This window comes from Pseudomonas sp. BJP69 (genome assembly GCF_007633355.1).
Lineage (GTDB): Bacteria > Pseudomonadota > Gammaproteobacteria > Pseudomonadales > Pseudomonadaceae > Aquipseudomonas > Aquipseudomonas juntendi.
This window is the reverse complement of the sequence record NZ_CP041933.1, coordinates 1,716,915-1,774,585: the sequence shown is the minus strand read 5'-3', so window position 1 is coordinate 1,774,585 and position 57,671 is coordinate 1,716,915. Positions and strand designations below refer to the sequence as shown.

46 protein-coding genes, 1 other RNA gene and 2 pseudogenes (2 of these 49 cut by a window edge) are annotated in these 57,671 nt (G+C 63.1%); 35 read left to right on the top strand and 14 right to left on the bottom strand.

What is annotated here, in order from left to right; genetic code table 11:
* The 8 genes from ccoG to FPB55_RS08270 all read left to right on the top strand — a co-directional run.
* Nucleotides 1–820, top strand: partial view of a cytochrome c oxidase accessory protein CcoG gene (gene ccoG / locus FPB55_RS08305; protein ID WP_054881976.1) — the 3' portion only. The gene continues 596 nt to the left of window position 1, outside the view; the window shows 820 of its 1,416 coding nt (coding positions 597–1,416); the start codon falls outside the window, past its left edge; the stop codon is at nt 818–820.
* A gap of 15 nt (nt 821–835) precedes the next feature.
* The gene (locus FPB55_RS08300) at nt 836–1,360 is read left to right on the top strand and encodes a FixH family protein (protein ID WP_144187953.1); all 525 of its coding nucleotides are present in this window, start codon (nt 836–838) and stop codon (nt 1,358–1,360) included.
* A 155-nt stretch (nt 1,361–1,515) separates the two neighbouring features.
* Nucleotides 1,516–3,990 (top strand): heavy metal translocating P-type ATPase, encoded by a 2,475-nt coding sequence (locus FPB55_RS08295; RefSeq protein ID WP_125855260.1) that lies wholly within the window; start codon nt 1,516–1,518, stop codon nt 3,988–3,990.
* Nucleotides 3,969–4,184, top strand: coding sequence for a cbb3-type cytochrome oxidase assembly protein CcoS (gene ccoS, locus FPB55_RS08290; protein WP_054881973.1), 216 nt, complete (start codon nt 3,969–3,971; stop codon nt 4,182–4,184). Before FPB55_RS08295 ends, ccoS begins: the two co-directional genes overlap by 22 nt.
* Complete coding sequence (locus FPB55_RS08285) at nt 4,177–4,860, top strand: sulfite exporter TauE/SafE family protein (RefSeq protein ID WP_054881972.1); 684 nt, start codon at nt 4,177–4,179, stop codon at nt 4,858–4,860. The genes ccoS and FPB55_RS08285 overlap by 8 nt, the downstream gene beginning before the upstream one ends.
* A 169-nt stretch (nt 4,861–5,029) precedes the next feature.
* Nucleotides 5,030–6,412, top strand: coding sequence for an oxygen-independent coproporphyrinogen III oxidase (gene hemN / locus FPB55_RS08280; protein WP_125855261.1), 1,383 nt, complete (start codon nt 5,030–5,032; stop codon nt 6,410–6,412).
* 186 nt (nt 6,413–6,598) lie between these two features.
* Entirely contained in the window at nt 6,599–7,333 is a 735-nt protein-coding gene (gene fnrA / locus FPB55_RS08275) for a Crp/Fnr family transcriptional regulator FnrA (RefSeq protein WP_009683909.1), read from the top strand.
* A gap of 55 nt (nt 7,334–7,388) precedes the next feature.
* A complete protein-coding gene (locus tag FPB55_RS08270) occupies nt 7,389–7,937 on the top strand; it encodes an adenine phosphoribosyltransferase (protein ID WP_009683910.1) in 549 nt (182 codons plus the stop codon).
* 85 nt (nt 7,938–8,022) lie between these two features.
* Here the strand turns inward: FPB55_RS08270 and recR are convergent, their stop codons facing one another.
* The 3 genes from recR to dnaX all read right to left on the bottom strand — a co-directional run bounded on the left by recR (nt 8,023) and on the right by dnaX (nt 11,257).
* A complete protein-coding gene (recR, locus tag FPB55_RS08265) occupies nt 8,023–8,625 on the bottom strand; it encodes a recombination mediator RecR (RefSeq protein WP_009683911.1) in 603 nt (200 codons plus the stop codon).
* A 171-nt stretch (nt 8,626–8,796) separates the two neighbouring features.
* Nucleotides 8,797–9,132 carry a YbaB/EbfC family nucleoid-associated protein gene (locus tag FPB55_RS08260; protein ID WP_003254305.1) on the bottom strand — a complete coding sequence of 112 codons (336 nt, stop codon included), beginning with the start codon at nt 9,130–9,132 and terminating at the stop codon, nt 8,797–8,799.
* Between the two features lie 64 nt (nt 9,133–9,196).
* The gene (gene dnaX / locus FPB55_RS08255; protein WP_144187951.1) at nt 9,197–11,257 is read right to left on the bottom strand and encodes a DNA polymerase III subunit gamma/tau; all 2,061 of its coding nucleotides are present in this window, start codon (nt 11,255–11,257) and stop codon (nt 9,197–9,199) included.
* Nucleotides 11,258–11,383: 126 nt separating this feature from the next.
* Between dnaX and FPB55_RS08250 the strand changes: the two genes are divergently transcribed.
* A complete protein-coding gene (locus FPB55_RS08250) occupies nt 11,384–12,151 on the top strand; it encodes a transporter substrate-binding domain-containing protein (RefSeq protein ID WP_301336247.1) in 768 nt (255 codons plus the stop codon).
* 177 nt (nt 12,152–12,328) lie between these two features.
* A pseudogene (locus FPB55_RS26510) lies at nt 12,329–12,487 on the top strand (MerR family transcriptional regulator); the annotation flags it as partial.
* Nucleotides 12,488–12,515: 28 nt separating this feature from the next.
* On the opposite strand, the gene ffs reads toward FPB55_RS26510, so the two are convergent.
* The 5 genes from ffs to FPB55_RS08220 all read right to left on the bottom strand — a co-directional run bounded on the left by ffs (nt 12,516) and on the right by FPB55_RS08220 (nt 20,652).
* An RNA gene (gene ffs, locus FPB55_RS08240) (signal recognition particle sRNA small type) lies at nt 12,516–12,612 on the bottom strand.
* Nucleotides 12,613–12,865: 253 nt separating this feature from the next.
* A complete protein-coding gene (gene ligA / locus FPB55_RS08235; protein WP_125855172.1) occupies nt 12,866–15,196 on the bottom strand; it encodes an NAD-dependent DNA ligase LigA in 2,331 nt (776 codons plus the stop codon).
* 205 nt (nt 15,197–15,401) lie between these two features.
* Nucleotides 15,402–16,295 (bottom strand): cell division protein ZipA, encoded by an 894-nt coding sequence (gene zipA, locus FPB55_RS08230; protein WP_054881417.1) that lies wholly within the window; start codon nt 16,293–16,295, stop codon nt 15,402–15,404.
* 205 nt (nt 16,296–16,500) lie between these two features.
* Nucleotides 16,501–19,989 carry a chromosome segregation protein SMC gene (smc, locus tag FPB55_RS08225; RefSeq protein ID WP_144187949.1) on the bottom strand — a complete coding sequence of 1,163 codons (3,489 nt, stop codon included), beginning with the start codon at nt 19,987–19,989 and terminating at the stop codon, nt 16,501–16,503.
* Nucleotides 19,990–19,992: 3 nt separating this feature from the next.
* Nucleotides 19,993–20,652, bottom strand: a complete 660-nt coding sequence (locus FPB55_RS08220) for a GntR family transcriptional regulator (RefSeq protein ID WP_115293661.1) — start codon at nt 20,650–20,652, stop codon at nt 19,993–19,995.
* A 268-nt stretch (nt 20,653–20,920) separates the two neighbouring features.
* Between FPB55_RS08220 and xdhA the strand changes: the two genes are divergently transcribed.
* The 4 genes from xdhA to guaD all read left to right on the top strand — a co-directional run bounded on the left by xdhA (nt 20,921) and on the right by guaD (nt 27,090).
* Nucleotides 20,921–22,375 (top strand): xanthine dehydrogenase small subunit, encoded by a 1,455-nt coding sequence (xdhA, locus tag FPB55_RS08215; protein ID WP_054890191.1) that lies wholly within the window; start codon nt 20,921–20,923, stop codon nt 22,373–22,375.
* Complete coding sequence (xdhB, locus tag FPB55_RS08210; RefSeq protein WP_115293660.1) at nt 22,368–24,767, top strand: xanthine dehydrogenase molybdopterin binding subunit; 2,400 nt, start codon at nt 22,368–22,370, stop codon at nt 24,765–24,767. Before xdhA ends, xdhB begins: the two co-directional genes overlap by 8 nt.
* A 162-nt stretch (nt 24,768–24,929) precedes the next feature.
* On the top strand, nt 24,930–25,775 hold the full coding sequence (gene xdhC / locus FPB55_RS08205) for a xanthine dehydrogenase accessory protein XdhC (RefSeq protein ID WP_009683926.1): 846 nt from the start codon (nt 24,930–24,932) through the stop codon (nt 25,773–25,775).
* Between the two features lie 10 nt (nt 25,776–25,785).
* Nucleotides 25,786–27,090, top strand: coding sequence for a guanine deaminase (gene guaD, locus FPB55_RS08200; protein ID WP_009683927.1), 1,305 nt, complete (start codon nt 25,786–25,788; stop codon nt 27,088–27,090).
* Nucleotides 27,091–27,192: 102 nt separating this feature from the next.
* Here guaD and FPB55_RS08195 read toward each other — a convergent pair whose 3' ends face one another.
* Complete coding sequence (locus tag FPB55_RS08195) at nt 27,193–27,948, bottom strand: GntR family transcriptional regulator (RefSeq protein ID WP_125855170.1); 756 nt, start codon at nt 27,946–27,948, stop codon at nt 27,193–27,195.
* A gap of 313 nt (nt 27,949–28,261) precedes the next feature.
* On the opposite strand from FPB55_RS08195, the gene FPB55_RS08190 reads away from it, so the two are divergent.
* Nucleotides 28,262–29,581, top strand: coding sequence for an NCS2 family permease (locus FPB55_RS08190; RefSeq protein ID WP_220460588.1), 1,320 nt, complete (start codon nt 28,262–28,264; stop codon nt 29,579–29,581).
* Nucleotides 29,582–29,741: 160 nt separating this feature from the next.
* Nucleotides 29,742–30,530 carry an RHS repeat-associated core domain-containing protein gene (locus FPB55_RS08185; RefSeq protein WP_238706627.1) on the top strand — a complete coding sequence of 263 codons (789 nt, stop codon included), beginning with the start codon at nt 29,742–29,744 and terminating at the stop codon, nt 30,528–30,530.
* A gap of 90 nt (nt 30,531–30,620) precedes the next feature.
* Here FPB55_RS08185 and uraH read toward each other — a convergent pair whose 3' ends face one another.
* A complete protein-coding gene (gene uraH, locus FPB55_RS08180) occupies nt 30,621–30,974 on the bottom strand; it encodes a hydroxyisourate hydrolase (protein ID WP_003259496.1) in 354 nt (117 codons plus the stop codon).
* Between the two features lie 400 nt (nt 30,975–31,374).
* On the opposite strand from uraH, the gene puuE reads away from it, so the two are divergent.
* The 7 genes from puuE to FPB55_RS08145 all read left to right on the top strand — a co-directional run bounded on the left by puuE (nt 31,375) and on the right by FPB55_RS08145 (nt 38,321).
* Nucleotides 31,375–32,301, top strand: a complete 927-nt coding sequence (gene puuE / locus FPB55_RS08175) for an allantoinase PuuE (protein ID WP_009683931.1) — start codon at nt 31,375–31,377, stop codon at nt 32,299–32,301.
* Nucleotides 32,301–32,816, top strand: a complete 516-nt coding sequence (gene uraD / locus FPB55_RS08170) for a 2-oxo-4-hydroxy-4-carboxy-5-ureidoimidazoline decarboxylase (RefSeq protein WP_144187945.1) — start codon at nt 32,301–32,303, stop codon at nt 32,814–32,816. The genes puuE and uraD overlap by 1 nt, the downstream gene beginning before the upstream one ends.
* Nucleotides 32,817–32,865: 49 nt before the next feature.
* Nucleotides 32,866–33,369, top strand: a complete 504-nt coding sequence (locus FPB55_RS08165; protein WP_009683933.1) for an ureidoglycolate lyase — start codon at nt 32,866–32,868, stop codon at nt 33,367–33,369.
* Between the two features lie 45 nt (nt 33,370–33,414).
* The gene (locus tag FPB55_RS08160; RefSeq protein WP_029885695.1) at nt 33,415–34,734 is read left to right on the top strand and encodes a urate hydroxylase PuuD; all 1,320 of its coding nucleotides are present in this window, start codon (nt 33,415–33,417) and stop codon (nt 34,732–34,734) included.
* Between the two features lie 159 nt (nt 34,735–34,893).
* The gene (locus tag FPB55_RS08155; RefSeq protein WP_009683936.1) at nt 34,894–36,249 is read left to right on the top strand and encodes a nucleobase:cation symporter-2 family protein; all 1,356 of its coding nucleotides are present in this window, start codon (nt 34,894–34,896) and stop codon (nt 36,247–36,249) included.
* Nucleotides 36,250–36,401: 152 nt separating this feature from the next.
* Nucleotides 36,402–37,187: an outer membrane protein OmpK gene (locus FPB55_RS08150; RefSeq protein WP_144187943.1), complete on the top strand. Its 786-nt coding sequence runs from the start codon at nt 36,402–36,404 to the stop codon at nt 37,185–37,187.
* Nucleotides 37,188–37,538: 351 nt separating this feature from the next.
* On the top strand, nt 37,539–38,321 hold the full coding sequence (locus tag FPB55_RS08145; RefSeq protein WP_009683938.1) for an outer membrane protein OmpK: 783 nt from the start codon (nt 37,539–37,541) through the stop codon (nt 38,319–38,321).
* Nucleotides 38,322–38,459: 138 nt separating this feature from the next.
* Here the strand turns inward: FPB55_RS08145 and FPB55_RS08135 are convergent, their stop codons facing one another.
* Nucleotides 38,460–39,374 carry a DUF808 family protein gene (locus FPB55_RS08135; RefSeq protein WP_009683939.1) on the bottom strand — a complete coding sequence of 305 codons (915 nt, stop codon included), beginning with the start codon at nt 39,372–39,374 and terminating at the stop codon, nt 38,460–38,462.
* A 132-nt stretch (nt 39,375–39,506) separates the two neighbouring features.
* Here FPB55_RS08135 and FPB55_RS08130 point away from each other — a divergent pair, with 132 nt between their 5' ends.
* Complete coding sequence (locus FPB55_RS08130; protein ID WP_009683940.1) at nt 39,507–40,118, top strand: TetR/AcrR family transcriptional regulator; 612 nt, start codon at nt 39,507–39,509, stop codon at nt 40,116–40,118.
* A 127-nt stretch (nt 40,119–40,245) separates the two neighbouring features.
* On the opposite strand, the gene FPB55_RS08125 is transcribed toward FPB55_RS08130, so the two are convergent.
* Nucleotides 40,246–40,686, bottom strand: a complete 441-nt coding sequence (locus FPB55_RS08125) for a heme-binding protein (protein WP_115293656.1) — start codon at nt 40,684–40,686, stop codon at nt 40,246–40,248.
* Between the two features lie 256 nt (nt 40,687–40,942).
* On the opposite strand from FPB55_RS08125, the gene gcl reads away from it, so the two are divergent.
* The 9 genes from gcl (at nt 40,943) to FPB55_RS08080 (ending at nt 53,177) form a co-directional block, all read left to right on the top strand.
* Entirely contained in the window at nt 40,943–42,718 is a 1,776-nt protein-coding gene (gene gcl, locus FPB55_RS08120; RefSeq protein ID WP_054881315.1) for a glyoxylate carboligase, read from the top strand.
* A gap of 53 nt (nt 42,719–42,771) precedes the next feature.
* Entirely contained in the window at nt 42,772–43,554 is a 783-nt protein-coding gene (hyi, locus tag FPB55_RS08115; protein WP_009683944.1) for a hydroxypyruvate isomerase, read from the top strand.
* Nucleotides 43,555–43,712: 158 nt separating this feature from the next.
* Nucleotides 43,713–44,606, top strand: coding sequence for a 2-hydroxy-3-oxopropionate reductase (locus tag FPB55_RS08110; RefSeq protein WP_115293655.1), 894 nt, complete (start codon nt 43,713–43,715; stop codon nt 44,604–44,606).
* A 232-nt stretch (nt 44,607–44,838) separates the two neighbouring features.
* A complete protein-coding gene (locus FPB55_RS08105) occupies nt 44,839–46,113 on the top strand; it encodes a glycerate kinase (RefSeq protein WP_125855749.1) in 1,275 nt (424 codons plus the stop codon).
* Nucleotides 46,110–47,525, top strand: a complete 1,416-nt coding sequence (gene pyk / locus FPB55_RS08100) for a pyruvate kinase (protein WP_054881312.1) — start codon at nt 46,110–46,112, stop codon at nt 47,523–47,525. The genes FPB55_RS08105 and pyk overlap by 4 nt, the downstream gene beginning before the upstream one ends.
* Nucleotides 47,526–47,711: 186 nt before the next feature.
* Nucleotides 47,712–48,584, top strand: a complete 873-nt coding sequence (locus FPB55_RS08095; protein WP_125855748.1) for an urea transporter — start codon at nt 47,712–47,714, stop codon at nt 48,582–48,584.
* A gap of 44 nt (nt 48,585–48,628) precedes the next feature.
* A complete protein-coding gene (locus tag FPB55_RS08090; RefSeq protein WP_009683949.1) occupies nt 48,629–49,450 on the top strand; it encodes an ion transporter in 822 nt (273 codons plus the stop codon).
* 554 nt (nt 49,451–50,004) lie between these two features.
* On the top strand, nt 50,005–51,006 hold the full coding sequence (locus tag FPB55_RS08085) for a sulfate ABC transporter substrate-binding protein (RefSeq protein ID WP_009682682.1): 1,002 nt from the start codon (nt 50,005–50,007) through the stop codon (nt 51,004–51,006).
* Nucleotides 51,007–51,152: 146 nt separating this feature from the next.
* Nucleotides 51,153–53,177 carry a mechanosensitive ion channel domain-containing protein gene (locus FPB55_RS08080; RefSeq protein ID WP_125855751.1) on the top strand — a complete coding sequence of 675 codons (2,025 nt, stop codon included), beginning with the start codon at nt 51,153–51,155 and terminating at the stop codon, nt 53,175–53,177.
* Nucleotides 53,178–53,296: 119 nt separating this feature from the next.
* Here the strand turns inward: FPB55_RS08080 and FPB55_RS08070 are convergent, their stop codons facing one another.
* The gene (locus FPB55_RS08070; RefSeq protein WP_115293652.1) at nt 53,297–54,223 is read right to left on the bottom strand and encodes a class I SAM-dependent methyltransferase; all 927 of its coding nucleotides are present in this window, start codon (nt 54,221–54,223) and stop codon (nt 53,297–53,299) included.
* A 472-nt stretch (nt 54,224–54,695) separates the two neighbouring features.
* Nucleotides 54,696–55,595, bottom strand: a complete 900-nt coding sequence (locus tag FPB55_RS08065) for a DMT family transporter (RefSeq protein ID WP_125855060.1) — start codon at nt 55,593–55,595, stop codon at nt 54,696–54,698.
* A 133-nt stretch (nt 55,596–55,728) separates the two neighbouring features.
* Between FPB55_RS08065 and FPB55_RS08060 the strand changes: the two genes are divergently transcribed.
* Both FPB55_RS08060 and FPB55_RS08055 read left to right on the top strand, forming a co-directional pair.
* Nucleotides 55,729–56,178 (top strand): Lrp/AsnC family transcriptional regulator, encoded by a 450-nt coding sequence (locus FPB55_RS08060; RefSeq protein ID WP_125855059.1) that lies wholly within the window; start codon nt 55,729–55,731, stop codon nt 56,176–56,178.
* Between the two features lie 558 nt (nt 56,179–56,736).
* Nucleotides 56,737–57,671: pseudogene (locus FPB55_RS08055) on the top strand (NCS1 family nucleobase:cation symporter-1); its annotated part runs 508 nt beyond the window's last position; the annotation flags it as partial.

Sequence of the window (57,671 nt, the reverse complement as noted above, 5' to 3'; positions counted from 1 at the left end):
CTATTTCTGGGTTGGCTTCTTCACCCTCGCCACCTACGGCAACGCCGGTTGGCTGCGCGAGCAGGTGTGTGTGTACATGTGCCCCTACGCCCGCTTCCAGAGCGTGATGTTCGACAAGGACACACTGATCGTCTCCTATGACCCGCGCCGCGGCGAAACCCGGGGCCCGCGCAAGAAAGGCGCGGATTACAAGGCCCAAGGCCTGGGTGACTGCATTGACTGCACCTTGTGCGTGCAGGTCTGCCCGACCGGCATCGACATCCGCGACGGCCTGCAGATCGAATGCATCGGCTGCGCCGCCTGCATCGATGCCTGCGACGGCATCATGGACAAGATGAACTACCCCAAAGGGCTGATCAGCTACACCACCGAGCACAACCTCTCCGGGCAGAAAACCCACCTGCTGCGGCCCCGCCTGATCGGCTACGCGCTGGTGCTGCTGGTGATGATCATCGGCCTGGCCACGGCCTTCGCCACCCGCTCGCTGGTCGGTTTCGACGTCAGCAAGGACCGTGTGCTGTACCGCGAAAATGCCCAGGGCCGGATCGAGAACGTGTACAGCCTGAAGGTCATGAACAAGGACCAGCGTGACCATGTGTATGTGCTGGACGCCACTGGCCTGCCAGACCTCACGCTCGAAGGCCAACGCGAGATCCGCGTGGCCGCCGGGGATATCGTCAGCCTGCCGGTGCAGCTGTCGGTGGCGCCGGAAAAACTGCCATCGACCACCAACGAAATCACCTTCATCCTCAAAAGCGCCGACGACAGCAGCGCGCAGGTTGAAGCCAAGAGCCGCTTCATCGGCCCACAGATCCGCTAAGAGAGATAACCCACAATGCCTGCCACCGCCGCCGACCCTTGGTACAAGCACCTCTGGCCCTGGATCATCATTGCGATCCTCACCACCTCGGTGTGCCTGAGCCTGAGCATGGTCAGCATCGCCGTGAACAACCCGGACAACCTGGTGAACGACAATTACTACGAGGCGGGCAAGGGCATCAACCGCTCACTGGACCGCGAACTGCTGGCACAGACGCTGCGCCTCCAGGCCAGTGTGCACCTGGATGAACTGACCGGCGAAGTGGACCTGCGCCTGGCCGGCAACAGCAACCCGCAGAACCTGGAACTGAACCTGATATCGCCCACCCAGCCGGAAAAGGACCGCAAGGTGCTGCTGAGCCGGGTCGAGGCCGGGCGTTACGTGGGGCAGCTGCAAGACAAGGTTGACGGGCGGCGTTTCGTTGAGCTGCTGGGCAGTGAAGGTGGCCAGGTGTGGCGGCTGTTCGAGGAGGAGAAGGTCGAGCATGGCGTGACCTTGCAGCTAGGTGATGAAGCCATCCAAGGCGCCGAGCACCTGTAGGAGCGGCCTTGTGTCGCGAAAGGGCTGCGCAGCAGCCCCTGCAACCTATGCTGCGAAGCTAAGATCGTGGGGCCGCTTTGCGCCCCTTTCGCGACACAAGGCCGCTCCTACAGGGAAGCGCGCCAACCGGCCGCTATGTGTAAGGCAATGATGTGATGACCCAACCCATTCCCTGCTACCACTGCGCCCTGCCCGTTCCGGCCGGCAGCCGCTTTACCGCTGTGGTGCTCGGCGAGCCCCGCGAGTTCTGCTGCCCCGGCTGCCAGGCAGTGGCCGAGGCGATCGTGGCCGGCGGCCTGGAACACTACTACCAGCACCGCAGCGACAACAGCACCAACCCCGAAGCGTTGCCCAGGCAGTTGCAGGACGAACTGGCCCTGTACGACCGCAGTGACGTGCAGCAAACCTTCGTCCACCACCTGGGCGACCTGGCCGAGGCCACCTTGCTGATCGAAGGTATCAGCTGTGCAGCGTGTGGCTGGCTGATCGAAAAACACCTGCGCAACCTGCCCGGCGTCGCCGAGGCGCGCCTTAACCTGTCCAACCACCGCCTGCTGGTTGCCTGGGATGCCTCGCAGCTGCCACTGTCGCGCCTGCTGGCCGAACTGCGCCAGATCGGTTACGCCGCCCACCCCTACCAACCCGACCAGGCCGCCGAGCAGTTGGCCCGGGAAAACCGCAGTGCCCTGCGGCGCCTGGGCGTTGCCGGGTTGTTGTGGTTCCAGGCAATGATGGCGACCATGGCCACCTGGCCGGAATTCAACATCGACCTGTCGCCCGATCTGCACACCATCCTGCGTTGGGTGGCGCTGTTCCTGACGATCCCCATCGTGTTCTACAGCTGCGCACCGTTCTTCAAAGGCGCCGCCCGCGACCTGCGCACCCGCCACCTGACCATGGATGTTTCGGTGTCACTGGCCATTGGCCTGGCCTTCGGTGCCGGCATCTGGACAGCCATCACCGGCAGCGGCGAGCTGTATTTCGACACCGTGGGCATGTTCGCCCTGTTCCTGTTGACCGGCCGCTACCTGGAACGCCGCGCCCGCGAGCGCACCGCAGCGGCCACGGCGCAACTGGTGAACTTGCTGCCGGCTTCGTGCCTGCGCCTGGACAGCCAAGGCCGCAGCGGGCGCATTCTGCTCAGTGAACTGCAATGCGGCGACACCGTACAGGTGCTGCCCGGCGCGGTGATTCCCGCCGACGGGCGCGTCGTCGAAGGCCGCTCCAGCGTCGACGAATCGCTGCTCACCGGTGAATACTTGCCACAGCCGCGGCGGGTGGGGGACCGGGTCACCGGCGGCACCTTGAACGTGGAAAGCACGCTGAACATAGAAGTCCAGGCCTTGGGCCACGACTCGCGGCTGTCGGCTATCGTCCGCCTGCTGGAGCGCGCGCAGACGGAAAAACCACGCCTGGCAGAAATTGCCGACCGCGCCTCGCAGGGGTTCCTGCTGTTCTCGCTGCTGGCCGCAGTGGCCATCGGCCTGTGGTGGTGGTACCTGGAGCCGGCCCGGGCGTTCTGGATCGTGCTGGCCATGCTGGTGGCGACGTGCCCTTGTGCGCTGTCGCTGGCCACCCCCACCGCACTCACTGCAGCCACCGGCACCCTGCATAAACTTGGCCTGCTGGTGACCCGTGGCCATGTGCTGGAAGGCCTGAACCAGATCGATACGGTGATTTTTGACAAGACCGGCACGCTGACCGAAGGCAGGCTGACCTTGCGCAGCATTCGCCCACTCGGCAGCCACCCCGCGGACCGTTGCCTGGCGCTGGCGGCGGCATTGGAGAACCGCTCGGAGCACCCCATCGCCCGCGCGTTCGGGCGCGCGGCCACAGCTGCTGAAGAGGTGCAGACTGTGCCCGGCGTGGGCCTGGAAGGGCTGGTCGATGGCCAGCGCCTGCGCATTGGCCAGGCCAGCTTCGTCTGCGCCTTGAGCGGCGCGCAAGTACCTGCGGTGCCCGAGCCTCGCGGCCAGTGGCTGCTGCTGGGCGACCGCCAGGGGCCATTGGCCTGGTTCGGCCTGGACGACCGCTTGCGCGATGATGCACCGGCCCTGCTGGCTGCCTGCAAAGCGCGGGGCTGGCGCACCCTGCTGCTGTCTGGCGACAGTTCGCCGATGGTCGCGGAAGTCGCCGCGCAACTGGGCATCGACCACGCCGTTGGCGGCCTGCGCCCGGACGACAAACTGGAGCGCCTCAAAGCCTTGCAGGCCGAAGGGCGCAAGGTGCTGATGCTGGGCGACGGGGTCAACGATGTGCCGGTGCTGGCCGCCGCGGACATCAGCATCGCCATGGGCAGCGCCACCGACCTGGCCAAGACCTGCGCCGACGCGGTGCTGCTGTCCAACCGCCTGAGCGCGCTGGTGCAGGCGCTGGAACTGGCGCGCCGCACCCGCCGCAACATCCTCGAGAACCTGCTGTGGGCAACCCTGTATAATGGCCTGATGTTGCCGTTCGCCGCCCTCGGCTGGGTCACCCCGGTGTGGGCGGCTGTCGGCATGTCGGTGAGCTCACTGATCGTGGTGCTCAATGCCCTGCGCCTGACCCGCTTGCCAGCCAGCGCCGGGCTGCCCGCGATGGATGCCGCGCAACCCGCCAGGAGTACGCCATGCCCGCCCTCTATGTCATGATCCCCGCAGCCCTGCTGCTGGTCGGCGTGGCCGTGTACATCTTCTTCTGGGCCGTGGACAGCGGCCAGTACGACGACCTCGACGGCCCGGCGCACAGCATCCTGTTCGACGACCAGGACCCTCGTCACCAGGCGGCGGTCAAACCCGACGACACGCCGGGCAACGCCGACAAGGACTTGCCACCCCGTGCCTGACCTGCTTCCCCTGCTGGGCTCGGCGCTGGTGCTCGGCTTGCTCGGCGGCGGCCACTGCCTGGGCATGTGCGGCGGCCTGATGGGTGCGCTGACCTTGGCCATCCCCCCTGAACAACGCGGCAGGCGCCTGCGCCTGCTGCTGGCGTACAACCTGGGGCGCATCTTCAGCTATGCCTGCGCCGGGTTGCTGCTGGGCCTGGCCGGCTGGGCCGTGGCCAGCAGCCCGGCCGCCCTGGCCCTGCGGGTCCTGGCCGCCTTGCTGTTGATTGCCATGGGCCTGTACCTGGCCGGCTGGTGGAGCGGGCTGACGCGTATCGAGGTGCTAGGCCGCGGCGTGTGGCGGCATATCCAGCCGCTGGCGTCACGCTTGCTGCCGGTGTCCAGCCTGCCCCGTGCGTTGCTGCTGGGGGCCTTGTGGGGGTGGTTGCCATGCGGGTTGGTGTACAGCACGTTGTTATGGGCGGCCAGCCAGGGCCATGCCGGCTACAGCGCGGCGTTGATGCTGGCGTTCGGGGTGGGCACCTGGCCGGTGCTGCTGGCGACCGGCTTGGCGGCAGAGCGGGTAAACACTTTGTTGAAACGGCGCAGTGTGCGGGTGGCTGGCGGGGTGCTGGTGATGCTGTTTGGTATCTGGACCATGCCCGGGCCGCACCAGCATTGGCTGATGGGGCATTGATGGGGGCCGCTTTGCGGCCATTCGCGGGCTCGCGCGTACCCCTGTGGGAGCGGGCAAGCCCGCGAAGGGCTGCAAAGCAGCCCCCGATGCCCTTGATACAAATCAACACAGATTCCTACAGACGCCCATAGACTCCGGTTCACTGCTGCTCTTTCCGGGGACCGCCCACATGCTCGACGACATTCGTTGGGATACCGACCTGATCCGCCGCTACGATCTTGCCGGGCCACGCTACACCTCCTACCCGACCGCCGTGCAACTGCACAGCGAGGTGGGTTCCTTCGACCTGCTCCACGCCCTGCGCGAAAGCCGCCGGGCGATACGCCCGCTGTCGCTGTATGTGCATGTGCCGTTCTGCGCCAACATCTGCTACTACTGCGCCTGCAACAAAGTCATCACCAAGGACCGCGCCCGCGCCGCGCCGTACCTGCAGCGCCTGGAGCAGGAGATTCAGCTGATCGCCTGCCACCTGGCACCAAAACAGCGGGTGGAACAGCTGCATTTCGGCGGCGGCACCCCGACCTTCCTCAGCCATGTGGAACTGCGCCAGCTGATGACTACCCTGCGCCAGCACTTCCAGTTGCTGGACGATGACTCCGGCGACTACGGCATCGAGATCGACCCGCGCGAAGCCGACTGGTCGACCATGGGCCTGCTGCGTGAACTAGGTTTCAACCGCGTCAGCCTCGGCGTGCAAGACCTCGACCCCGCCGTGCAGCGCGCGATCAACCGCCTGCAAAGCCTGGAGCAGACCCGCACCCTGATCGAGGCGGCGCGCACCTTGCAATTCCGCTCGATCAACCTCGACCTGATCTACGGCCTGCCCAAGCAAACCCCGCAAGGCTTCGCCCGCACCGTCGAAGAGGTGATCCGCCTGCAGCCCGACCGCTTGTCGGTGTTCAACTACGCCCACCTGCCCGAACGCTTCATGCCGCAACGGCGTATCGACAGCAGCGACCTGCCCAGCGCGGCCGCCAAGCTGGAGATGCTGCACGCCACCATCGAGCAGTTGACCGCCGCTGGCTACCGCTACATCGGCATGGACCATTTCGCCCTGCCCGACGACGAGCTGGCCATCGCCCAGGAAGAAGGCACCCTGCAGCGCAATTTCCAGGGCTATACCACCCACGGGCACTGCGACCTCATCGGCCTGGGCGTGTCGGCCATCAGCCAGATCGGCGACTTGTACTGCCAGAACAGCAGTGACCTCAACACCTACCAGGACAGCCTGACCAACGCTCAGCTGGCGACCCAGCGCGGCCTGCTGTGCAACCATGACGACCGCATCCGCCGGGCGGTCATCCAGCAACTGATCTGCCATTTCCAGCTGGATTACGAACCCATCGAGCAAGCGTTCACCATCGATTTCCGCGGTTACTTCGACCATCTCTGGCCAGAGCTGCTGACCCTGCAGCGCGACGGCCTGATCAGCCTGGACGACAAGGGCATTCGCATTCTCCCGGCCGGGCGCCTGCTGGCGCGTTCGGTATGCATGGTGTTCGATGCCTACCTGGCGATGCAGAACCGCCAGCGTTTCTCCCGGGTTATCTGAAAAGCGAGACGTTCAACCGCATGGACACGCCACCTTGCCGGGCACACTATGGGCGAACGAGGACTCCCGGCAGGGCATCTGCCGGGGTTTTGCCAGCGCGCAGCATCGATGCGCACACTGGCCTACACCCTGTGTCGTAGGTTACCCTTACGACTTATGTGTGCTTTCCCACAAGGATCGATCCAAATGTCCGAGCCAGTCAAACTGCGCCCTCACAACCAGGCCCATTGCAAGGATTGCAGCCTGGCCCCCCTGTGCCTGCCTCTTTCACTCAACCTGGAAGACATGGATGCACTGGATGAAATCGTCAAACGCGGGCGTCCGCTGAAAAAAGGCGAGTTTCTGTTCCGCCAGGGTGACAATTTTGGCTCGGTCTACGCGGTACGTTCCGGCGCCCTGAAAACCTTCAGCCTCAGCGACAGCGGCGAAGAACAGATCACCGGTTTCCACCTGCCCAGCGAACTGGTCGGCCTGTCGGGCATGGACACCGAAGCCTACCCGGTGTCGGCGCAAGCTCAGGAAACCACCTCGGTGTGCGAAATCCCCTTCGAGCGCCTCGACGAACTGTCGGTCCAGCTCCCGCAACTGCGCCGCCAGCTGATGCGGGTAATGAGCCGTGAAATCCGCGATGACCAGCAAATGATGCTGCTGCTGTCGAAAAAAACCGCCGACGAGCGCATTGCCACGTTCCTGGTGAACCTGTCGGCGCGCTTCCGCGCCCGCGGCTATTCGGCCAACCAGTTCCGCCTGAGCATGTCGCGCAACGAAATCGGCAACTACCTGGGCCTGGCAGTGGAAACCGTGTCACGGGTGTTCACCCGCTTCCAGCAGAACGGCCTGCTGCGCGCCGAAGGCAAGGAAGTGCACATCCTCGACCCGATCCAGCTGTGTGCGCTGGCCGGTGGTGCAATGGAGGCCTGAGGCCGGTATTTAGCGGGTATACTTGGGCATTCGTTTTCCCAGGATACCCGCAACAATGCACAGCGACGCCTTCGACCTCAAAGCCCTGATCCGCCCGGTGGTGGACTTCCCCAAGCCCGGCGTGATCTTCCGTGACATCACCCCGCTGTTCCAGTCGCCGCGCGGGCTGCGCTATGTGGCCGACCAGTTCATCGAGCGCTATGTCGAGGCTGAGTTCAGCCACATTGGCGCCATGGACGCGCGGGGTTTCCTGATTGGTTCGATCATCGCCCACCAGTTGAACAAGCCACTGATCCTGTTCCGCAAGCAAGGCAAGCTGCCAGCCGACGTGCTGAGCGAGGGTTACCAGACCGAGTACGGCGAGGCCTTCCTAGAGGTGCACGCCGACAGCCTGTGCGAAGGCGATTCGGTGTTGATTTTCGATGACTTGATCGCCACGGGCGGGACCTTGCTGGCAGCGGCCAACCTGGTGCGCCGCACCGGTGCGCAGGTGTTCGAGGCCGCCGCGATCATCGACCTACCCGAACTGGACGGTTCGCGCCGGCTGCAGGCGGCCGGGGTGCCGACCTTCTGCCTGACCGAGTTTTCCCTCAGCGAGTATTGAGTTGCAAGTCGCAAGTCGCAAGCTACAAGCAAAAGCCGATCTGCTTTTGCTGTTGCTTGTAGCTTGCAGCTTGAAGCTTGCAGCTTCAGAGCGAAATCGGCCGTCGCCCGGCAAAGGCATGGGCCAGTGTTCCGCCATCCACCAGTTCGAGCTCCCCGCCCAGGGGTACACCATGGGCGATGCGCGAGGCCACCAGGCCTTTTTCATTGAGCAGTTGCGCGATGTAATGCGCCGTCGCCTCGCCTTCCACGGTCGGGTTGGTCGCCAGGATCACCTCGGTGAAGGTACCCTGCTCTTCGATCCGCGCCATCAGTTGCGGAATGCCGATGGCCTCCGGCCCCAGGCCGTCCAGTGGCGACAGGTGGCCTTTGAGCACGAAGTAACGGCCGCGGTAGCCGGCCTGCTCGACCGCATACACATCGGTCGGCCCCTCGACCACACACAGCTGGGTGTCGTCACGCCGCGGGTCAGCACACTGTGGGCACAGGTCCTGCTCGGTCAAGGTGCGGCACTGCCGGCAATGCCCTACCCCTTCCATGGCCTGGGTCAAAGCCTGGGCCAGGCGCAGCCCCCCGCTACGGTCACGCTCGAGCAGTTGCAGGGCCATGCGCTGGGCGGTTTTCTGGCCTACACCTGGCAAGATGCGCAGGCCGTCGATCAATTGGCGGATAAGGGGGCTGAAGCTCATGGGGAAGGCCTGACAATTCAATAAGGGGCGGTTTATACCCAGCGGGGGCAGTGGCGTCAAATCAGCCTCCGGGTGGGAGCGCGCTGGGTCAAGAATAATGACCGCGGCGGCTGCGAGTACGCACAAAAAAACCGCCGCTGGTGTCAGCGGCGGTTTTCGAGGGCGCATGCCTTAGAACGGCATTTTGAAGCCCGGCGGCAGCTGCATGCCGGCGGTCATGCCGCCCATTTTTTCCTGGCTGCTCTGCTCCACCTTGCGCACTGCATCGTTCAACGCAGCGGCGATCAGGTCTTCCAGTACTTCCTTGTCATCTTCATCGGTCGACATCAGGCTCTGGTCGATGCTGACGCGCTTGACGTCGTGACGACCGGTCATCACCACGCTCACCAGGCCGCCACCAGACTGGCCGGTGACTTCGGCGTTGGCCAGCTCTTCCTGCATTTTCTGCATTTTTTCCTGCATCTGCTGGGCCTGCTTCATCAGGCCGGCCATGCCACCTTTCATCATGGGGGTATACCTCGATTGGGTCATTTGATGCGGCCCGGCGCCGGGCCGGCCGCAGGGTTATCCGTTACTGGCCCTGGTTGGCCAGGGCTTCTACAGGCTCAATAGTATCCTGCCGCACCTTGGCACCGAACAACTTGATCATCTGCTGGATCAATGGATCCTGCTCGATCGAGGCGACGGCGCCCTGCTGACGCTCGGCCCGCTTGCGCGCGGCGGCCTGGGCCGGGGTTTCCTGCTCGGGCAGGACCAGTTCGATGCGCAGGTTCAGCGTGCGCCCCAGATGCTGGTTGAGCGCCTCGTTCAGGCGCCGCTGCTGGGTCGTGTTGAACAGCGCACCTTGGCCTGGGTCCAGGTGCAGCAGCCAGTCGTCGCCATCGGCGGCAATCAGCGTACAGTTTGCTGCGATGTTGCCTGTCATACCGGAGACAGGCAACTGTGGGAATAATTCCAGCCATTGCAGGGCCAGACCGGTGGCCGGCTTGGCGGCTGGCAACGGAGCAGGCGCGGGCGCAGGGGCTTCTTCCTGAACGTGTTCGGCTAACTCGTCGAGGTAGCTGAAGCCAACCGGATCGCTTTCGCCGCCGTAGTAGTCTTCGTCCAGCGGCGGCTCGTCGTCCCGGTCCATGCCAACGGCGGCGTAGGCAGACGGGTCGAAAGGCGGCTCGTCATGCACGGCAGGCGCGGCCATAGGCGCCGCCTGCGGGGTCGGCCGCGGGGCTGACGCGGGCTCGGCAACAGGCTCTGCGACAGGCGCGCTGGTCGGGGCTGGGTCCTCCCACGGCAGGTCGACCACCTCGGCGACGGGCTCAGGCACCGAAATGGCCTCGACTTCGGCCCTTAGCTCGGCGTCTGCGGGCAGCTCGGGCTCATGGTCCACCGTGGCTGGCGGCGGCACTACCAGCGGCGCGGGTGCAGCGGGCGCAGGCTCGGCGGCGGGTGGCGGCACGGCAGGCGCAGGGGCTGCCACCGGGTTTGCAGGATCAGCTGTGGCCTGGCTGATCCCCACTGGCTTTAGCACCGGTTTCGGCGCATCGTCGGTGTCGGCCGGGCGGAAGGCGAGCATTCGCAACAAGACCATCTCGAAGCCACCACGCGGGTCCGGCGCCAGCGGCAGGTCACGCCGACCGATCAGGCCCATCTGGTAATAGAACTGCACATCCTCGGCCGGTAATGCCTGGGCCAGCGCCAGCACCCGGTCACGGTCGCCCTGGCCGTTGTCCACGGCCTCGGGCAGCGCCTGGGCGATGGCTACACGGTGCAGCACGTTGAGCATTTCCGCCAGCACGCCAGCCCAGTCCGGCCCTTGCTCGGCCAGGTTGCGCACGGCCTCCAGCAGGGCCCGGGCATCGCCCTCGAGCAGCGCCTGCAGCACCCCATAGACCTGCCCGTGGTCGAGGCTACCGAGCATGGCCCGCACATCGGCGGCCAGCACCTTGCCTTCGCCGAATGCAATGGCCTGGTCGGTCAGGCTCATGGCGTCACGCATGGAGCCGTCGGCGGCACGGCCCAACAGCCACAGGGCATCTGCCTCGAACGGGACGTTCTCCGCAGCAAGCACATGGCTGAGGTGCTCGACCACCCGCTCTGGGCTCATGTTCTTCAGCGAGAACTGCAGGCAACGCGACAGGATGGTGGCCGGCAGCTTCTGCGGGTCGGTGGTGGCCAGGATGAACTTGACGTACGGTGGCGGCTCTTCCAGGGTCTTGAGCAAGGCATTGAACGAGTGCGTCGAGAGCATGTGCACTTCGTCGATCAGGTAGACCTTGAAGCGCCCACGGCTGGGCGCGTACTGCACGTTATCGAGCAGTTCGCGGGTGTCTTCGACCTTGGTACGGCTGGCGGCGTCGATTTCGATCAGGTCGACGAAGCGGCCCTCGTCGATCTCCCGGCATACCGAACAGGTGCCGCAGGGCGTGGAGGTGATGCCCGTCTCGCAGTTCAGGCATTTGGCGATGATACGGGCAATGGTAGTCTTGCCCACGCCACGAGTACCCGTGAACAGGTAGGCATGGTGCAGGCGTTGGTTGTCCAAGGCATTGATCAAGGCCTTGAGCACATGGGTCTGGCCGACCATTTCGCGGAACGAGCGCGGACGCCATTTACGTGCAAGAACCTGATAACTCATCGAAAAACCATCGTAGCCTGATCGAGCGGAAGATCGCTAATGCTAGCGGAGCGGGGGCAAAATTGCACCCTGCGCAGCTCGTCTAAGCTATGAATCGGGCGCCTGTTGTCCAGGGAGGAGATGCTTTTGCGAAAACTGCTGGCCTTGCTGTTGGTCTGGGCTACCCAGAGCGTGGCAGAACAGCCGGTGCTGCGTTTTTCCGTGGCTGAAAGCTGGAGCATGCCGCTGGTGCGGATTGAAGATGACCAGCCGGTCGAGGGCCTGGTCTATGACCTTGTACAGGCGCTGGCCAGGGAAGCAGGGGTCCGCCCGCAGTACCACGTGATGGCCAGGCTGCGCTTGCAGGAGGCCATGAACAGCGGTGACATTGATGTGCGCTGCTACGTCAGCACGCAGTGGTTCAATGACCGCCCGGGGGACTTTGTCTGGAGCATCCCGCTGTTCCACCAGCGCGACGTGCTGGTGGGGCGCCTTGGCGACAGCAACCCGGTCGCAGCAGAGCAACTGCCGCCCCAGGCCATCGGTACAGTGCTGGGGTACACCTATCCAACCTTGCAACCCCTGCTGGACCAAGGCCGACTGAGCCGCGAAGACAGCCGCAGCCAGCTGCTGGTCCTGCAGAAACTGCAAGCCCACCGCTATCGCCATGCAGTGAGCAACGAGTTGTCGCTGCAGTGGTTCAACCAGGGGCAGCCGGCAGCTCGGCAACTGCAAGTGCTGGCAGTGCTGGAGGAGCAGGACCTGGGGTGCATGGTGCGCAACGACCCGGCGATACCCACACAAGGGCTGCTGCGGGCCTTGGTGCGGCTGAAACAGACGGGGGAAATCGAGCGGATCCTACAGCGATACGCAGGGATGGGCCGTAGCGACAACCCATCTGTCGCTCGCCCGTGAAACAGAAGCGCTGGTGATGTACAGAGGCTGCAAGCCAGCACGCTCCCTGTGGCCGCTGGCTTGCCGGCGATCAACGGTGAAGCTGGTGCCTATACCGCGTCGCCTGTTTCGCGGGCACGCCCGCTCCCACAGGGTATTGCGACCGATTCGAGCTCGCGTGCTGCCTGTGACATGGGTAGGCGCCTAGAGGCGGAGAGCAAAGGCTTGCGACATGCGGCGCAGTGCCCTGAGGGAGATCACCTGGCCTGCCTTAAATTCCGGCGACTGATGAAGCTGTCGGCGGTGGGAGCATTGGGCGAGAAGCAGGACAGAAAGAAGGCGTTCGCAGCAGATTGAGGTTTTCCGACCCCGGAAATGGAGGCGGCCCCACCAGCCACACCCCGGCACTCGATGTTCCCGCTATGGCTGCTCCCTTCCGGGCCTGACCAGGTTAACGGGTAATCAATGCGGGGGGACCGATAGGGCCACCACAACATGCCTCGCTGAGCAGCGAGTGGCGCCATTGTACCGGTCTTGGGGGCAGATACAACCTCTGGGAGCAGAAAAAGTCATCATTTCTCAATGACTTGTCTGGGTTGGGGTGGCGCTGCAGGCAAGACTGGCGCGAGGCCTGTGGGAGCGGGCGTGCCCGCGAAGCAAGCTACGCGATGGATGGCACCGGCTTTGCCGGTGTTCGCGGGCACGCCCGCTCCCACAAGTGGCGCGCGCAGGCACTCAAATAGTGATGCCCTGCTCGGCCAGGAACGCGACGAAGGCCTCTTCGTCCAGCACCTTCACGCCCAGCTCGCTGGCCTTAGCCAGCTTCGATCCAGCCCCCGGCCCTGCGACCACGCACTGGGTCTTGCCAGACACCGAACCGGCCACCTTGGCGCCAAGGCTTTCCAGCTTGTCCTTGGCCACATCGCGGCTCATGCGCTCCAGGGTACCGGTCAGCACCCAGGTCTGGCCGGCCAGCGGCAAACCCTCGGCGACTTTCTTCTCGCTGGTCCAGTGCATGCCGAACGCCAGCAACTGCGCCTCGATCGCGCGCGCCAGTTTCTGGTTGGCCTCATCCTTGAAGAATTCACGCACCGCGTCCGCCTGCTTGGCCGCCAGTGCCTGGCGCAGGTCGATGCCGTCGGCAGCGATGATCTTGTCCAGGCTGCCGAGCTTGGCTACCAGTTTCTCGGCACCGGTTGGGCCTACCGAAGCGATGTCGAGCTTGGCGATCATGCCGGCCAAGCTGGTGCTGGCCGCGAATTCGGCGGCCAACTCGCCTTCGTCCTGCAGGTGCATGCCGCTATCGAGCAACTGCTGGATAACCTTCTGGTTGTGTTCGTCTTCGAAGAAGTTGTGAATCTCGTAGGCGACCTCAAGGCCAATGTCCGGCAGATACGTCAGCACCTGCGGCAAGGCCTGCTGCACGCGCGCCAGGCTGCCCAGCGAACGGGCCAGAACCTTGGCCGTCTCCTCACCCACATCCGGTATGCCCAGCGCATAGATGAAACGCGCCAGGCTCGGCCGCTTGCTGGCTTCGATGGCATCCAGCAGTTTGCGGGTGGACACCTCGGCGAAGCCTTCCAGGCCGACCACCTGCTCGAACTGCAGCTTGTACAGGTCAGCCGGCGAGCCGATCAGGCCTTCGTCCACCAACTGCTCGACGCTTTTTTCGCCAAGCCCGTCGATGTCCATGGCGCGACGCGACACATAGTGAATGATCGCCTGCTTGAGCTGCGCACCACAGGCCAGGCGGCCGACACAGCGGTACACCGCCCCTTCGCTGGTGGTCTCCTTGCCCTTGCTGCGCTTGACCAGCTGGGTGCGCTCGACTTGCGAGCCACACACCGGGCACTCGCTTGGCACGGCAACCGGGCGGGCATCGTCCGGGCGACGCTCCAGCACCACCTGCATCACCTGCGGGATCACGTCGCCGGCCCGGCGGATGATCACTGTGTCGCCAATGCGCAGGCCCAGGCGGGCGATTTCGTCCATGTTGTGCAGGGTGGCGTTGGACACGGTCACGCCCGCCACCTTGACCGGTTTCAGGCGCGCCACCGGGGTGACCGCGCCGGTACGGCCGACCTGGAACTCGACGTCCAGCACCTCGGTCAGCTCTTCCATGGCCGGGAACTTGTGGGCGATTGCCCAGCGCGGTTCACGGGCGCGGAAGCCCAGCTCACGCTGGGCGGCCAGGCTGTTGACCTTGAATACCACACCATCGATTTCATACGGCAGGCTGTTGCGCCGCTCGCCGATGTCGCGGTAGTAATCCAGGCACTCTTCGATCCCTGCCGCATGCTTGAGCTCGCGGCTGATCGGCAGGCCCCAAGCCTTGAGCTGTTCAAGGATGGCGATATGGCTGTCGCCGATGCTGGCAGACAGCTGACCGACGCCGTAGCAGCAGAACTCCAGCGGGCGGCTGGCCGTGATTTTCGAATCGAGCTGGCGCAGGCTACCGGCAGCCGCGTTGCGGGGGTTGGCGAAGGTCTTGCCGCCGGCTTCGGCCTGGGCTGCATTGAGGCGGTCGAAGCCGGCCTTGCTCATGTAGACCTCGCCACGCACTTCCAGCACCGCGGGCCAGCCCTCGCCGTGCAACTTCAGCGGAATGTTGCGCACGGTGCGTACGTTGGCGCTGATATCTTCGCCAGTGGTGCCGTCGCCGCGCGTGGCACCCTGCACCAGCAGGCCGTCGCGGTACAGCAGGCTAACGGCCAGGCCATCGAGCTTGGGTTCGCAACTGTAGTCAACCGCGCCGGGCTGATCGAGGCCGTCCACCACACGGCGGCCGAACTCACGCAGGTCGGCTTCCTCGAAGGCGTTGCCCAGGCTGAGCATGGGCACTTCATGGCGCACCTGGCTAAAGGCCGACAGGGCTGCACCGCCGACGCGCTGGGTGGGCGAGTCGGGGGTAACCAGGTGCGGGTGTTCGGCTTCCAACGCCTTGAGCTCGTTGAACAGGCGGTCGTATTCGGCGTCGGGCACACTGGGCTCGTCGAGCACGTAGTAGCGGTAGTTGTGCTGGTCGAGTTCGGCACGCAGTTCGTGGATACGGGTTTCGGCGGTCATGGGGTTTGTCTTCTCTTGCAAAGCAAAAGAGCAGCCTGGGGTGGCGGCTGGGGTCTGGACTAGCGATTGCCTGCCCTGGCCCTGTCGCCGGCAAGCCAGCTCCCACAGGCAATTGTGGGAGCTGGCTTGCCGGCGACAGGGCCGGAACAGGTAACAACACCCGAACCGGCCAGCACGCCCTCAGGCTGCTCTTTCGTTGGATCTGTCAGCGCTTCTGGGTCAGCGCACGGCGCTCGAACTCGACGATGCGCTGGCGATAGTGCTCGATGGTCTGGGCGGTCAGCACGCTGCGCTGGTCGTCCTTGAGCTCACCGTTCAGTTCATGTGCCAGCTTGCGCGCGGCCGCCACCATCACGTCAAAGGCCTGCTTCGGATGACGTGGGCCAGGCAGGCCGAGGAAGAAGCTCACCGCACGGGTGCTGAAATGGTCGATGTCGTCCAGGTCGAACACACCAGGCTTGACCGCATTGGCCATGGAGAACAGCACTTCGCCGTGGCCGGCCATGCTTTCGTGGCGGTGGAAGATGTCCATTTCGCCGAAGCGCAGGCCGCTTTCAAGAATGTTCTGCAACAATGCCGGGCCCTTGAAGCCACCCTCGTCGCGGGAAATGACGCTGATGACCAGCACCTCTTCGGCCGGTGGCAGCTCCTTGACGCTGCTGCTGGCAGCGGGCGCCGGGTTGCCACGGGTATTTTCGGCGGCGAAGTCGTCGTCGCTGTCGGTGAACAGGTCGGGCTCGCGCGGCTCGGCGCTCAGGCCCAGGTCGCCCTGCTGCACATCGGCCGCGGCTGTGGCGCGCTTGCCACGCTTGCTGGCCTTGGCCGGCTTTGGCTCGCGCTCGCGATCACGCGCCGAGGCGCTGAGCGAAGGCAGGTCGCTTTCGTCCAGTTCCGGTTCTTTATGGGTATCCAGTACCCGCGACGGGCCGAGTACTTCGGCACTGCCGCCCTCTTCGTCCGGCAGGTTGGAATAACTGCGGTCCAGACGGAATTTCAACTTGCCTTTGCCGCCGCGCATGCGGCGCCAGCCGTCGAAAAGAATACCGGCAATGACAATGATGCCGATGAGGATCAGCCACTCGCGCAGACCGATTTCCATGTAATCCCGTGCCTCTATAAAAATATGCTTGAAAACAAAGGGTTCAAAGCCCTTTAACACGTGGCGCCAACTCTATGTTCTGACAGGCGTTTTACCCACGCAATAAACGAGTGACATTAAGCTAGCACGACCAAAGACAACTTTACACCGTCTGTCGCACATGACGGGGGCATTTCGTTGGAGAAAGTGCCCGCATCGTCGCACATCACGCATCGACCATGGCCATGGCGGCCTCCACATCAACTGCAACAAGACGTGAACAACCGGGTTCATGCATGGTTACCCCCATCAGTTGATCGGCCATCTCCATCGCAATCTTGTTGTGGGTGATGTAGATGAACTGCACGCTCTCACTCATTTCCTTGACCAGGCGCGCGTAGCGCCCGACGTTGGCATCGTCCAGCGGCGCATCGACTTCGTCGAGCATGCAGAACGGTGCGGGGTTCAACTTGAAGATGGCAAACACCAGCGCCAATGCGGTCAGTGCCTTTTCGCCGCCGGACAGCAGATGGATGGTGCTGTTCTTCTTGCCCGGCGGTCGCGCCATGATCGTCACCCCTGTATCGAGTAGATCTTCGCCCGTCAGTTCCAGATAAGCGCTGCCACCACCGAAAACTTTTGGGAAAAGTGCCTGTAATCCGGCATTTATCTGATCAAAGGTATCCTTGAAGCGGTTGCGGGTTTCCCTGTCGATCTTGCGAATGACGTTTTCCAGGGTCTCCAGCGCCTCCACCAGGTCGGCGTCCTGGGCATCCAGGTAGCGCTTGCGCTCGGATTGTTGCTCGTACTCCTCAATGGCGGCGAGGTTTATCGCCCCCAGGCGCTGGATACGCGCCTCGAGTTGCTCCAGCGCCTGTTCGGTGCCCTGCTCGCTGGCATCGGCCTCCAGGGTGGCGAGCACCCCTTGCAGGTCGTAACCGTCGGCCAGCAGCTGCTCCTGCAGGGTCTTGCGCCGCACATCCAGGCCCTGGCACTCCAGCCGCAGCTGCTCCAGCTGGCCGCGCAACAACAGCGCCTGCTGCTCGGCCTGCGTGCGGCGCTTCTCGGCCTCGCGCAATTCGCGGTCGGCTTCGTCCATGTGCAGGCGGGCCAGGCGCATTTCCTCGTCAACACTCATGCGCAGTTCCAGCAGCGCTTCGAGCTTCAGGCGCAACTCTTCCTGTGGCGCCTCGCCCTCCTCCAGGTTCAGGCTCAGTTGCTCCTGGCGCTCGGTCAGCCTTGCTGCTTGCTGCTCTAGGCGCTCCAGGGCCTGGCGGGTGGAGTCATGCTGCGCACGCAGCGAGCCCAGCCGCACGGCCAGCTGGTGGGCGTGGTCCTTGTGCTGGCGGGCCTCCTGGCGCACCCGGTCGAGGCTTTCTCGCAGGGCGTCGCGGCGGGCCATCAATTGCTCGCGCTGCTCGGTGTCCTGGGCCATCAGCTCCACCGCCTCTTGCAGCAACAAGCGGGCTTCGCCCAGTTGTTCGTGCTCAAGGGCGCGTTGTTCTTCCAGTTCGGCCAGTTCTTCCTGCAAGCGCCGGCGCCGCAGCTCGACCTGTTCGGCGCGCGCACGGCTGGCCGAGAGGCTGGCTTTCAGTTCACCGTGCAGGCGGTTTTCTTCCTGGCTGCGGCGGCGCAGTTGCTCGCGCTGTTCTTCCAGGTCCAGCTGCTGCTCGCGCAGGGTTTGCAACTGTTGCTCAAGTTGTTCCAACGCCGCTTCCTGCTGCAGTTGTTCCTGGCCCAGGCGGTCGATTTCCTGGCCACGCGCCAGCACACCGCCTTCAGCCTCACCGCCACGGCGCACCCGCAGGAAGTGCCGGCCAACCCAGTAGCCATCGCGGCTGACCAGGCTCTGGCCGTCGCCAAGCGATGTGCGCTGCGCCAGCGCCTGGACCAAGTCTTCGACAGGCTTGACCTGACCCAGCCAGGGTGCCAGATCGACACGGCCTTCGACCTTTTCCAGCAGGCTGCCGGGCAACGACGCGCTGGCATCGCTGGCCTGCAGCAAGCGCAGCTCGCCTTGTTCCAAACCGGCAAAATCGAGGCCGTTGAAATCGTCCACCAGCACGGCCTGCAGGTCAGCGCCGAGCACGGTTTCTACGGCAAGCTCCCAGCCCGGTTCTACCCGCAAGCCTTCAGCCAAGCGTGGCTGTTGATCCAGGCCCTGGCCCTGCAGCCAGTCTGCGGCGCCCGCCCCCGGCTCCAGGGCTGCCTGCTGCAACGCTTCCAAGGATGCCAAGCGGCCGCCCAGGCGCTGCAGGTCGCCCTGTGCCTGCTGCTGGGCCTGGGTAGCCTGCTGCAACTGCCCGCGCGCGCTTTCCAGACCCTCGACCACCTGTTCTTCGGAGAGCTGCAGTTCTTCCAGCAACATCTCGCTGCTGGCCAGTTGCTCGGCCAGATCCAGCAGGGTGGCGTCCTGCGGATCGCTCCCCAGTTGCTCGCGCTCTTCGCCCAGCTTGCGCTGGCGCTCAGCCTGGCGCTCCAGGCTGGCTTCCAGCTGCTGCAGGCGCGCCTGCTGCACTTCGGCCTTGCGGCGCGGTTCGGCAGAGCGGCTGTTGAAGCTGTCCCACTGCTCTTGCCAGCCGTGCATGGCCAGCTCGGCCTCTTCCAGCGCCGCCGCAGCTTCTTCGGCGGCGCCCAGGGTCATTTCCTGCTCGGGTTCGAGCATGGCCAACTCTTCGCCCAGGGTCGCCAGCAAGGTGCGGTCATGCCCCAGGTGCGACTCGGTTTCCAAACGGGTGCGCTCGGCCTCCTTGAAGTCGTCCTGCAACTGGCGCAGGCGCTGCTGGCCGTGCTGGATACTCTGCTCGACCCGGGCAATGTCACCGGCCACCGAATAGAAACGGCCCTGCACCTGGTTGAACCGCTCGGACAACTCGTGATGGCCGTCACGCAGGCGCTCGATGCTGGCATCGGCGTTGCGCTGCTCGGCCACCAGTGCCTCATGGGCCACGCCCTGGTCACCGATCACCGACTCGCGCTGGCGTACCCGCTCGTCCAGGTCGCGCCAGCGCAGGGCCGACAGCCGCGCTTTCAACTGCCGTTCCTGCGCCTTGTACTCACGGTACTTTTCCGCGGCCTGGGCCTGGCGGTGCAGGCGCTCGAGCTGGCGTTCCAGTTCTTCACGCAGGTCGGTCAGGCGTGCCAGGTTTTCCTGGGTGCGGCGGATACGGTTCTCGGTTTCGCGGCGGCGCTCCTTGTATTTGGAGATGCCGGCGGCTTCCTCGATGAAATTGCGCAACTCTTCGGGCTTGGCCTCGATCAGCTTGGAGATCATGCCCTGTTCGATGATCGAGTAGCTGCGCGGCCCCAGCCCGGTGCCGAGAAAAATGTCGGTGATGTCGCGCCGGCGGCACTTGGTGCCGTTCAAGTAGTAGCTGTTCTGCCCGTCGCGGGTGACCTTGCGGCGGATGGAAATTTCGGCGTACGCGGCATACTCGCCGACCAGGGTAGTTTCGCTGTTGTCGAAGACCAGCTCGATGCTGGCCTGGCTGACCGGTTTGCGCCCACTGGAGCCGTTGAAGATGACGTCGGTCATCGATTCGCCGCGCAGGTTCTTCGCCGAGCTCTCGCCCATCACCCAGCGCACCGCGTCAATGATGTTGGATTTGCCGCAGCCGTTGGGGCCGACCACGGCCGCCATGTTGCTGGGGAAATTGACTGTGGTCGGGTCGACGAACGACTTGAAGCCAGCCAGGCGAATGCATTTGAGGCGCATCGGTCAGCCTCGGGCCAGTGCCGCCAGCACCAGTTCGCAGCTGCGCTGGCAGTAAGCGGTAAGCACCTCGCGAATGTGCGGCAGGTCACGGGCGACCACCGCTTCGAGCAGGCGCGCGAACAGGTCGAGGTAATCGATCATGTTGGCCTGGCGTTGGTCCAGCGCCAGATAATAGGCACGGCTCATGGCCGGCTGCAGGTTTTCCACGGTTTCCTGCAAGAAAGGGTTATCGGCAAACGGATAGGCGGCGCGCATCACCGCGAAGCTGTCACCGACGAAAGCCTTGATGTCCAGCAGGTCGTGGGCGCGCTGCAGCCGCTGCTGAATCTCCAGAAACGGGCGCAGGTCGGCTTCGGTGCGCCATTTTTGTGCAACCGCATTGCCCAGCAGGATATAGAACTCGCCCATCAGCGCGCACAGGCTGCGCACGCTGCGTTCGTCCAGCTCGGTGACATGGGCACCGCGGCGCGGCAAGATCGCCACCAAGTGGCGGCGTTCGAGAATCAGCAACGCCTCGCGCACCGAACCGCGGCTGACATTGAGTGCCTGCGTAACCTTTTGCTCCTGAATGCGCTCGCCGGGCGCCAGCTCGCCGCGGATAATGCGTTCGGCCAGGTAATCGGCAATCTGCTCGGAGAGGCTGTCCGGGGCCTTGAACGTCATGGTTTTCCTTCAAAATCATTGAACTGGGCACAAGGGGCGAAGTGTAGCGCACTTGACCATTGGTCGCGCAGAGGGGGCAGGCGGTTTATTTGACCCAGCAGACAACCTCGGGCCCGGCGCGATCTATGCTTGCAATATGGGCAATGAACAGGGTTGGGCGAGACCATGCGCAATTTCTTGACCCTTGGGTCAGAAAAATATTGACCTGCTGGACAGGTGTTGCTTAGAGTCCGCCCAACAACAATAAAACCATTGCGAGGCCATCCCCGTGATCCAGTTTCTCGTCAATCAGGAGCTGCGTAGTGAGCACGCCCTGGACCCTAACATGACGGTGCTGCAGTACCTGCGCGAGCACCTGGGCAAACCCGGCACCAAGGAAGGCTGCGCCAGCGGTGACTGCGGCGCCTGCACCGTGGTGGTCGGTGAACTGACCCAGGACGCACAGGGCAACGACAGCCTGCGCTACCGCAGCCTCAACTCGTGCCTGACCTTCGTCTCGTCGCTGCATGGCAAGCAGCTGATCAGCGTCGAGGGCCTCAAGCACCAGGGCCAGCTGCACAGCGTGCAGCAAGCCATGGCCGATTGCCATGGGTCGCAATGCGGGTTCTGCACACCCGGCTTCGTGATGTCGCTGTTTGCCCTGCAAAAGAACAGCGACGGCGCCGACCTGCACCAGGCCCAGGAGGCCCTGGCCGGCAACCTGTGCCGCTGCACCGGCTACCGGCCGATCCTCGACGCCGCCGAGCAGAGCTGCCGCCAGCCTTGCCGCGACCAGTTCGATGCCCAGCAGGCGCATACCATCAGCCGCCTGAAGGCCATTGCCCCCACCCAGACCGGTGAACTGAACAGCGGCGACAAGCGCTGCCTGGTGCCACTGACCGTGGCGGATCTTGCCGAATTGTACAGCTCGCACCCAGAGGCGCGGCTGCTGGCCGGCGGTACCGACCTGGCCCTGGAAGTCACCCAGTTCCACAAGACCCTGCCGGTGATGATCTACGTGGGCCACGTCGCCGAACTCAAACGCATCGAGAAAACCGCCAGCCACCTGGAAATCGGCGCCGCAACCCCGCTCACCGACTGCTACGGCGCCCTGAACGACGAGTACCCCGACTTCGGTGCCCTGCTGCACCGCTTCGCCTCGCTGCAGATCCGCAACCAGGGCACCCTCGGTGGCAACATTGGCAATGCCTCACCGATTGGCGACTCGCCACCCCTGCTGATCGCCCTGGATGCGCAGGTGGTGCTGCGCCAGGGTGAGCGTCAACGGGTGATGCCGCTGGAGGATTACTTCATCGACTACCGCATCACTGCCCGCCAGGACAGCGAGTTCATCGAGAAGATCATCGTGCCACGCGCCAGCCGCGACTGGGCGTTCCGTGCCTACAAGGTATCCAAGCGCCTGGACGACGACATCTCCGCCGTGTGCGGCGCTTTCAACCTGAGCATCGAGGACGGGGTGGTCAGCGGTGTGCGCATCGCCTTTGGCGGCATGGCAGCGATACCCAAGCGCGCGCGCGCCTGCGAAGCCGCGCTGCGCGGCAAACCCTGGAACGCGGCGGCCATCGAGCGTGCCTGCCAGGCCCTGGCCGAAGACTTCACCCCGCTCAGCGACTTCCGCGCCAGCAAGGAATACCGCCTGCTGACTGCACAGAACCTGCTGCGCAAGTACTTCATCGAACAGCAATCGCCGCACATCGAAACCCGGGTGACCGCTTATGTCTAACCACCATGTAGCCAAGAGCCAGGCCGAGATGGCCGAACTGTTCAGCCAGCACCTGACCACCGGGGTTGGCCGCAGCGTCAAGCACGACAGCGCCGACAAACATGTCTCCGGCGAGGCGCTGTACATCGACGACCGCCTGGAATTCCCCAACCAGCTGCACGTCTATGCCCGCACCGCCGACCGTGCCCATGCGCGCATCCTGCGCATCGACACCACGCCGTGCTATGCCTTCGAGGGCGTGCGCATCGCCATCACCCACGAAGACATCCCTGGCCTGAAGGACATCGGCCCGGTGGTGGCGGGTGACCCGCTGCTGGCTATCGACAAGGTCGAGTTCTTCGGCCAGCCGGTGCTGGCCGTGGCTGCACGCGACCTGGACACCGCACGCAAGGCGGCCATGGCCGCAATCGTCGAGTACGAGGACCTGGAGCCAGTGCTGGACGTGGTCGACGCGCTGCGCAAGCGGCACTTCGTGCTTGACAGCCACACCCACCAGCGCGGCGACTCCGCCAGCGCCTTGGCCAGCGCCCCGCACCGCCTCCAGGGCACATTGCACATTGGTGGCCAGGAGCACTTCTACCTGGAAACGCAGATTTCCTCGGTGATGCCTACCGAAGATGGCGGCATGATCGTCTACTGCTCCACACAGAACCCCACTGAAGTGCAGAAGCTGGTCGCCGAAGTACTCGACGTGCCGATGAACAAGGTGGTGCTGGACATGCGCCGCATGGGCGGCGGCTTTGGCGGCAAGGAAACCCAGGCCGCCAGCCCGGCCTGCCTGTGCGCGGTGGTGGCGCGCCTGACCGGCCAGCCGACCAAGATGCGCCTGCCGCGGGTCGAAGACATGACCATGACCGGCAAGCGCCACCCGTTCTACGTCGAGTACGACGTGGGCTTCGATGAGAATGGGCGCCTGCATGGCATCAATCTGGACCTGGCCGGCAACTGTGGCTATTCGCCCGACCTGTCTGGCTCGATCGTCGACCGCGCCATGTTCCACTCAGACAATGCCTACTACCTGGGCGATGCCACCGTGCATGGTCACCGCTGCAAGACCAACACTGCCTCCAACACGGCGTACCGCGGCTTTGGCGGCCCGCAGGGCATGGTTGCCATCGAACAGGTGATGGACCACATTGCCCGCCACCTGGGCCGTGACCCCCTGGCGGTGCGCAAGGCCAACTACTACGGCAAGATCGAACGCAACGTCACGCATTACTACCAGACCGTCGAGCACAACATGCTCGAAGAGATGACCGCCGAGCTGGAAGCCAGCAGCGACTACGCCGAGCGCCGCGAGTCGATCCGCCGCTTCAACGCCAACAGCCCGGTGCTGAAGAAAGGCCTGGCCCTGACCCCGGTCAAATTCGGCATTTCGTTCACCGCCACCTTCCTCAACCAGGCCGGTGCGCTGATCCACATCTACACCGATGGCAGCATCCACCTGAACCATGGCGGCACCGAAATGGGCCAAGGCCTGAACACCAAGGTGGCGCAGGTGGTGGCACAGATCTTCCAGGTGGATTTCAGCCGTATCCAGATCACCGCCACCAATACCGACAAAGTGCCCAACACCTCGCCCACGGCCGCCTCGAGCGGTGCCGACCTGAACGGCAAGGCGGCGCAGAACGCGGCCGAGATCCTCAAGAAACGCCTGACCGAGTTTGCCGCACGGCACTATCAGGTGACCGAGGAAGACGTCGAGTTCCGCAACGGCCATGTGCGGGTGCGCGATCAGATCGTCAGTTTCGAGCAGCTGGTGCAGCAGGCCTACTTTGCCCAGGTGTCGCTGTCCAGCACGGGCTTCTATCGCACGCCGAAGATCTACTACGACCGCAGCCAGGCCCGTGGCCGGCCGTTCTACTACTTCGCCTTCGGCGCTGCCTGTGTGGAGGTGATCGTCGACACCCTGACGGGTGAATACAAGATGTTGCGCGCCGATATCCTGCACGATGTCGGTGACTCGCTGAACCCGGCCATCGACATTGGCCAGGTAGAGGGCGGTTTCATCCAGGGCATGGGCTGGCTGACCACCGAGGAACTGGTGTGGAACGCCAAGGGCAAGCTGATGACCAACGGCCCGGCCAGCTACAAGATTCCGGCAGTGGCCGACATGCCACTGGACCTGCGCGTGAAGCTGGTGGAAAACCGCAAGAACCCGGAAGACACCGTGTTCCACTCCAAAGCCGTGGGCGAGCCGCCGTTCATGCTCGGCATCGCCGCCTGGTGCGCGATCAAGGATGCCGTGGCGAGCCTTGCCGATTACCGCGTGCAGCCGAACATCGACGCGCCGGCAACGCCGGAGCGGGTGTTGTGGGGGTGTGAGCAGATGCGAAAGGCGGTGGCCCAGCAGCAACCGTCTGAACATGAATTGGAAACCGTCACCCACTGACAACGCAAGGCCCTGTAGGAGCGGCCTTGTGTCGCGAAAGGGTCGCGAAGCGGCCCCAAGATCTTGGCTACTGCATAGATTGTCGGGGCTGCGGTGCAGCCCATTCGCGACACGAGGCCGCTCCTACAAGGGGGCCGTGTCGATCTTTAGAGAGGTCGCATCATGCACCAATGGATCAACGCCCTCGCCGACCACCAGGCCCGTGGCGAAGCCTGCGTACTGGTGACCATCATCGAGGAACGCGGCTCGACCCCGCGTAATGCCGGCTCGAAGATGGTGGTCAGCGCCAGCGGCCTGTTCGACACCATCGGCGGTGGCCACCTGGAATACAAGGCCCTGCACATCGCCCGGCAAATGCTTGAAGCACAACGCACCACGCCGCACCTGGAACGCTTCAGCCTCGGCGCCAGCCTGGGCCAGTGCTGCGGCGGCGTCACCGTGCTGCTGTTCGAACCCATGGCTGCCGTGCAGGCGCACATCGCCGTGTTCGGCGCGGGCCATGTCGGCCGCGCTCTGGTACCCTTGCTCGCCGCCCTGCCCTGCCGGGTGCGCTGGGTCGACTCGCGTGAACAGGAATTCCCCGAATTCATCCCCAACGGGGTGACCAAGGTGGTCAGTGAAGAGCCGGTCGACGAAGTGGCACAGCTGCCACCAGGTTGCTACTGCATCGTCATGACCCACAACCATCAGCTCGACCTGGAACTGACCGCCGCCATTCTCAAGCGCAACGACTTCACCTGGTTCGGCCTGATTGGCTCGAAGACCAAACGGGTCAAGTTCGAGCACCGCCTGCGCGAGCGGGGCTACGACGACGCGCTGATGGCGCGCATGCGCTGCCCGATGGGCCTGGCCGAGGTCAAGGGCAAGCTGCCCATCGAGATCGCGGTGTCCATCGCCGGTGAAATCATCGCCACCTACAACGCCTGCTTTGGCCAGCACGACGCTGCCGCCAATGCCGGCCCCATTGCCCAGTTGCTGCCGCCCTCCCGGCGCAGCCAAGCCCTTTGACGAGTGAGTTATGACCGTTACCCGCAAAGCCTACCGTGCCGCCATCCTGCACAGCATCGCTGACCCGGCCGAGGTGGGCCTGGAGGCATCCCATGAATACTACGAAGACGGCCTGCTGGTCGTCGACGATGGCCGCATCAGCGCCGTTGGCCACGCCAGCGAGCTGCTGCCGACCCTGGCCGCCGACTTTCCGGTCGAGCACTACCAGGACGCACTGATCACCCCGGGTTTCATCGATACCCACATCCACTTCCCGCAAACCGGCATGATCGGCTCCTACGGCGAGCAGTTGCTGGACTGGCTGAACACCTACACCTTCCCGTGCGAAAAGCAGTTTGCCGACAAGGCCCACGCCGACCAGGTGGCGAAGATCTTCCTCAAGGAACTGCTGCGCAACGGCACCACCACCGCATTGGTCTTCGGCAGCGTGCACCCGGAATCGGTGAATGCCCTGTTCGAAGAGGCCGAGCGCCTGGACCTGCGGCTGATCGCCGGCAAGGTGATGATGGACCGCAACGCCCCGGACTACCTGACCGACACTGCCGAGTCCGGCTATGCCGAAAGCAAGGCGCTGATCGAACGCTGGCACGGCAAGGGCCGCCTGCACTACGCCGTCACCCCGCGGTTCGCCCCGACCAGCACGCCTGAACAGTTGACCCTGGCCGGCCAGTTGCTCAAGGAGCACCCGGGCGTGTACATGCACACGCACCTGTCGGAAAACCTCAAGGAAATCGACTGGGTCAAGTCGCTGTTCCCTGAGCAGAAGGGTTACCTGGACGTCTATGACCACTTCGAGCTGCTGGGCGAACGCTCGGTATTCGCCCACGGCGTGCACCTGTGCGACGACGAGTGCCAGCGCTTGGCCGAAACCGGCTCGGCCGTGGCCTTCTGCCCCACCTCCAACCTGTTCCTCGGCAGCGGCCTGTTCAACCTGCCGCAGGCCGAGCGCTTCAAGGTCAATGTGGGCCTGGGCACCGACGTCGGCGCCGGGACCAGCTTCTCGCTGCTCAACACCCTGAACGAGGCGTACAAGGTGATGCAGCTGCAAGGCGCGCGCCTGCACCCGTTCAAGTCACTGTACCTGGCCACCCTCGGCGGCGCCCGTGCGCTGCGCCTGGACGACCGCATCGGCAGCCTGCGCCCCGGCAACGATGCCGACTTCGTGGTGCTGGACTACAAGGCCACGCCGCTGCTGGACTACCGCATTCAGCAGTCCAACAGCATTGAAGAGACCCTGTTCGTGCTGACCACCCTGGGTGACGACCGCACCGTGCGTGAAACCTACGCTGCCGGGCGTTGCGTGCACCAGCGCTAGCCGCCACAGCCCTGGTAGGAGCGGCCTTGTGTCGCGATGGGCTGCAAAGCAGCCCCAGGGGTGAGCGCAAATGCACACCCCTGAGGCTAACCAGGCAAACGATCAACCCTTGGCGGAGACCTTGGGCTTTTTCAGCAAATGCGAGAACACCGCATGCAGGTCGTCCGAGGCGCTTTCCTCGTCCAGGTTCAGCTTGCTGTCAATGTGGTCCATGTGGTGCATCATCAGGCTCACCGCCTGCTGGGCATCGCGCGCCTCGATGGCGTCGATCAGCTGCATGTGTTCGTCATACGAGCAGTGCGAGCGCGTGCCGCTTTCGTACTGGGCAATGATCAGCGAGGTCTGCGACACCAGGCTGCGCTGGAAGCTGACCAGCGGCGCATTGCCCGCTGCCTCGGCCAACTTGAGGTGGAACTCGCCGGACAGGCGGATACCGGCACCACGGTCGCCGCGCGAGAAGCTGTCACGCTCTTCACGCACCATTTGCCGCAGCTCGTTCAGTTGCTCGGCGGTGGCATGCTGCACGGCCAGTTCGGTAATGGCCCGTTCTACCATGCGCCGCGAGAAGAACACCTGGCGCGCCTCTTCAACGGTCGGACTGGCCACCACGGCGCCGCGGTTGGGCCGCAGCAAGACCACGCTCTCGTGAGCCAGCCGCGACAGGGCGCGGCGGATGATGGTGCGGCTGACGCCGAAGATTTCGCCCAGCGCTTCCTCGCTCAACTTGGTGCCCGGGGCCAGCCGCTGTTCAAGAATCGCCTCGAAAATATGCGCGTAGACGATGTCGTCCTGGGTACCGCTGCGGCCGGCCTTGCCGACTCGTGCAGGTTTCTTCAGAGGTTGCAGCTGTTCGTTCATGGGCTCTCGAGGCACGAAGAGAAAGTATGGCGCCATTGTACACAGGCTGAGGCGATTCCGCAGGGGGCGTTTTCGCTATATAGCCGTTGTACGACGCATTGCGCACACAAAACATAAAACATTATTTGCATTCTTTGTACACAAAAGCATAATCCATCGAGCAACTTCTTGACCCATAAGTCAACAAAACGGTCGGACGTCTGCCTCACCTCGCGGGGTCACCAAGTGCATGGCGCAGGAACTGGCCCCCACAACAACAAGAAAGACTTGAGGAGTACATGCTGTGGAAAGCCGCAAATCCGAAGCCCCTACGCTGGATCTTGCCCCGCCGCTCGAAACGAGTTGGCTGGAGCGGATTTTCAAACTCAAGCAACACGGCAGCACCGTCAAAACCGAACTGATCGCCGGGGTGACCACCTTCATCACCATGGCCTACATCATCTTCGTCAACCCCAACATCATGGCCGACGCCGGCATCGACCATGGCGCCGCCTTCGTCGCCACCTGCATCGCCGCGGCGCTGGGTTGCCTGCTGATGGGCCTGTACGCCAACTGGCCGGTGGGCCTGGCGCCGGGCATGGGGCTCAACGCCTTCTTCACCTACACCGTGGTCGGCACCATGGGTTACAACTGGGAAACCGCGCTGGGGGCCGTTTTCGTTTCGGGCGTGCTGTTCATGTTCCTGACCTTGTCGAAAGTGCGCGAATGGCTGCTCAACAGCATCCCGGTGAGCCTGCGCCATGCCATGGGGGCCGGCGTCGGATTGTTTCTCGGGCTGATCGGCCTGAAAACCGCCGGCATCATCGTCGACAGCCCCGCCACCCTGATCAAGCTGGGCTCGCTGCATGAGCCCGGGCCACTGCTGGCGGCGGTGTGCTTCCTGCTGATCGCCATTCTCAGCTACAAGCGCGTGTTCGGCGCGATCCTGATCAGCATCATCGGCGTGACCCTGGCAGGCTGGGGGCTGGGCCTGGTGAAATTTGGCGGGGTGATGTCGATGCCGCCGAGCCTGGCACCGACCTGGATGGCGATGGACGTGGCGGGCGTGTTCAACGTCAGCATGATCAGCGTGGTGCTGGCGTTCCTGTTCGTGCACATGTTCGATACGGCCGGCACGCTGATGGGTGTGGCCCAGCGGGCGAATCTGGTAGCACCGGACGGGCGTATCGAGAACCTGTCGCGGGCGTTGAAGGCCGACAGTGCATCGAGTGTGTTCGGTGCGGTGGTGGGTGTACCGCCGGTGACCAGCTATGTGGAAAGTGCTGCCGGGGTTGCGGCAGGTGGCCGCACCGGCCTGACGGCGGTGGTGGTCGGTTTGCTGTTTGTGGCGGCGATGTTCTTTGCCCCACTGGCCGGGATGATCCCAGCTTACGCAACTGCAGGCGCGCTGATCTACGTGGCCATGCTGATGATGGGCAGCATGGCGCACATCCATTGGGACGAGGCTACCGACAGCATTCCGGCAATTGTCACGGTGATCATGATGCCGTTGACCTTCTCGGTTGCCGATGGCATCGCCCTGGGCTTCATCAGCTATGTGGCATTGAAGGCAGGTACCGGCAAGTACAAGGAAATCTCCGCCAGCCTGTGGGTGCTGTGCGCGATCTTCATTGCCAAGTTCGTGTTCCTTTAACCTACATAGTTTCAAAAAGGGCGCCTCCGCGCCCTTCTTCATTATAGATACCCCTACTTTAGCGAGTGCTTCAGCCTGACACTTTTATCAGGTGCCGGGGGCGCAGGGAAATGATAAACATGGTGCACCCTTAATGACGGTAGGGCCGGAGATAGCTCCTATGCACATTGTGCCTGCTGCACGCAACTACACCCCTTGTGGTTACAGTGTACTCAGTGGCGATTTACTCGGCTATAACGGCCATTTTCAAGATCCCGTATCAGGTCTCTATCCGCTCGGCCAAGGCTATCGCCATTTCAGCCCTCAGCTCGGACGGTTCTACAGCCCAGACGACAGAAGTCCTTTTGGCAGAGGCGGATTGAATGCGTACGCCCACTGCCAAGGAGACCCTGTCAATCGAATTGATCGCGACGGACATTCATTTATTAATGCGGTTTTGGGTGCTTTCACCCTTAAGAAAAATAGAACACCCGGCAGCGCGCCACAGGTAAACCCACCACTCACGGCCCCCAGCCAACAGCTCCATACAACTGTGGTAAACCCTGAAAATGTCATTACTCCCCCAAGCAAAAGCAACGTGACCATCAGCTGGTCGGGCGTGCAATACAATCTGCATCCAGGTGACATCTGGGGCATGGCTAAAGAAATGAAATTCAGCGTTGGTTCTGGCGGATTGCAAGTTAACTTACCAATGAACGCAGTTCTGCCTGGCACGCCCAACTCTGGAATTACGCTGAATCGCAGCGGGCTAAATATTCATCTCGACCACCGGGACGCTATCAAATTGGCTTTTTCGGTAGCGCTCAACACGCCCGCAGCCGGCTCGATCCCTGTACCCTTTGACTTAAGAATCAATAATTTCCAAGTAGGTCTGCGTGCAACAAGCATCCGGTGTTCTTACAGCGACCTTTTCGGCATGACTGCAAAGGCCGCCAAGCGAAACAGGTAAAGCCGGGAAAAAAAGCGTACTACGGACGAAAAAAAGCCCGCCAGTGTGAGAGCGGGCCAAAGGACCTACGAAGATTCTTCTAGCGACCAACTAGCTTCCACGGTAGGTCGAATAGCTGTACGGCGAGATCAACAGCGGCACGTGGTAGTGCTCCTGCTGTTCGTCGATGCCAAAGCGCAGCACCACAACATCCAGGAACGCCTGGGCCGGCAGTTGCACACCGCGGGCGCGGTAGTAGTCGCCTGCGCTGAACTGCAGCTGGTAGACGCCAGTGCGGTAGTCGTCGCCTTGCAACAGCGGCGCGTCGACGCGGCCATCGCTGTTGGTCAGGGCGGTGTTCACCAGCTCCAGTTGCTGGCCTTCGACACGGTACAGCTCGACCTTGATCGAGCTGCCCGGGCAGCCATGCGCGGCATCCAGTACGTGTGTGGTCAAACGTCCCATTGCGTGTCGCCTCTTGTTCAATCTGTGGGCAAGAAATACTCGCCAGCGCACCCAAACAGGGCCTGCGGCAGGCGCGAATGACGCTATTAAGACATTCCACCGCAAAATTGTACACAATTTTTTGAGCCCAGCCGTCGCACCCCACCGCACCTTGCCCACAAACGACCCAGCAGTCGCGAATACAGGCGGGCTAACGACGCCCACTTCATTATTTGACCAATCAGGCAGGTTTCTTGCACTGTATTTCTTGCTTGCATTGAAGCGACAAAAGGGCAGAAATGCGGAAAAACAGGCTTACAAAAGATTTCATAAGTTGTATACAATCAGCCCATCCGGTGGTGCGACATCCCGACGCGGCCCGCCCACCCCCCCGCACCAACGCACAAGAAGGAAGACTGCAGTGAGCGCTGACTATCCTCGCGACCTGATCGGTTACGGCAACAACCCTCCTCACCCGCAATGGCCGGGCAACGCTCGCATCGCGCTGTCTTTCGTGCTCAATTACGAGGAAGGTGGCGAACGCAACATCCTGCACGGCGACAAGGAGTCCGAAGCGTTCCTCTCCGAAATGGTTGCTGCCCAGCCGCTGCAAGGCCAGCGCAACATGAGCATGGAGTCGCTGTATGAATACGGCAGCCGTGCCGGTGTATGGCGCCTGCTCAAGCTGTTCAAGGACAGCGGCGTCCCGCTCACCATCTTTGCCGTGGCCATGGCCGCCCAGCGCCACCCCGACGTGATCCGCGCCATGGCCGAAGCTGGCCACGAGATCTGCAGCCACGGCTACCGCTGGATCGACTACCAGTACATGGATGAGGCCCAGGAGCGCGAGCACATGCTCGAAGCCATCCGCATCCTCACCGAAATCACCGGTGAACGCCCAGTGGGCTGGTACACCGGCCGCACCGGCCCGAACACCCGCCGCCTGGTGATGGAGGAAGGTGGCTTCCTCTACGACAGCGACACCTACGACGACGACCTGCCCTACTGGGAGCCGAACAACCCGACCGGCAAGCCGCACCTGGTGATCCCCTACACCCTGGACACCAACGACATGCGCTTTACCCAAGTGCAGGGTTTCAACTGTGGCGAGCAGTTCTTCCAGTACCTGAAAGACGCGTTCGACGTGCTTTATGCCGAAGGCGCCGAAGCGCCGAAGATGCTCTCCATCGGCCTGCACTGCCGCCTGGTCGGCCGCCCTGCGCGCCTGGCTGCGCTCAAGCGCTTCATCGACTACGCCAAGAGCCACGAGCAGGTCTGGTTCGCCCGTCGCGTGGACATCGCCCGCCACTGGCACACCACCCACCCGTACAAGAAAGAGAACGCCTGATGACCGCCTTCAAGACCCTCAAGCCCTCCGCCCTGGACCGCGACGCCTTCGTCGAAGTATTCGCCGACATCTACGAGCACTCGCCGTGGGTCGCCGAAAAAGCCTATGACCTGGGCCAGTTGGGTGAACTGGACGAAGTCGAGGCGCTGCACCAGCGCATGAGCGATATCCTGCTCAGCGCCAGTCACACTGACCAGCTGGCACTGATCAATGCTCACCCGGACCTGGCCGGCAAGGCCGCCATCCAGGGCGAGCTCACCGCATCGAGCACCAACGAACAGGCCGGCGCCGGTATCCACCAGTGCACCGCCGAAGAGTTCGCCCGTTTCACCGAGCTGAACGATGCCTACAAGGCCAAGTTCCAGTTCCCGTTCATCATGGCGGTAAAAGGCAGCAACCGGCACCAGATACTCGCCGCGTTCGAAAAGCGCATCCACAACGACAGCGAGGCCGAATTCAAGGAAGCCTTGGCGCAGATCAACCTGATCGCCCTGTTCCGCCTGATGCAGCTGTAAGCGGCAGCCGACCCCCATTCAGTACAACGAACATAAAAGAGAGACCCACATGCGCACCCTGATGATCGAGCCCCTGACCAAAGAAGCCTTCGCTCCCTTCGGCGACGTGATCGAAACCGACGGCAGCGACCACTTCATGATCAACAACGGCTCGACCATGCGCTTTCACAAGCTCGCCACGGTCGAGACCGCCGAGCCTGAAGACAAGGCGATCATCAGCATCTTCCGCGCCGATGCGCTGGACATGCCGCTGACCGTACGCATGCTGGAACGCCATCCGCTGGGCAGCCAGGCTTTCATCCCGCTGCTCGGCAACCCCTTTCTGATCGTGGTCGCGCCCATTGGCGATGCACCTGTATCAGGCTTGGTCCGTGCCTTCCGCAGTAATGGCAGGCAGGGCGTTAATTACCATCGCGGCGTCTGGCACCACCCGGTGCTGACGATCGAAAAGCGGGATGACTTCCTGGTGGTTGATCGCAGCGGTTCTGGCAACAACTGCGATGAGCATTACTTCACCGAGGAACAGATGCTGATCCTCAATCCCCACCAATAAGAAAAGGTCGGTCATCGTTCTCGGTGATCGGCAGAGGTACATACTGTGGAAGCACACCTTCACGAATGGCTGAACCTGAGCATTCGCTGGGTTCACATGATCACCGGCGTGGCCTGGATCGGTGCATCGTTCTACTTCGTCTGGCTGGAGAACCACCTGAACCGAAGCAACCCGCGCGATGGGTTGTCGGGTGATCTCTGGGCGATTCACGGCGGTGGTATCTACCACCTGGAGAAATACAAGCTCGCCCCCCCGAAAATGCCCGAGAACCTGCACTGGTTCAAATGGGAAGCCTACTTCACCTGGATGTCCGGTATCGCCCTGCTGTGCGTGGTGTTCTACTGGAACCCGACGCTGTACCTGCTGGCCCCTGGCAGTACCCTCAGCGGTGCCGAAGGCGTGGCCATCGGTATCGGCTCGCTGGTCGCCGGCTGGTTCATCTACGACTTCCTGTGCGACTCGCCGCTGGGCAAGAAGCCGGCGTTGCTCGGTGCCGTACTGTTCGTGCTGATCATCGCCGCCTGCTGGGGCTTCAGCCTGGTGTTCAGCGGCCGCGGTGCCTACCTGCACACCGGCGCGATCATCGGCACCATCATGGTCGGCAACGTGTTCCGCATCATCATGCCGGCCCAGCGCCAGCTGGTGGCCGCGATCGAGAACAACCAGACGCCCGACCCGGTACTGCCGGCCAAAGGCCTGTTGCGCTCGCGTCACAACAACTACTTCACCCTGCCGGTGCTGTTCATCATGATCAGCAACCACTTCCCGAGCACCTACGGTAGCCAGTACAACTGGCTGATCCTGGCCGGTATCGCGGTAGCTGCGGTGCTGATCCGCCACTACTTCAACACCCGCCACGACAGCAACAAGTACGCCTGGACCTTGCCTGTCGGTGCCCTGGCAATGATTTGCCTGGCCTACGTCACCGGCCCCAAACCGATGGCAGTGAGCCCTGAGCAGGCCGCCGCGAAGATCGAGTACCAGCCTCTGCCGGCTACGGCTGTGGGTGGCAAGACCGCTGCCGAGCAACGCGCCGAAGAGGCCGCCAAGGCCGCCGCAGCGCCTGCCGAAGCCCCGGCCCAGGCTACGGCCCAGGCCGGTGCTGGCGACTTCGACAAGATCCACAATGTCATCCAGGAACGCTGCACCGTGTGCCACTCGGCCAAGCCGACCAGCCCACTGTTCAGCGCCGCGCCTGCCGGCGTGATGTTCGACACCCCGCAGCAGATCCAGGCCCAGGCCGCGCGCATTCAGGCGCAGGCAGTGGCCAGCCAGATCATGCCGCTGGGCAACATCACCCAGATGACCACCGAGGAGCGCAAGCTGGTCGGTGACTGGATCGCCAAGGGCGCCCAGGTCAACTGATCGAGCCACAAGCGTCAAGCTGCAAGCCTCAAGCTGTACGTAGTAGGAAGCAAGCATCGAGTGCCAGGCTCCAGTGCGGATACCAAGCTTTTTCTTGAAGCTTGCCGCTTGGAGCTTGGCACTTGGATCCGAGAATAAAAACAAAACTCGAGGTGCTGCATGTCCGAGTCCCGCAAGGCGTACATACCCGTTGCGCCACCGCGCGAACCCTTGCCCCTGTTCCAACTGTTCCTGGTTGGCCTGCAACACGTTTTACTGATGTACGGTGGCGCCATCGCTGTGCCGCTGATCATTGGCCAGGCCGCCGGGCTGTCCCGTGAAGAAGTCGCTTTCCTGATCAACGCCGACCTGCTGGTCGCTGGCGTCGCCACCATCATCCAGTCGTTCGGTATCGGCCCGGTGGGCATCCGCATGCCAGTGATGATGGGTGCCAGTTTCGCAGCCGTGGGCAGCATGGTGGCCATGGCCGGCATGCCCGGTGTAGGCCTGCAGGGGATCTTCGGCGCGACCATCGCCGCCGGCTTCTTCGGCATGCTGATCGCACCGTTCATGTCCAAGGTCGTGCGCTTCTTCCCACCGCTGGTCACCGGAACGGTGATCACCTCGATTGGCCTGTCGCTGTTCCCGGTAGCGGTCAACTGGGCCGGTGGCGGCCAGGATGCCAGTACGTTCGGCTCGCCGATCTACCTGCTGGTGGCCGGCCTGGTGCTGGCCGTGATCCTGCTGATCAACCGCTTCATGCGCGGCTTCTGGGTCAACGTGTCGGTGCTGGTTGGCATGGGCCTGGGCTACGTGCTGGCCGGCACCATCGGCATGGTCGACCTGTCAGGCCTGAGTGAAGCGCCGTGGTTGCAGGTGGTGACGCCCCTGCACTTCGGCATGCCGACCTTCAGCCTGGCACCGATCCTGTCCATGTGCCTGGTGGTGGTGATCATCTTCGTCGAGTCCACGGGCATGTTCCTGGCCCTGGGCAAGGTGACCGACCGCGAAGTCACCCCAGGCATGCTCCGCCGCGGCCTGCTGTGCGATGCCGGGGCGTCGTTCATCGCCGGCTTTTTCAACACCTTCACCCACTCGTCGTTCGCCCAGAACATCGGCCTGGTGCAGATGACCGGGGTCCGCTGCCGCTTTGTCACCATCGTGGCCGGCGCCCTGCTGATTCTGCTCAGCCTGCTGCCCAAGGCAGCGTTTCTGATCGCATCGATCCCGCCCGCGGTACTGGGTGGGGCGTCGATCGCCATGTTCGGCATGGTGACCGCTACCGGGATCAAGATCCTCCAGGAAGCCGACATCGGCGACCGCCGCAACCAGTTGCTGGTTGCGGTAAGCGTGGGCTTCGGCTTGATCCCCGTGGTGCGCCCGGAGTTCTTCGCGCAGATGCCGCAGTGGATGGAGCCCATCACCCACAGTGGCATCGCCATGGCCACGGTCAGCGCCCTGGTGTTGAACGTGCTGTTCAACATTCTGGGCGGTGCCGACCGCGCGGTGCACAACGACGCCTGTCACCAGCACTGAGGCAAAACCCCTTCGAGTGAACGGGAGCGGCCTGTAGCCGCTCCGGTCTCGAACCGTCGTAGACGCTATACCGTCGGCCCGCCGGAATGGGCCGCCCGGGGCACCTGCACGCCAAAAAAACCCAAAAAAACAATAAGTCCGGGAAGCACAACATGAAACGCATCACCACGTCCCTCTTGCTGGGCAGCAGCTTGCTGGCTACCGTTCCTGCCCACGCGGGCGAATGGCTGCAATGGCACGGCGAAAGCCTGACCTACCTGTACGGCAAGGACTTCAAGGTCAACCCCAGCATCCAGCAAACGGTTACCTTCGAGCACGCCAACAAATGGAAGTACGGCGACACTTTCATGTTCGTCGACAAGATTTTCTACAACGGCAAAGCAGACGCCAGCAAGGGCGTGACCACCTACTACGGTGAGTTCAGCCCGCGCCTGTCATTCGGCAAGATCTTCGACCGCAAACTGGCGTTCGGCCCGGTCAAGGATGTGTTGCTGGCCATGACCTACGTACGTGGCGAAGGCGACAACGAGGCCTACCTGATCGGCCCCGGCTTCGACCTGGCCATCCCGGGCTTCAACTACTTCACCCTCAACTTCTATGTGCGCAACACCGAGGGCAGCCGCCCTGGGGACAATGTGTGGCAGATCACCCCCGCCTGGTCGTACACCCTGCCGGTGGGCAAGTCCGACATCCTGATCGATGGTTACATGGACTGGGTGACCGACAACGACCAGACCCGCCGTGGCACCTACCACGCCAACCTGCACTTCAACCCGCAGGTCAAATATGACCTGGGCAAGGCCCTGAACCTGGGGGCAAAGCAGCTTTATGTGGGCTTCGAGTACAGCTACTGGAAGGACAAGTACGGCATCGACAGCCGCGGCAACCTGGACAGCAACCAGAGCGTGGCGAGCGCGCTGATCAAGGTACACTTCTAAGAAGTTGACCAAACGCACAAGTTTGATTCACAGCGCTCCAGGACGGAGCACTTGAGGCGCGGCGCGCAAGCCAGTAATCTGCGAGCCCCCTCGATCAGGGCAGAACGGATTCTGCCTGCGTTTACTGACCGCTCAGTCAATGAATACGGGCGGTTGGCGAACGTGTTGCCAGCCTGAAAGACCCTTTTCATCCGTTCAGAACGAAGTCGAGCAGGAAGGTTTTGCCAACCCAGAAAAGTTGGCCCAACCCTTGCCAAACAGCTGTGGCCTATCGAAAAAAGCTGACTCAAAAGACAAAAAGCGCCAACAACGAGCGCAGACAACAGATCAAACAAGGGAGCGACACTCGCAATGCGTACCATCAACAGCCTGATCCTTGCTGGCGGCCTGCTGGCCTGCGGCACCACCTTCGGCGGTGACTTGCTGCAATGGCAGAACAACAGCCTGACCTACCTGTGGGGCAAGAACTTCAAGGTCAACCCGCCAACCCAGCAAACCGTGACCTTCGAACATGCCGATGGCTGGAAGTACGGCGACAACTTCATCTTTGTCGACAAGATCTTCTACCAGGGCCAGAAGGACGAGGGCAACGGCCCGAACACCTACTATGGCGAGATCAGCCCACGCCTGTCGTTTGGCAAGATCTTCGACCAGAAGCTGGAGTTCGGCCCGGTCAAGGACGTGCTGCTGGCCATGACCTACGAGTTTGGCGAGGGTGATACCGAGTCGTACCTGATAGGCCCAGGCTTCGACCTGGCCATCCCCGGTTTCGACTACTTCCAGCTGAACTTCTACAACCGCACCACCGACGGCAGCCGTGCCGGCGACAATGTGTGGCAGATCACGCCGGTGTGGTCGTATACCATCCCGGTCGGGGATTCCGACGTACTGATCGACGGCTTCATGGACTGGGTGGTCGACAACGACCAGAACCGCCGTGGCACCTACCACGCCAACCTGCACTTCAACCCGCAGATCAAGTACGACCTGGGCAAGGCGCTGCACTTTGGCGAGAAGCAGTTGTACGTTGGTGTGGAGTATGACTACTGGAAGAACAAGTACGGCATCAAGGACAGCGATGCCTTCACCACCGACCAGAACACCATGAGCTTCCTGGTCAAGGTGCACTTCTGACCTGAGCCCTAGGGGCCGCGCTGCGGCCCATTCGCGGGCACGCCCGCTCCCACAGGGTCCGCGCTCCGCCCAAGGCAGACACTGTACCTGTGGGAGCGGGCGTGCCCGCGAACCGGGGCAACGCCCCGGCCATGCGCACTAGCTGGCCGGCCGAACCGCCCGCCACAACTTGCCGGCCACCGCCACCACCGCCAGCACCACGGCCCCGGCCACCACCCCGGCCACGCCATTGAGCAACGCCACGGTAAGCCCACCACCGCGCCCCTCGCTGAACGCTTCGACCGCGTGATGCAGCGGCGCGATGCCATGCACCAGAATCCCGCCACCCACCAGGAACATCGCCGCCGTGCCAACCACCGACAGGCCTTTCATCATGTAGGGTGCCGCGCGCAATATGCCATTCCCTACCGCCTGAGCCACGCCCGACGCCCGCTTGGTCATCCACAGCCCAAGGTCGTCCAGTTTGACGATGCCGCCCACCACCCCGTAAACGCCCAAGGTCATTACCACCGCGATGCCCGACAGCACGATCACCTGCTGTGGCAGCGGCGAGTCGGCGACGATGCCCAGGGTAATGGCGATGATTTCCGCCGACAGGATGAAGTCGGTACGCACAGCCCCCTTGATCTTGGCTTTCTCATACGCCACCAGGTCGACATTGGCATCGGCCACAGCCTGTTTGCGCGCAGCCTTTTGCGCCTCGTCGTCTTCTTTGCTGTGCAAGAACTTGTGCGCCAGCTTCTCGAAGCCCTCGAAGCACAGATACGCGCCACCCAGCATCAGCAAGGGCGTGACCGCCCAAGGGATGAAAGCGCTGATCAGCAGGGCCGCCGGTACCAGAATGGCCTTGTTCATCAACGAACCCTTGGCCACCGCCCACACCACCGGCAGTTCGCGATCAGCGCGCACACCCGTCACCTGCTGGGCATTGAGCGCCAGGTCATCGCCCAGCACGCCTGCGGTTTTTTTTGCTGCCACTTTGGTCATCAGCGAAACATCGTCCAGCAACGTGGCGATATCGTCGATCAGTACCAGTAGACTGCTTCCTGCCATGTTTGCCTGCATCCGAATGAGTAATTGCCCAGAATTCTAGCCCAAAGCCGCTGCCTTGAGCGCCCGTCGGGCCCGGTGCTACCATGCCCGATCCCTCTTAGAGGTGGCCAGACACGAGGAAGATCCCTGACCATGAGCACCATTCGCGAGCGCAACAAGGAATTGATCCTGCGCGCAGCCAGCGAGGAATTCGCCGACAAGGGCTTCGCGGCCACCAAGACCAGCGATATTGCGGCCAAGGCCGGCTTGCCCAAGCCGAACGTGTATTACTATTTCAAGTCCAAGGACAACCTCTACCGCGAGGTGCTGGAAAGCATCATCGCGCCGATCATGCAGGCGTCCACGCCGTTCAATGCCGACGGTGACCCGAAAGAAGTGCTGAGCGCCTACATTCGCTCGAAAATCCGCATTTCCCGCGACTTGCCCCATGCATCCAAGGTATTTGCCAGCGAGATCATGCACGGTGCCCCGCACCTGTCACCGAACCAGGTGGCGCAGTTGAACGAGCAGGCCCGGCACAACATCGAGTGCATCCAGCGCTGGATCGACAACGGGCAGATCGCCCATGTAGATGCGCACCACCTCATGTTCAGCATCTGGGCGGCCACCCAGACCTATGCCGATTTCGACTGGCAGATTTCTGCAGTGACCGGCAAGGCCAAGCTGGCCGACAGCGATTATGACGCAGCAGCCGAGACCATCATCCGCATGGTGCTCAAGGGCTGTGAGCCCGAGCTGGCCTGACAGGGCCAGTAGGGCTGCTTTGCAGCCCTTTCGCGACACAAGGCCGCACCTCAGGGTTACGCGATTCCCCGTAGGAGCGGCCTTGTGTCGCGAAAGGGCCGCAACGCGGCCCCGGCTATCTTGAGCTTTACGCCGCTACTCCGGCATCCGCCAGCAACCCCACCTCCTCGATCGCACTGATCGCGCACTGTTCGTCGATATCCGACGTATCGCCGCTGATCCCGACAGCACCCAGTACCTTGCCGTCCTGATCACGAATCAGCACGCCCCCCGGCGCCGGCACCACCGGCCGTTCACCCATCCCGTTCAGCGCGGCAAAAAACGCCGGCCGCTGCTGCGCATCCAGCGCCAGCAAGCGCGAGCCCTTGCCCAGGGCTATCGCCCCCCAGGCTTTGCCGGTGGCCACTTCCGGGCGGATCAGGCTGGCGCCATCTTCGCGCTGCAGCGCCAGCAGGTGGCCGCCAGCATCCAGCACCGCCACGGTCAGCGGCGCCGCATTGATCTTGCGGGCCGCCGCCAGCGCGGCATTTACCAGCCCAACGGCGACTTTCAGGTTCAAAACGTTCATGAAAAGGTCCTCTTCTTGTTGTGAGAAGCCCTGAGGGCAGTTGAAAACCGATGAACAAATAGAACACAACGAGGATTATTTTTGTATACAATATTTTGAAACTATCGTATGCGATCACGCAAACTCCCGTTTTCATGGGCGCCCTGAGGAAAGCCAAGTCAACCGATGAAAACCCATTGACCTACAGCGCCAGGCGTGAATACACTCTATCGCAAAGCAAGTTGTATACAATTACAAAATCAATGAGGCACAAACCATGAGCAAAATGAGAGCAATCGATGCAGCCGTTCTGGTCATGCGCCGTGAAGGTGTAGATACCGCGTTCGGCATCCCGGGGGCTGCCATCAATCCGCTGTACTCGGCCCTGAAGAAAGTCGGTGGCATCGATCACGTCCTCGCTCGCCACGTCGAAGGTGCCTCGCACATGGCCGAGGGCTACACCCGCGCCAACCCGGGCAACATCGGTGTGTGCATCGGCACCTCCGGCCCTGCCGGCACCGACATGGTCACCGGCTTGTACAGTGCCTCGGCCGACTCCATTCCTATTCTCTGCATCACTGGCCAGGCCCCGCGTGCGCGCCTGCACAAGGAAGACTTCCAAGCTGTCGATATCACCAGCATCGTCAAGCCGGTGACCAAGTGGGCGACCACGGTGCTGGAGCCAGGCCAGGTGCCTTACGCCTTCCAGAAAGCCTTCTACGAAATGCGCACCGGCCGCCCAGGCCCGGTGCTGATAGACCTGCCGTTCGACGTGCAGATGGCCGAAATCGAATTCGACATCGACGCCTACGAGCCCCTGGCCATCAACAAGCCTGCCGCCACCCGCGTGCAGGCCGAAAAAGCCCTGGCCATGCTCAATGACGCCGAGCGCCCGCTGCTGGTCGCCGGCGGCGGCATCATCAACGCCGACGCCAGCGACAAACTGGTGGCGTTCGCTGAACTGACCGGCGTACCGGTAATCCCGACCCTGATGGGCTGGGGCACCATCCCGGACGACCACGCGCAGATGGTCGGCATGGTCGGCCTGCAGACGTCGCACCGCTACGGCAACGCCACCCTGCTCAAGTCGGACCTGGTGTTCGGTATCGGTAACCGCTGGGCCAACCGCCACACCGGCTCCGTGGACGTCTACACCGAGGGCCGCAAATTCGTCCACGTGGACATCGAACCGACCCAAATCGGCCGCGTGTTCACCCCGGACCTGGGGATCGTTTCCGACGCTGGCAAGGCGCTGGACGTACTCCTGGAAGTCGCCCGCGAATGGCAAGCCGCTGGCAAGCTGAAATGCCGCAAGGCCTGGCTGGAAGACTGCCAGCAGCGCAAGGCCAGCCTGCAGCGCAAGACCCACTTCGACAATGTGCCGGTCAAGCCGCAGCGCGTGTACGAAGAAATGAACCAGGTGTTCGGCAAGGACACCTGCTACGTCAGCACCATTGGCCTGTCGCAGATTGCGGGCGCGCAGTTCCTGCACGTGTACAAGCCACGCCACTGGATCAACTGCGGCCAGGCCGGCCCGCTGGGCTGGACCATCCCTGCGGCACTGGGCGTGGTCAAGGCCGATCCGCAGCGTAAGGTCGTGGCGCTGTCGGGTGACTACGACTTCCAGTTCATGATCGAAGAGCTGGCGGTGGGCGCACAGTTCAACCTGCCGTACGTTCATGTGCTGGTGAACAACGCCTACCTGGGCCTGATCCGCCAGGCGCAGCGTGGCTTCGACATGGATTACTGTGTACAACTGGCGTTCGAGAACATCAACTCGACCGACGCTGCCACCTACGGCGTTGACCACGTGGCCGTGGTCGAAGGCCTGGGCTGCAAGGCCCTGCGCGTGTTCGAACCGGCCGAGATCGCCCCTGCCCTGATCAAGGCGCAGAAGATGGCCGAAGAGTTCCGCGTACCGGTGGTGGTCGAGGTGATTCTCGAGCGCGTCACCAACATTTCCATGGGCACCGAGATCAACGCGGTCAACGAATTCGAAGACCTGGCGCTGGTCGGCAACGACGCGCCAACCGCCATCTCGATGCTGGACTGATCGCCTGACGCCCCCAGGCATGCCCTGGGGGCCTTCACCGCAAGGAGACAACTATGCCTCGCTTCGCTGCCAACCTGTCCATGCTGTTCACCGAACAGGACTTCCTGGCCCGCTTCAAGGCTGCCGCCGATGCTGGCTTCAGCGGCGTCGAATACCTCTTCCCGTACGACTACAGCGCGGCTGAAATCAAGCAGCAGCTGGACGCCAACGGCCTGACCCAGGTGCTGTTCAACCTGCCAGCCGGTGACTGGGCCAAAGGCGAGCGCGGGATCACCTGCCACCCCGACCGCGTCGAAGAATTCCGCGCGGGGGTCGACAAGGCCATCGAATACGCCAAGGTGCTGGGCAATACCCAGGTCAACGCCCTGGCCGGTATTCGCCCACAAGGCCTGCAGTGTGCCGACGTACGCAAGACCTTCGTCGCCAACCTCAAGTATGCCGCCGACAAACTCCAGGCCGCCGGCATCCGCCTGGTCATGGAAATGATCAACACCCGCGATATCCCTGGTTTCTATCTCAATACCACCCAGCAGGCCCTGGAAATCCAGGCCGAGGTGGGCAGCGACAACCTGTTCCTGCAGTACGACATCTACCACATGCAGATCATGGAAGGTGACCTGGCCCGGACCATGGAAGCCAACCTGAAGTCGATCAACCACATCCAGTTGGCCGACAACCCCGGCCGCAACGAGCCAGGCACCGGCGAGATCAACTACCGCTTCCTGTTCGAACACCTGGACCGCATCGGCTACCAGGGCTGGGTGGGCGCGGAATACAAACCGCTGACCACCACCGAAGCAGGCCTGGGCTGGCTGAAGACCCATAACGCAATCTGAACGGCTGAACGCTAGCGCCCTGTGAAACACGAAACCCTGTGGGAGCGGGCATGCCCGCGAACACCGGCATAGCCGGTGCCATCCACCGAGTCGCCTGTTTCGCGGGCATGCCCGCTCCCACAGCTTGAGACACCACAAATACAAAGAGGCATATTCTCATGGCTAAAATCGGTTTCATCGGCACCGGCATCATGGGCAAGCCCATGGCCCAGAACCTGCAAAAAGCAGGGCACAGCATTTTCGTTTCCACCCACCACGACGCCGCGCCAGCCGACCTGATCGCCGCCGGTGCAGTGGCCCTGGCCAACCCGAAAGAAGTGGCCCAGGAAGCCGAGTTCATCATCGTCATGGTGCCGGACACCCCACAAGTGGAAAGCGTGCTGTTCGGTGACAACGGCGTGGCCGAAGGCGTGGGCCCCAACAAGGTGGTGATCGACATGAGCTCGATCTCCCCTACCGCCACCAAATCCTTCGCCGAAAAAATCAAGGCCACCGGCGCCGCCTACCTGGACGCCCCGGTGTCCGGTGGCGAAGTAGGTGCCAAGGCCGCCACCCTGAGCATCATGGTTGGCGGCTGCCCGAACGCCTTCGAGCGCGCCCTGCCACTGTTCCAGGCCATGGGCAAGAACATCACCCGTGTGGGTGGCAACGGTGACGGCCAGACCGCCAAGGTGGCCAACCAGATCATCGTCGCCCTGAATATCCAGGCTGTCAGCGAAGCGCTGCTGTTCGCCGCCAAGAACGGCGCCGACCCGGCCAAGGTGCGTGAAGCGCTGATGGGTGGCTTTGCCTCGTCGAAAATCCTCGAGGTGCATGCCGAGCGCATGATCAAGGGCACCTTCGACCCGGGCTTCCGCATCAACCTGCACCAGAAGGACCTGAACCTGGCCCTGCAAGGCGCCAAGGAGCTGGGCATCAACCTGCCCAACACCTCCAATGCCCAGCAAGTGTTCAACACCTGCCAGGCCCTGGGTGGCGGCAACTGGGACCACTCGGCGCTGATCAAGGGCCTGGAGCACATGGCCAACTTCTCGATCCGCGACGACAAGTAAATAATCACTGGCCTCTTCGCGGGCTTGCCCGCTCCCACAGGTACTGCGCAGGCCTGCGGGCCACGATATTCCTGTGGGAGCGGGCAAGCCCGCGAAGAAGCCAACACCGATGAGCCTGCGACCACAGGCCCAAAGGTGGCACCGAGCAACACCCGCCCCTGGTTCAGCCTGCACGGAGGCAGTTCCAGGGGCGTTTTTGATTGTGCAGAACAACAATAATTGGGAGCCTGCCATGTCGGTCGATCCGCAAAAAATTCTCCGCGACCTGTTCGACACAGCCATCGCCGCCGCCCACCCCCGTCAAGTTCTCGAACCCTACCTGCCCGCCGACCGTAGCGGCCGGGTCATCGTCATCGGCGCCGGCAAGGCCGCAGCCGCCATGGCCGAAGTGGTCGAGAAAAGCTGGCAGGGCGAAGTCTCCGGCCTGGTCGTCACCCGTTACGGCCACGGCGCCAACTGCCAGAAGATCGAGGTGGTCGAAGCCGCCCACCCGGTCCCCGACGCCGCCGGCCTGGCTGTGGCCAAGCGCGTGCTGGATCTGGTCAGCAACCTCAATGAAGAAGACCGCGTCATATTCCTGCTCTCCGGCGGTGGCTCTGCCCTGCTGGCCCTGCCCGCCGAGGGCCTGACCCTGGCCGACAAGCAGCAGATCAACAAGGCACTGCTGAAATCCGGCGCCACCATCGGCGAGATGAACTGCGTGCGCAAGCACCTCTCGGCGATCAAGGGCGGGCGCCTGGCCAAGGCTTGCTGGCCGGCCACGGTCTACACCTATGCCATCTCCGATGTACCCGGCGACCTCGCCACGGTGATCGCTTCCGGCCCCACCGTGGCCGACCCGAGCACCTCGGCCGATGCCCTGGCCATTCTCAAGCGCTACAACATCGAAGCGCCAAAAGCGGTGATCGACTGGCTCAACAACCCGGCCTCGGAGACCGTCAAGGCCGACGACCCGGCCCTGGCCCGCAGCCACTTCCAGCTGATTGCCAAGCCCCAGCAGTCGCTGGAAGCCGCCGCAGTCAAAGCGCGCCAGGCAGGCTTCAGCCCGCTGATCCTCGGCGACCTGGAAGGCGAATCGCGGGAAGTGGCCAAGGTGCATGCCGGCATCGCCCGGCAGATCGTGCTGCACGGCCAGCCGCTGAAGGCGCCCTGCGTGATCCTGTCCGGTGGCGAAACCACCGTGACCGTGCGCGGCAATGGCCGTGGCGGGCGCAATGCCGAGTTCCTGCTCAGCCTCACCGAAAGCCTGAAAGGGCTGCCGGGCGTGTACGCCTTGGCCGGTGACACCGACGGTATTGACGGCTCGGAAGAAAACGCCGGCGCCTTCATGACCCCGGCCAGTTACGCCAGCGCCGAAGCCCTGGGCCTGTCGGCCAGCGATGAGCTGGACAACAACAACGGCTATGGCTACTTCGCCGCGCTGGACGCACTGATCGTCACCGAGCCGACCCGCACTAACGTCAACGACTTCCGCGCCATCCTGATCCTCGAGACTGCCCAATCATGACGCCTGATAAAAAAGTGAAGATCCTCGCCACCCTCGGCCCGGCGATCGAAGGCATCGACGACATCCGCCAACTGGTCGAAGCGGGGGTGAACATCTTCCGCCTCAATTTCAGCCACGGCGAACACGCCGACCACGCCCTGCGTTACCAGTGGATCCGCGAAGTCGAGCAGCAGTTGAACTACCCCCTGGGTATTCTCATGGACCTGCAAGGGCCCAAGCTACGGGTCGGCCGCTTTGCCGAAGGCAAGGTCCAGCTGCAACGCGGCCAGGCCCTGCGCCTGGACCTGGACAACACCCCGGGCGATAACCGCCGGGTCAACCTGCCGCACCCCGAGATCATCGCCGCCCTGGAGCCAGGCATGGACCTGCTGCTGGACGACGGCAAGCTGCGCCTGCGGGTAACCGCCAAGCACAGCGACGCAATCGACACCGAAGTGCTGAACGGTGGCGAGCTGTCGGACCGCAAGGGCGTCAACGTACCGCAAGCGGTGCTCGACCTCTCGCCGCTCACCGAAAAAGACCGCCGCGACCTGGCCTTCGGCCTGGAGCTGGGCGTGGACTGGGTCGCCCTGTCGTTCGTGCAGCGCCCTGAAGACATCGTTGAAGCGCGCCAGCTGATTGGCGGCCGCGCCTACCTGATGGCCAAAATCGAAAAACCGTCGGCAGTCGAGCACCTGCAAGCCATCGCCGAACTGGCCGACGCCATCATGGTGGCCCGTGGGGACCTGGGCGTGGAAGTGCCGGCCGAAAGCGTGCCGCAGATCCAGAAGCGCATCATTGGCACCTGCCGCCAGCTGGGCAAGCCAGTGGTGGTGGCCACGCAGATGCTCGAATCGATGCGTTTCTCGCCGGCACCGACCCGTGCCGAAGTAACCGACGTGGCCAACGCCGTGGCCGAGGGTGCCGACGCGGTGATGCTGTCGGCCGAAACTGCCTCGGGGGATTACCCGCTGGAGGCTGTGCAGATGATGAGCAAGATCATTCGCCAGGTCGAGAACGGCCCGGACTACCAGGCGCAGCTCGACGTCGGCCGGCCCAAGGCCGAAGCCACCGTGTCGGACGCCATCAGCTGCGCAATCCGCCGTATCAGCGGCATCCTCCCGGTGGCGGTGCTGGTCAACTACAGCGAGTCGGGCGCCTCCACCCTGCGCGCTTCGCGTGAACGGCCACGGGCGCCGATCCTCAACCTTACGCCCAACCTGAACACCGCGCGGCGCCTGAGCGTGGCCTGGGGTGTGCACTCGGTGGTCAATGACCGCCTGCGCCAGGTGGATGAGGTGGTCTCCACGGCCCTGGAAATTGCCCAGGCACAAGGCATGGCCAGCCGGGGCGACACACTGCTGATCACTGCCGGGGTGCCGTTCGGCAAACCTGGGTCGACCAACACGCTGCGGATCGAAACACTGATCTAAGCCACTGCATAGCCCCTGTGGGAGCGGGCGTGCCCGCGAATGCGTCAGTCCAGGCAACTTCGTTGACCCTGCTGGCCCTTTCGCGGGCACGCCCGCTCCCACAGGGTCGGTGGTGAAGCAAAGAATCGCGGAAAACCGAGGCCCAAAGAGGCCCACCGCTCCCCATCCACTTCACTGACTGCCCCAATGTACAGCAAACATTTCGCCAACCCGTGCCCTGACTGGGCCACGGCGTTACTCAACGGCTTCAGCCAGGTGCTGCTGCTGCGCAACCCCCTGTGCGGCCTGTGCTGCCTGCTGGCCATCCTGCTGACTGCGCCCGACCTGGTCGGCGGCGCCCTGCTCGGCGCCCTCGCCGGCCTGCTCACTGCTCAGCGCCGCGGCTACGACCGTGCCGACCGCCAGGCCGGGCTGTATTGTTACAACGGCGTCCTGATCGGCATCCTGATCAGCGCCGTGCTGCCCTGGTCGGCCATCCTGCCGCCACTGGTCATCGCCGCCGGCGGCCTGTCCAGCATCATTACCCACCAGTGGCGCAAGCGCGGCGGCAAACTGCTGGTTGCCTATACCGCGCCGTTCGTGCTGTTGGGCTGGGGCACGCTGTTGCTCGCCGAACCCTCGATGACCGGCTTCGTCGAAGCCGAACCGCTGTACGCCCTGGCCCGCGGCGTGGGGCAGATCTTCCTGCTCGACCAGCCGTTGGCCGGGTTGCTGATCATCGTCGGCATGTTCATCGCCCAACCCTATGCGGCGGTGTGGGCGGTAATTGGCTCGGCCATCGGGGGCGGCATGGCGCTGCTCACAGACCAGGCGCAAGCAGCGTGGATGGGCCTGGCTGGCTTCAACGCCGCGCTGGCGGCGCTGGCCTTCAGCAGGCAAGGTGAAAAGCCATGGGTCACACTGCTGGCAATTGCCCTGGCGTTGCTGTTGCAATCACTGTTCAAGCTGTTGCCGCTGCCCGGCCTCACCGCACCCTTCGTCGCCGCCTGCTGGCTGATGCACCTGGGCTGCCAGCTGGCCCAGCCCAAGCAGCGCGACGCCAGCCGCTTGCACAGCTGAAACACAGCCCCTAGGCTCAGCCCATCGCACTACGGAATGAGCCAATGAACAACCCTGCAAGCCTGCGCGAGCGGCTTTACATCATGGTCTTCCAGACCGATACCGTCGCCGGCAGGCGCTTCGACAAGATCCTCCTACTGATCATCCTCGCCAGCCTGGTCACGGTCATCCTCGATAGCATCGACGAAGTACACCAAGGCTACGCCGGCCTGCTGGCCGGTATCGAATGGGGCTTTACCGCGATCTTCCTGGCCGAGTACCTCACCCGCCTGTACTGCTCGCCCAAGCCGCTGCGCTATGCCTTCAGTTTCTATGGGCTGGTCGATTTACTGGCGATCGTGCCGGGGATCATCGCGCTTTATTACAGCGACGCCCAATACCTGTTGATCGTCCGCGTCATCCGCATGCTGCGGATCTTCCGCGTACTCAAACTCAGCCCGTACCTCAAGCAGGCCCATTACCTGATCGACGCGCTGCGCGGCAGCAAGCAGAAGATCATCGTGTTCCTGGTCACGGTATCGACCCTGGTCACGGTGTTCGGCACGCTGATGTATGTGATCGAAGGGCCGGAGCACGGTTTCACCAGCATTCCCAAGGGCATCTACTGGGCGATCGTCACCCTGACCACCGTGGGCTTTGGCGACATCGTGCCGAAGACGCCTTTGGGGCAGGTAATTTCGTCGATGGTGATGATCATCGGTTATTCGATCATTGCCGTGCCGACCGGGATCTTTACCGCAGAGCTGGCCAACGCCATGCGGGGTGAGCAGCTGCAGCATGATTGCCCGGTCTGCAAGAAAAAGACCCATGAACAAAGCGCGGCGTTCTGCTCGCGGTGTGGGAGTGGGTTATTCCCCAAACAGTGATGTTGCCCGATCGGGCCCTGTCGCCGGCAAGCCAGCTCCCACAATGTGCACCACCGGACTGAGCCTTGTGCAATACCTGTGGGAGATTCTATGGTTCCTGGCAAGGGTAGCCAGAGCATCTTCAGCGCCTGTGAGATCGAGCGCCGCCCGCGCGGCGCTATCGCGAGCTGCGCTCGCTCCTACGTTTGTTTCGGGCCAATTATTCCTGTGGGATTCGCGCGCGAACGCCTTGGTGCATGCCTCAATATCGCGCCGTACAAACAAGGCGGCCGCGCGCGCCTGTCACAGGCGTTACTGGCCCGAAACAAACGTAGGAGCGAGCGCAGCTCGCGATTGCGCCGCGCGGGCGGCGCTCGCTCTAACAGGCGCTGCCATACCTTGTGGCAAACACCTGCCAGCCCTAAGGCGATCCCTGTGGGAGCTGGCTTGCCGGCGATAGGGCCAGTACAGGCAGCGGAATAACCAAAGTCGTTTTTGTTCTTTAACCCGCACAAATCCACCAGCTATAGTCGCTGGCAATCTGCCCCAAAAACCTTCAAGAACAAGGAAGCAACGTGAAAAGACTCTTCACCGCCTCGCTGCTCGCCGCAGGCCTGGCCTTGGGCAACATCGCCCAGGCCGCCCCTACCCTGCTCAACGTTTCCTACGACGTGATGCGCGACTTCTACAAGGACTACAACCCAGCCTTCCAGAAACACTGGCAGGCCGAGCACAACGAGAAGGTCAACGTGCAAATGTCCTTCGGCGGCTCCAGCAAGCAGGCGCGTGCGGTGATCGATGGCCTGCCGGCCGATGTGATCACCATGAACATGGCCACCGACATCAACGCCCTGGTCGACAATGGCAAGCTGGTGCCGGACAACTGGGTGACCCGACTGCCGAACAACAGCGCGCCGTTCACCTCGGCCACCGTCTTCATCGTGCGCAAGGGCAACCCTAAAGCGCTGAAAGACTGGCCCGACCTGCTGAAGGACGGCGTGCAGGTGATCGTGCCCAACCCGAAAACCTCGGGCAATGGCCGCTACACGTACCTGTCGGCCTGGGGCTACGTGCTCAAGCAGGGCGGTGACGAAGCCAAGGCCAAGGACTTCGTTGGCAAGCTGTTCAAACAGGCCCCGGTGCTGGATACCGGCGGCCGGGCCGCGACCACCACGTTCATGACCAACCAGATCGGCGACGTGCTGGTGACCTTCGAAAACGAAGCCGAAATGATCGCCCGCGAGTTTGGCCGCGACCAGTTCGAGGTGGTCTACCCGAGCGTGTCGGCCGAGGCCGAGCCACCGGTGAGTGTGGTCGACAAGGTGGTGGCCAGGAAAGGCACCCAGGCCGTGGCCGAGGAATACCTCAAGTACCTGTGGTCGCCAGAGGCGCAGGAGATTGCCGCCAACAACTACCTGCGCCCACGCGATGCAACCGTGCTGGCCAAGTACACCGACCGCTTCCCAAAAGTCGACTTCCTGTCGGTGGAAAAGACCTTTGGTGACTGGCGCACCGTGCAGAAGACCCACTTCAACGACGGTGGCGTGTTCGACCAGATCTATACCGACAAGCAGTAATCGATTCACTCAGGCCAGGCCAGTTCGCGGCTAAAGCCGCGAATAGGCCTGGCCGGACAACACACCCAAATCGAACTTTCTCACCCCTGCAGCCTCAGTTCCCTGAGTAACCCTGCCCCGCTCACCCCGGCCCAAGGAGTACTCCAGTGCTGCGTTTCCTCTCGACCCTGCTGCTCGGCTGCCTGTTGAGCACTCACCTGCTGGCTGCCGACCCCGCCCCCAGCGAGGACCAACCCGCCGAACCCGAGCCAGTCTTGCAAGGCGGCCTGCTGGGCGCTCTGGCCGATGGCCTGGACAGCGCTGCCAGGCAGATGGACCTCGACGCCCACCTGGTTGACGCCTGGCGCCTGCGCACCGACCGCGCCGCCCAGGAAGTGGAGCGCCTGGTCGACCGCCATTCGGCCAGTGACTCACTGCACCTGGCGGGCAACTTCCTGCTCCTGACCCTCACCTGGGGGGCCGCGTTCGGCCTGCTTGGCGGTGGTGGGCGCTGGGTCGCCAAACGGGTGTCGCGCCGCCCTTGGCTGCGCGAGCACAAACGCGTCAGTGGCCTGCTGGGGTACCTGTTGCCCTACACCTTGCCAGCCTTGGCCAGCCTGCCCGTGACGCTCTATGTGAGCCGCTTCCTCGACCCCTCCGTGGCACGCGCGCTTGGCCTGAGCCTGGCCTATGCGACCAGCAGCGGGCTGTTCTCGACGTCGATCATCCTCTGCCTGATCACCCTGTTCGACGCTGGCCATAAACGCCCCGCCGTGGCGGTGATCAAGCGCCTGGCACCACGGCCGCTGTTCCTCATCGGCTTCCTTGCCGCCTGGAGCGACGCCCTGACCAGCCCGCAGATCGCCCGCCAGCTTGGCGGCAACATCACCGCCAGCGTCGCGGTGGTCACCGGCCTGACTGCCACCTTCATCTTCGCCAGCCTGGTGATCCGCCTGCGGCGCCCGGTCGCCCACTTGATCCGCAACCGCGCGTACAAGGACCGGGTACAACACCGCGCCGTGCAGGAAACCCTGCGCATTTTCTCGACACTGTGGTACCTGCCAATCCTGCTGATGATCCTGGTCTCGGCAGTCAACCTGGTAGGTGCCGGTGCCGAAAGCCAGAAAGCCTTGCAGAACGCGCTGCTTACCACCGTGCTATTGGTCTCGACGCTGTTCCTCAGCACCTTGCTGCAACACTTGCTGGCCCCCCGCGAAAGCGACCCGGCGCAGCGGGTGCGGCCCTACAAGGAACTGCTGCGCAGCCTCGCCCACGCCCTGCTGCGCATTGCCATGGCAGTGGCCTTCATCGAGCTGCTGGGGCGCATCTGGGGGTTCTCGGTGATCGACTTTGCCCTCAGCAACCGCCTGGGCCAGGCGATCAGCAACTCGCTGTCGAGCATCGGCCTGATCCTGTTGGTCACCTGGCTGCTGTGGGTGGTGCTCGATACGGCGATCCAGGAAGCGCTCAAGCCAGCTGCCGGGCGCCGCAATGCCCGCCAGCCAAGCACGCGGGTGCGGACCATTCTGCCGATGCTGCGCAACGCCATCAAAGTGATCCTGATCGTGATCTGCACCATCACCACCATGGCCAACCTGGGTATCAACGTAGCGCCGCTGCTGGCCGGTGCCGGGGTGATCGGCCTGGCCATCGGCTTCGGCTCGCAGCAACTGGTCCAGGATGTGATTACCGGGTTGTTCATCCTGATCGAAGACACCATTTCCATCGGCGACTGGGTAGTGCTGGACTCCGGCCATGCCGGAACCGTAGAAAGCCTGACCATCCGCACCCTGCGCCTGCGCGATGGCAAGGGCTTCGTGCATTCGGTGCCGTTTGGCCAGATCAAGGCGGTTACCAACCAATCACGGCAGTTCGCCTATGCGTTCTTTTCGGTGCAGTTCACCTATGACAGTGATGTGGACGCGTCACTGGCGCTGATTCATGAGGTAGGCCAGTCGATCAGCGAAGACCCCCTGCTGCGCATCAACTTGCAAGGGCCGCTGCAGGTCTTCGGTGTGGACCGCATGGACTTGAACGGGTTTGTCCTGACGGCGCAGTTCCGCACCATTTCCGGTGGGCAGTATGCGGTGAGCCGGGCGTTCAACGAACGGCTGAAGAAGCGGGTGGACCAGACTGAGAATGTGAGTTTTGCCCAGGTGTATCCGCTGCCGGTGCAGGCTCTGGGGGCTTGACGTTGCCACTACCGGCCTCTTCGCGGGCTTGCCCGCTCCCACAGGATCACCACACATCCTAATGCTGTGGAGTACCTGTGGGAGCGGGCAAGCCCGCGAATGGGCCGCCACAAGCAACATCACACCTGGCGGAATACCAAAGCCTTGAGCCCGCCCGCCGGGTCCACATCCGGAAACTCCGGCGGGTTTTCCAGCCGCTCGACAAACCCCAGCGAGGGCGCCTGCTCGGCCATCCCCTCGATCAAAAACTCCGGCCCGATCCCCGGGTCGTTCACGCACGCCAGCACCGTCCCACCCGCGTTCAACAACTCCGGCAAACGTCGCAGGATCTTCGCGTAATCCTGGGTCAGCACGAAGCTGCCGCGCTGGAAAGTCGGCGGGTCGATGATGATCAGGTCATAAGGGCCGTATTTGCGTACCTTGCCCCAGGACTTGAACAGCTCATGCCCCAGGTAGGCTACCCGCGAGGCGTCGTGACCATTGAGGCGGTGGTTGTCCCGGCCGCGCGCCAGGGCCGACTTGGCCATGTCCAGGTTCACCACCTGCTCGGCCCCACCGGCCACCGCTGCCACCGAGAAGCCGCAGGTGTAGGCGAACAGGTTCAGTACCCGCTTGCCCGCCGCCTGCTCACGCACCCAGCGGCGGCCATAGCGCATATCGAGGAACAGACCGTTGTTCTGCCGCACGCCCAGGTCCAGCAGGTAGGTCAGGCCGTCCTCGACCACTTCGCGTTGCTGGCAGGGTTCGCCCAGCAACCACTGGCCCGGGCTGTCAGGCAGGTAGCGGTGCTGGATGATGATGGCCTGGCCGGTCCACAGTGGGCGCTCGGCCAGGTTGCGCAACATCGTCTCCAGCTCGGCCAGCTGGCCTTCGGGCGGTTCGCGGAACAGGGCGACCGACAGCACCCCCTGCAGCCAATCGACGGTGATCTGCTCCAGGCCTGCCCAGCAGCGGCCGCGGCCGTGGAACAGGCGGCGGGTTTCCTGCGGGGCAGGGTCGAGGGCGGCGAGCAGGTGTTGCTCGAGGGTGGCGATTGGGGATGTCATGACAGGTCGCAGGCTGGCAAAAGCGGCATTCTACCCGCTGAGGCCGCTTCGCAGGCAAACCAGCTAGCGCACAAATTTCAAGCCCTGTGCAGTACCTGTGGGAGATTCTATGGTTTCTGGCAAGGGTAGCCGGAGCATCTTCAGCGCCTGTGAGATCGAGCGCCGCCCGCGCGGCGCAATCGCGAGCTGCGCTCGCTCCTACGTTTGTTTCGGGCCAGTAACGCCTGTGACAGGCGCGCGCGGCCGCCTTGTTTGTACGGCGCGATATTGAGGCATGCACCAAGGCGTTCGCGCGCGAATCCCACAGGAATAATTGGCCCGAAACAAACGTAGGAGCGAGCGCAGCTCGCGATTGCGCCGCGCGGGCGGCGCTCGCTCTAACAGGCGCTGCCATACCTTGTGGCAAACACCTGTCAGCCCTAAGGCGATCCCTGTGGGAGCTGGCTTGCCTGCGAAAGGGCGCTTCGCGGCCTCAATGGCCCTTGATGACCAACGACTTGGGTCTGAACCACCACCCCTGCTGCATCCCTGCCGCCGCCAGCAGGATCAACGCCACCCCCAGCCATTGCAGCGGCGTCAGGCGGTGGTCGAAGGCCACCCAGTCGACCAGGATCGCTGCAATGGGGTAGATGAATGACAACGCCCCGGTCAATGCCGTGGGCAAGCGCTGGATGGCGCTATACAGCAATACATACATCAGGCCGGTATGCACAACCCCCAACGTCAGCAAACTGGCCAGCGCCGGCATTTCACCCGGCAGGCCGCCCAGCTTGGCCCAGGGTGCCAGCAACACCACGCCGGTGCTCACCTGGACCAACGCGATCAGATGCGGCGGCGTACCGCTGAGCCGCTTGATGATCAATGCCGCGATGGCGTACAGCAGCGCCGCGCCCAGCGCCAGGGCAATGCCCAGCAGGTAGTCCTCGCCACCCCCCTGCGCGGCGCCATGGGCACTGACGATGGCCAGCATGCCGAGGAACGCCACACTCAGCCAGCTCAGCTTGGCCAAGGTGATTTTTTCACCCAGAAACAACGCCGCCAAGCCTACCAGCATGAACGGCTGCACGTTGTACACCGCGGTACCGATGGCAATCGACGCCCGCGAATACGAGGCAAACAACAGCAACCAGTTGCCGACGATAGCCACGCCGCTGGCTATCGCCAGCAGCAGCGCCGGGCGGCTGATCACGCCGGGGCGCAGAAAACCGAACGCGGCACAGATGGCCAGCAAGGCCACGGCACCGAACACGCAGCGCCAGAACACCACCTCCAGTACCGGCAGGCCGGACGCCAGCACGAACCAGCCGATGGTCCCGGAAATCAGCATGGCCGCTACCATTTCCAGCGACCCCCGGCGCAATGAATTGTCCATCCCACACCTCCTCTCGTCGATGGCAACAGTATGCAGAGGGCCCCGTGCAACCTTCCAGCCGATTAGCAAGGCAAACTCATAATTTTGCCTTTACTATCAAGGCAAATTACGCCACCTACCCTTTGAGGTGCATATGACCGACGCCATCGACCAACTGTTGATCAACGCGCTGACGGAGGACTCACGCCGCTCGCTCAAGGCCCTGGCGCAGGTAAGTGGGCTGTCTGCCCCCAGCGTCGGCGAGCGTTTGCGCCGGCTGGAGGAACGTGGCGTGTTGCGCGGGTACACGGTCAATGTCGACCCACGTGCCTTCGGCTACCAGTTGCAAGCCATCGTGCGTATCCGCCCACTGCCCGGGCAATTGCAGGAAGTCGAGCGGCAGATCATTGCCATCCCCGAATTCACCGAGTGCGACAAGGTCACCGGCGAGGACTGCTTCATCGCCAGGCTGCATGTGCGCTCGATGGAGCAGCTGGACACCCTGCTAGACCGCATCAATGTGTTGGCCGAGACCAACACCGCAATCATCAAGAAGAGCCCGGTCAAACGGCGGTTGCCGCCGATGGGGCCAGTACAACCCTGACTGGGGGCCGGCCAGCAGGGAAAGGGAACGACTGACTATTTTTTGTACACAAGAATGTCACCTTAAGTGCCATTTTTGTGTGCAGTTCTCCAAGCGGCGCCCCAATACGTTACACCCCCACAACAACTAATTTTGACCATTTGATCAAGTTATCCTGCAAACCAAAAAATAAACTTGTTCAAATGGTCAATTTATAACGCCTGTATTTCAGCTAGTTATCCCACACCTGACTCAATCCTAAAAAATCCACCACCAAGAACTGGATTCTATCTGGCACAGAAATGGCTTTTGTGTGCTTATGTTTTGTATACAACTTAAACAAAACATAAATACACAATAACTTGCGGCGCCGACCCATTACCGGCCGCCGCGCCTACAACCCTGTGATGCCAACGCTGCATCGACGAGATGGCGAGCCCGTGCGCATGCCCGCTCATCGCAGTCCATGTGCATCAGGAGCCCGCCGGAATGAGTAGCAGCCTCGATCTTGCCCCTGAACAATCCGTCGTCAGCACCCACCCCAATTCCACCCTTGCCGGCCAGCATCCCGAACTGGCCCTGAGCCCACGCCTGCATAACCGCGACCTTGCCCCCACGCGAAGCGAAGGCCGGCGTTGGGGTGGCTATAGCATCTTCGCGTTGTGGACCAACGATGTGCACAACATTGCCAACTATTCATTCGCCATGGGCTTGTTCGCCCTCGGCCTCGGTGGCTGGCAAATTCTGTTGTCGTTGGCCATTGGCGCCGCGCTGGTGTACTTCTTCATGAACTTGTCCGGTTACATGGGGCAAAAAACCGGGGTGCCGTTCCCGGTCATCAGCCGCATCGCCTTCGGTATCCATGGTGCACAGCTTCCGGCGCTGATCCGGGCGATCATCGCCATCGCCTGGTTCGGCATTCAGACTTACCTGGCCTCGGTCGTGCTGCGGGTACTGCTTACCGCCGTATGGCCGCACATGGCCGCCTACGACCACGACAGCATTCTTGGCCTGTCGAGCCTGGGCTGGGTGTGTTTCGTGGCGATCTGGCTGGTGCAGCTGGTGATTCTTGCCTACGGCATGGAAATGGTACGCCGCTACGAAGGCTTCGCTGGCCCGGTGATTTTGCTGACCGTGGCAGCGCTGGCGGTGTTCATGTACGCCCAGGCTGACGCGCGTATCGCCTGGTCGGTGGCCGAGCCCCTGACCGGCTACGAGATGTGGCGCAACATCTTCGCCGGCGGCGCCCTGTGGCTGGCGATCTACGGCACCCTGGTGCTGAACTTCTGCGACTTCGCCCGCTCCTCGCCATGCCGCAAGACCATCCGCGTCGGCAATTTCTGGGGGCTGCCGGTGAACATCCTGGTGTTCGCGGTGATCACCGTGGTGCTTTGCGGTGCGCAATTCCAGATCAACGGGCAGGTCATCGACAGCCCCACGCAAATCGTCGCCGCCATTCCCAGCACCCCCTTCCTGGTACTGGGCTGCCTGGCGTTCCTGATCGTCACCGTGGC

Coding starts and splice junctions, on each gene's coding strand:
- FPB55_RS08090 (WP_009683949.1), top strand. CDS start 48,629: ATGAACAACCCTGCAAGCCTGCGCGAGCGGCTTTACATCATGGTCTTC.
- FPB55_RS08155 (WP_009683936.1), top strand. CDS start 34,894: ATGTCCGAGTCCCGCAAGGCGTACATACCCGTTGCGCCACCGCGCGAA.
- fnrA (WP_009683909.1), top strand. CDS start 6,599: ATGTCCGAGCCAGTCAAACTGCGCCCTCACAACCAGGCCCATTGCAAG.
- guaD (WP_009683927.1), top strand. CDS start 25,786: ATGACCGTTACCCGCAAAGCCTACCGTGCCGCCATCCTGCACAGCATC.
- uraH (WP_003259496.1), bottom strand. CDS start 30,974: ATGGGACGTTTGACCACACACGTACTGGATGCCGCGCATGGCTGCCCG.
- dnaX (WP_144187951.1), bottom strand. CDS start 11,257: ATGAGTTATCAGGTTCTTGCACGTAAATGGCGTCCGCGCTCGTTCCGC.
- FPB55_RS08150 (WP_144187943.1), top strand. CDS start 36,402: ATGAAACGCATCACCACGTCCCTCTTGCTGGGCAGCAGCTTGCTGGCT.
- zipA (WP_054881417.1), bottom strand. CDS start 16,295: ATGGAAATCGGTCTGCGCGAGTGGCTGATCCTCATCGGCATCATTGTC.
- FPB55_RS08110 (WP_115293655.1), top strand. CDS start 43,713: ATGGCTAAAATCGGTTTCATCGGCACCGGCATCATGGGCAAGCCCATG.
- FPB55_RS08125 (WP_115293656.1), bottom strand. CDS start 40,686: ATGAACGTTTTGAACCTGAAAGTCGCCGTTGGGCTGGTAAATGCCGCG.
- recR (WP_009683911.1), bottom strand. CDS start 8,625: ATGAGCTTCAGCCCCCTTATCCGCCAATTGATCGACGGCCTGCGCATC.
- FPB55_RS08185 (WP_238706627.1), top strand. CDS start 29,742: ATGCACATTGTGCCTGCTGCACGCAACTACACCCCTTGTGGTTACAGT.
- FPB55_RS08130 (WP_009683940.1), top strand. CDS start 39,507: ATGAGCACCATTCGCGAGCGCAACAAGGAATTGATCCTGCGCGCAGCC.
- pyk (WP_054881312.1), top strand. CDS start 46,110: ATGACGCCTGATAAAAAAGTGAAGATCCTCGCCACCCTCGGCCCGGCG.
- hyi (WP_009683944.1), top strand. CDS start 42,772: ATGCCTCGCTTCGCTGCCAACCTGTCCATGCTGTTCACCGAACAGGAC.
- FPB55_RS08195 (WP_125855170.1), bottom strand. CDS start 27,948: ATGAACGAACAGCTGCAACCTCTGAAGAAACCTGCACGAGTCGGCAAG.
- FPB55_RS08270 (WP_009683910.1), top strand. CDS start 7,389: ATGCACAGCGACGCCTTCGACCTCAAAGCCCTGATCCGCCCGGTGGTG.
- hemN (WP_125855261.1), top strand. CDS start 5,030: ATGCTCGACGACATTCGTTGGGATACCGACCTGATCCGCCGCTACGAT.
- FPB55_RS08105 (WP_125855749.1), top strand. CDS start 44,839: ATGTCGGTCGATCCGCAAAAAATTCTCCGCGACCTGTTCGACACAGCC.
- FPB55_RS08060 (WP_125855059.1), top strand. CDS start 55,729: ATGACCGACGCCATCGACCAACTGTTGATCAACGCGCTGACGGAGGAC.
- gcl (WP_054881315.1), top strand. CDS start 40,943: ATGAGCAAAATGAGAGCAATCGATGCAGCCGTTCTGGTCATGCGCCGT.
- smc (WP_144187949.1), bottom strand. CDS start 19,989: ATGCGCCTCAAATGCATTCGCCTGGCTGGCTTCAAGTCGTTCGTCGAC.
- ccoS (WP_054881973.1), top strand. CDS start 3,969: ATGCCCGCCCTCTATGTCATGATCCCCGCAGCCCTGCTGCTGGTCGGC.
- FPB55_RS08065 (WP_125855060.1), bottom strand. CDS start 55,595: ATGGACAATTCATTGCGCCGGGGGTCGCTGGAAATGGTAGCGGCCATG.
- FPB55_RS08145 (WP_009683938.1), top strand. CDS start 37,539: ATGCGTACCATCAACAGCCTGATCCTTGCTGGCGGCCTGCTGGCCTGC.
- FPB55_RS08165 (WP_009683933.1), top strand. CDS start 32,866: ATGCGCACCCTGATGATCGAGCCCCTGACCAAAGAAGCCTTCGCTCCC.
- FPB55_RS08220 (WP_115293661.1), bottom strand. CDS start 20,652: ATGACGTTCAAGGCCCCGGACAGCCTCTCCGAGCAGATTGCCGATTAC.
- FPB55_RS08295 (WP_125855260.1), top strand. CDS start 1,516: ATGACCCAACCCATTCCCTGCTACCACTGCGCCCTGCCCGTTCCGGCC.
- FPB55_RS08070 (WP_115293652.1), bottom strand. CDS start 54,223: ATGACATCCCCAATCGCCACCCTCGAGCAACACCTGCTCGCCGCCCTC.
- FPB55_RS08300 (WP_144187953.1), top strand. CDS start 836: ATGCCTGCCACCGCCGCCGACCCTTGGTACAAGCACCTCTGGCCCTGG.
- xdhC (WP_009683926.1), top strand. CDS start 24,930: ATGCACCAATGGATCAACGCCCTCGCCGACCACCAGGCCCGTGGCGAA.
- ligA (WP_125855172.1), bottom strand. CDS start 15,196: ATGACCGCCGAAACCCGTATCCACGAACTGCGTGCCGAACTCGACCAG.
- FPB55_RS08260 (WP_003254305.1), bottom strand. CDS start 9,132: ATGATGAAAGGTGGCATGGCCGGCCTGATGAAGCAGGCCCAGCAGATG.
- FPB55_RS08095 (WP_125855748.1), top strand. CDS start 47,712: ATGTACAGCAAACATTTCGCCAACCCGTGCCCTGACTGGGCCACGGCG.
- FPB55_RS08135 (WP_009683939.1), bottom strand. CDS start 39,374: ATGGCAGGAAGCAGTCTACTGGTACTGATCGACGATATCGCCACGTTG.
- uraD (WP_144187945.1), top strand. CDS start 32,301: ATGACCGCCTTCAAGACCCTCAAGCCCTCCGCCCTGGACCGCGACGCC.
- xdhB (WP_115293660.1), top strand. CDS start 22,368: ATGTCTAACCACCATGTAGCCAAGAGCCAGGCCGAGATGGCCGAACTG.